Annotated in this window: 58 protein-coding genes; 21 read left to right on the top strand and 37 right to left on the bottom strand. The window is 58.6% G+C overall.

The features are described 5' to 3' along the window. Window positions 1–62 precede the first annotated feature (62 nt). Window positions 63–983: a zinc ABC transporter substrate-binding protein gene (locus tag IB252_RS11360; RefSeq protein WP_192408693.1), complete on the bottom strand. Its 921-nt coding sequence runs from the start codon at window positions 981–983 to the stop codon at window positions 63–65. Window positions 984–1,049: 66 nt separating this feature from the next. Here IB252_RS11360 and zur point away from each other — a divergent pair, with 66 nt between their 5' ends. Genes zur through IB252_RS11340 form a run of 4 tightly spaced genes read left to right on the top strand, consistent with a single transcriptional unit; the run spans window position 1,050 to window position 3,852 of the window. Beyond that, window positions 1,050–1,532: a zinc uptake transcriptional repressor Zur gene (zur, locus tag IB252_RS11355; RefSeq protein ID WP_111448130.1), complete on the top strand. Its 483-nt coding sequence runs from the start codon at window positions 1,050–1,052 to the stop codon at window positions 1,530–1,532. After that, on the top strand, window positions 1,532–2,317 hold the full coding sequence (gene znuC / locus IB252_RS11350) for a zinc ABC transporter ATP-binding protein ZnuC (protein ID WP_111448129.1): 786 nt from the start codon (window positions 1,532–1,534) through the stop codon (window positions 2,315–2,317). Before zur ends, znuC begins: the two co-directional genes overlap by 1 nt. Further along, a complete protein-coding gene (znuB, locus tag IB252_RS11345; RefSeq protein ID WP_008155991.1) occupies window positions 2,310–3,098 on the top strand; it encodes a zinc ABC transporter permease subunit ZnuB in 789 nt (262 codons plus the stop codon). Before znuC ends, znuB begins: the two co-directional genes overlap by 8 nt. Window positions 3,099–3,135: 37 nt before the next feature. Then, entirely contained in the window at window positions 3,136–3,852 is a 717-nt protein-coding gene (locus IB252_RS11340; RefSeq protein WP_111448128.1) for a PA5502 family lipoprotein, read from the top strand. Window positions 3,853–3,967: 115 nt separating this feature from the next. Here IB252_RS11340 and katE read toward each other — a convergent pair whose 3' ends face one another. After that, window positions 3,968–6,106, bottom strand: coding sequence for a catalase HPII (katE, locus tag IB252_RS11335; RefSeq protein ID WP_192408691.1), 2,139 nt, complete (start codon window positions 6,104–6,106; stop codon window positions 3,968–3,970). 262 nt (window positions 6,107–6,368) lie between these two features. Here katE and IB252_RS11330 point away from each other — a divergent pair, with 262 nt between their 5' ends. From IB252_RS11330 to IB252_RS11320, 3 genes are all read left to right on the top strand, one after another. After that, window positions 6,369–7,376, top strand: a complete 1,008-nt coding sequence (locus IB252_RS11330; RefSeq protein WP_192408688.1) for a methionine ABC transporter ATP-binding protein — start codon at window positions 6,369–6,371, stop codon at window positions 7,374–7,376. Further along, window positions 7,376–8,071, top strand: coding sequence for a methionine ABC transporter permease (locus tag IB252_RS11325; RefSeq protein ID WP_192408686.1), 696 nt, complete (start codon window positions 7,376–7,378; stop codon window positions 8,069–8,071). The genes IB252_RS11330 and IB252_RS11325 overlap by 1 nt, the downstream gene beginning before the upstream one ends. 76 nt (window positions 8,072–8,147) lie before the next feature. Then, entirely contained in the window at window positions 8,148–8,921 is a 774-nt protein-coding gene (locus IB252_RS11320) for a MetQ/NlpA family ABC transporter substrate-binding protein (RefSeq protein WP_192408684.1), read from the top strand. Between the two features lie 175 nt (window positions 8,922–9,096). Here IB252_RS11320 and IB252_RS11315 read toward each other — a convergent pair whose 3' ends face one another. From IB252_RS11315 to IB252_RS11295, 5 genes are read right to left on the bottom strand one after another with little or no spacing between them, the layout of a single operon-like run. Further along, window positions 9,097–9,732, bottom strand: coding sequence for an SCO family protein (locus tag IB252_RS11315; protein ID WP_111448124.1), 636 nt, complete (start codon window positions 9,730–9,732; stop codon window positions 9,097–9,099). Further along, window positions 9,729–10,628, bottom strand: a complete 900-nt coding sequence (gene cyoE, locus IB252_RS11310) for a heme o synthase (RefSeq protein ID WP_192408682.1) — start codon at window positions 10,626–10,628, stop codon at window positions 9,729–9,731. Before cyoE ends, IB252_RS11315 begins: the two co-directional genes overlap by 4 nt. Next, entirely contained in the window at window positions 10,616–11,695 is a 1,080-nt protein-coding gene (locus IB252_RS11305; RefSeq protein WP_192408680.1) for a COX15/CtaA family protein, read from the bottom strand. Before IB252_RS11305 ends, cyoE begins: the two co-directional genes overlap by 13 nt. Window positions 11,696–11,705: 10 nt before the next feature. Continuing rightward, a complete protein-coding gene (locus tag IB252_RS11300; RefSeq protein ID WP_134098241.1) occupies window positions 11,706–12,299 on the bottom strand; it encodes a hypothetical protein in 594 nt (197 codons plus the stop codon). Then, entirely contained in the window at window positions 12,265–13,005 is a 741-nt protein-coding gene (locus IB252_RS11295) for an SURF1 family protein (protein ID WP_192408678.1), read from the bottom strand. Before IB252_RS11295 ends, IB252_RS11300 begins: the two co-directional genes overlap by 35 nt. 70 nt (window positions 13,006–13,075) lie before the next feature. Between IB252_RS11295 and IB252_RS11290 the strand changes: the two genes are divergently transcribed. After that, window positions 13,076–13,279, top strand: a complete 204-nt coding sequence (locus IB252_RS11290; RefSeq protein WP_008152470.1) for a twin transmembrane helix small protein — start codon at window positions 13,076–13,078, stop codon at window positions 13,277–13,279. A gap of 3 nt (window positions 13,280–13,282) precedes the next feature. Here IB252_RS11290 and IB252_RS11285 read toward each other — a convergent pair whose 3' ends face one another. The 4 genes from IB252_RS11285 to coxB form a co-directional block, all read right to left on the bottom strand. Continuing rightward, window positions 13,283–14,170 carry a cytochrome c oxidase subunit 3 gene (locus IB252_RS11285; protein WP_008152473.1) on the bottom strand — a complete coding sequence of 296 codons (888 nt, stop codon included), beginning with the start codon at window positions 14,168–14,170 and terminating at the stop codon, window positions 13,283–13,285. 33 nt (window positions 14,171–14,203) lie between these two features. Beyond that, complete coding sequence (locus tag IB252_RS11280) at window positions 14,204–14,761, bottom strand: cytochrome c oxidase assembly protein (protein ID WP_192408676.1); 558 nt, start codon at window positions 14,759–14,761, stop codon at window positions 14,204–14,206. 192 nt (window positions 14,762–14,953) lie between these two features. Next, window positions 14,954–16,546, bottom strand: a complete 1,593-nt coding sequence (gene ctaD, locus IB252_RS11275) for a cytochrome c oxidase subunit I (RefSeq protein WP_111448119.1) — start codon at window positions 16,544–16,546, stop codon at window positions 14,954–14,956. An 82-nt stretch (window positions 16,547–16,628) separates the two neighbouring features. Continuing rightward, on the bottom strand, window positions 16,629–17,756 hold the full coding sequence (gene coxB / locus IB252_RS11270; RefSeq protein ID WP_111448118.1) for a cytochrome c oxidase subunit II: 1,128 nt from the start codon (window positions 17,754–17,756) through the stop codon (window positions 16,629–16,631). A 371-nt stretch (window positions 17,757–18,127) separates the two neighbouring features. Between coxB and IB252_RS11265 the strand changes: the two genes are divergently transcribed. After that, a complete protein-coding gene (locus IB252_RS11265; RefSeq protein ID WP_111448117.1) occupies window positions 18,128–18,778 on the top strand; it encodes a hypothetical protein in 651 nt (216 codons plus the stop codon). Between the two features lie 119 nt (window positions 18,779–18,897). Here the strand turns inward: IB252_RS11265 and IB252_RS11260 are convergent, their stop codons facing one another. The 3 genes from IB252_RS11260 to IB252_RS11250 form a co-directional block, all read right to left on the bottom strand. After that, on the bottom strand, window positions 18,898–20,424 hold the full coding sequence (locus IB252_RS11260) for a SulP family inorganic anion transporter (protein ID WP_111448116.1): 1,527 nt from the start codon (window positions 20,422–20,424) through the stop codon (window positions 18,898–18,900). A gap of 90 nt (window positions 20,425–20,514) precedes the next feature. Then, on the bottom strand, window positions 20,515–21,246 hold the full coding sequence (locus IB252_RS11255) for a carbonic anhydrase (protein WP_111448115.1): 732 nt from the start codon (window positions 21,244–21,246) through the stop codon (window positions 20,515–20,517). A 243-nt stretch (window positions 21,247–21,489) separates the two neighbouring features. Then, a complete protein-coding gene (locus IB252_RS11250; RefSeq protein WP_192408674.1) occupies window positions 21,490–22,548 on the bottom strand; it encodes a PA0069 family radical SAM protein in 1,059 nt (352 codons plus the stop codon). A 231-nt stretch (window positions 22,549–22,779) separates the two neighbouring features. Between IB252_RS11250 and IB252_RS11245 the strand changes: the two genes are divergently transcribed. Beyond that, window positions 22,780–23,085, top strand: a complete 306-nt coding sequence (locus IB252_RS11245) for a hypothetical protein (protein ID WP_111448113.1) — start codon at window positions 22,780–22,782, stop codon at window positions 23,083–23,085. Window positions 23,086–23,187: 102 nt separating this feature from the next. Here the strand turns inward: IB252_RS11245 and IB252_RS11240 are convergent, their stop codons facing one another. From IB252_RS11240 to IB252_RS11230, 3 genes are read right to left on the bottom strand one after another with little or no spacing between them, the layout of a single operon-like run. After that, window positions 23,188–24,489: a c-type cytochrome gene (locus tag IB252_RS11240; protein ID WP_192408672.1), complete on the bottom strand. Its 1,302-nt coding sequence runs from the start codon at window positions 24,487–24,489 to the stop codon at window positions 23,188–23,190. 12 nt (window positions 24,490–24,501) lie between these two features. Then, window positions 24,502–26,286, bottom strand: a complete 1,785-nt coding sequence (locus tag IB252_RS11235; RefSeq protein ID WP_192408670.1) for a GMC family oxidoreductase — start codon at window positions 26,284–26,286, stop codon at window positions 24,502–24,504. Between the two features lie 2 nt (window positions 26,287–26,288). Beyond that, window positions 26,289–27,029 (bottom strand): gluconate 2-dehydrogenase subunit 3 family protein, encoded by a 741-nt coding sequence (locus tag IB252_RS11230; RefSeq protein WP_192408668.1) that lies wholly within the window; start codon window positions 27,027–27,029, stop codon window positions 26,289–26,291. 299 nt (window positions 27,030–27,328) lie between these two features. Here IB252_RS11230 and IB252_RS11225 point away from each other — a divergent pair, with 299 nt between their 5' ends. Beyond that, entirely contained in the window at window positions 27,329–27,973 is a 645-nt protein-coding gene (locus IB252_RS11225; protein ID WP_192408666.1) for a tyrosine-protein phosphatase, read from the top strand. Between the two features lie 9 nt (window positions 27,974–27,982). On the opposite strand, the gene IB252_RS11220 is transcribed toward IB252_RS11225, so the two are convergent. From IB252_RS11220 to prlC, 3 genes are all read right to left on the bottom strand, one after another. Next, window positions 27,983–30,025, bottom strand: coding sequence for a M3 family metallopeptidase (locus tag IB252_RS11220; RefSeq protein ID WP_192408663.1), 2,043 nt, complete (start codon window positions 30,023–30,025; stop codon window positions 27,983–27,985). A gap of 114 nt (window positions 30,026–30,139) precedes the next feature. Next, complete coding sequence (locus IB252_RS11215; RefSeq protein ID WP_008152496.1) at window positions 30,140–30,427, bottom strand: YheV family putative zinc ribbon protein; 288 nt, start codon at window positions 30,425–30,427, stop codon at window positions 30,140–30,142. Beyond that, complete coding sequence (prlC, locus tag IB252_RS11210) at window positions 30,424–32,502, bottom strand: oligopeptidase A (protein ID WP_192408661.1); 2,079 nt, start codon at window positions 32,500–32,502, stop codon at window positions 30,424–30,426. The genes IB252_RS11215 and prlC overlap by 4 nt, the downstream gene beginning before the upstream one ends. A 62-nt stretch (window positions 32,503–32,564) precedes the next feature. On the opposite strand from prlC, the gene IB252_RS11205 reads away from it, so the two are divergent. Beyond that, the gene (locus tag IB252_RS11205; RefSeq protein ID WP_192408659.1) at window positions 32,565–33,110 is read left to right on the top strand and encodes a gamma carbonic anhydrase family protein; all 546 of its coding nucleotides are present in this window, start codon (window positions 32,565–32,567) and stop codon (window positions 33,108–33,110) included. 26 nt (window positions 33,111–33,136) lie between these two features. Next, on the top strand, window positions 33,137–33,787 hold the full coding sequence (locus tag IB252_RS11200) for an HAD family hydrolase (protein ID WP_192408657.1): 651 nt from the start codon (window positions 33,137–33,139) through the stop codon (window positions 33,785–33,787). Window positions 33,788–33,910: 123 nt separating this feature from the next. On the opposite strand, the gene IB252_RS11195 is transcribed toward IB252_RS11200, so the two are convergent. Then, window positions 33,911–34,987, bottom strand: a complete 1,077-nt coding sequence (locus IB252_RS11195) for an aminopeptidase (RefSeq protein ID WP_192408655.1) — start codon at window positions 34,985–34,987, stop codon at window positions 33,911–33,913. Between the two features lie 59 nt (window positions 34,988–35,046). Here IB252_RS11195 and IB252_RS11190 point away from each other — a divergent pair, with 59 nt between their 5' ends. After that, window positions 35,047–35,469, top strand: a complete 423-nt coding sequence (locus IB252_RS11190; RefSeq protein ID WP_111448105.1) for a hypothetical protein — start codon at window positions 35,047–35,049, stop codon at window positions 35,467–35,469. 41 nt (window positions 35,470–35,510) lie between these two features. Then, window positions 35,511–35,933: a hypothetical protein gene (locus IB252_RS11185; protein WP_111448104.1), complete on the top strand. Its 423-nt coding sequence runs from the start codon at window positions 35,511–35,513 to the stop codon at window positions 35,931–35,933. A gap of 6 nt (window positions 35,934–35,939) precedes the next feature. On the opposite strand, the gene IB252_RS11180 is transcribed toward IB252_RS11185, so the two are convergent. Further along, on the bottom strand, window positions 35,940–36,173 hold the full coding sequence (locus IB252_RS11180; RefSeq protein ID WP_111448103.1) for a DUF1161 domain-containing protein: 234 nt from the start codon (window positions 36,171–36,173) through the stop codon (window positions 35,940–35,942). Window positions 36,174–36,328: 155 nt separating this feature from the next. Further along, a complete protein-coding gene (locus IB252_RS11175) occupies window positions 36,329–36,760 on the bottom strand; it encodes an OsmC family protein (RefSeq protein WP_008152515.1) in 432 nt (143 codons plus the stop codon). A 240-nt stretch (window positions 36,761–37,000) separates the two neighbouring features. Between IB252_RS11175 and IB252_RS11170 the strand changes: the two genes are divergently transcribed. Then, window positions 37,001–38,002: an LLM class flavin-dependent oxidoreductase gene (locus IB252_RS11170; RefSeq protein WP_192408652.1), complete on the top strand. Its 1,002-nt coding sequence runs from the start codon at window positions 37,001–37,003 to the stop codon at window positions 38,000–38,002. Window positions 38,003–38,066: 64 nt separating this feature from the next. Here IB252_RS11170 and IB252_RS11165 read toward each other — a convergent pair whose 3' ends face one another. Next, window positions 38,067–38,291 carry a DUF1161 domain-containing protein gene (locus IB252_RS11165; protein ID WP_192408650.1) on the bottom strand — a complete coding sequence of 75 codons (225 nt, stop codon included), beginning with the start codon at window positions 38,289–38,291 and terminating at the stop codon, window positions 38,067–38,069. A 124-nt stretch (window positions 38,292–38,415) separates the two neighbouring features. Continuing rightward, entirely contained in the window at window positions 38,416–38,631 is a 216-nt protein-coding gene (locus IB252_RS11160) for a dodecin (protein ID WP_008027736.1), read from the bottom strand. 154 nt (window positions 38,632–38,785) lie between these two features. On the opposite strand from IB252_RS11160, the gene IB252_RS11155 reads away from it, so the two are divergent. Beyond that, window positions 38,786–39,112 (top strand): DUF883 family protein, encoded by a 327-nt coding sequence (locus IB252_RS11155; RefSeq protein ID WP_008152522.1) that lies wholly within the window; start codon window positions 38,786–38,788, stop codon window positions 39,110–39,112. Here the strand turns inward: IB252_RS11155 and IB252_RS11150 are convergent. After that, window positions 39,109–40,002 (bottom strand): LysR family transcriptional regulator, encoded by an 894-nt coding sequence (locus IB252_RS11150; RefSeq protein ID WP_192408648.1) that lies wholly within the window; start codon window positions 40,000–40,002, stop codon window positions 39,109–39,111. The genes IB252_RS11155 and IB252_RS11150 overlap by 4 nt on opposite strands. A gap of 125 nt (window positions 40,003–40,127) precedes the next feature. Here IB252_RS11150 and trpB point away from each other — a divergent pair, with 125 nt between their 5' ends. After that, window positions 40,128–41,363 (top strand): tryptophan synthase subunit beta, encoded by a 1,236-nt coding sequence (gene trpB / locus IB252_RS11145; protein WP_111448099.1) that lies wholly within the window; start codon window positions 40,128–40,130, stop codon window positions 41,361–41,363. Beyond that, window positions 41,363–42,175, top strand: coding sequence for a tryptophan synthase subunit alpha (trpA, locus tag IB252_RS11140; RefSeq protein ID WP_192408646.1), 813 nt, complete (start codon window positions 41,363–41,365; stop codon window positions 42,173–42,175). The genes trpB and trpA overlap by 1 nt, the downstream gene beginning before the upstream one ends. A 134-nt stretch (window positions 42,176–42,309) precedes the next feature. On the opposite strand, the gene IB252_RS11135 is transcribed toward trpA, so the two are convergent. The 11 genes from IB252_RS11135 to IB252_RS11085 all read right to left on the bottom strand — a co-directional run bounded on the left by IB252_RS11135 (window position 42,310) and on the right by IB252_RS11085 (window position 52,410). After that, entirely contained in the window at window positions 42,310–44,271 is a 1,962-nt protein-coding gene (locus IB252_RS11135) for a DUF4105 domain-containing protein (protein WP_192408644.1), read from the bottom strand. Further along, window positions 44,268–44,588, bottom strand: coding sequence for a DUF2388 domain-containing protein (locus tag IB252_RS11130; RefSeq protein WP_008154459.1), 321 nt, complete (start codon window positions 44,586–44,588; stop codon window positions 44,268–44,270). Before IB252_RS11130 ends, IB252_RS11135 begins: the two co-directional genes overlap by 4 nt. Window positions 44,589–44,615: 27 nt before the next feature. Beyond that, window positions 44,616–44,933, bottom strand: a complete 318-nt coding sequence (locus IB252_RS11125; protein WP_111448096.1) for a DUF2388 domain-containing protein — start codon at window positions 44,931–44,933, stop codon at window positions 44,616–44,618. 107 nt (window positions 44,934–45,040) lie between these two features. Then, entirely contained in the window at window positions 45,041–45,358 is a 318-nt protein-coding gene (locus IB252_RS11120) for a DUF2388 domain-containing protein (protein ID WP_129439586.1), read from the bottom strand. Window positions 45,359–45,501: 143 nt separating this feature from the next. After that, window positions 45,502–45,711 (bottom strand): DUF1127 domain-containing protein, encoded by a 210-nt coding sequence (locus IB252_RS11115; RefSeq protein ID WP_192408642.1) that lies wholly within the window; start codon window positions 45,709–45,711, stop codon window positions 45,502–45,504. A 258-nt stretch (window positions 45,712–45,969) separates the two neighbouring features. Beyond that, the gene (locus IB252_RS11110) at window positions 45,970–46,185 is read right to left on the bottom strand and encodes a DUF1127 domain-containing protein (protein WP_111448093.1); all 216 of its coding nucleotides are present in this window, start codon (window positions 46,183–46,185) and stop codon (window positions 45,970–45,972) included. Between the two features lie 319 nt (window positions 46,186–46,504). Further along, on the bottom strand, window positions 46,505–47,998 hold the full coding sequence (locus IB252_RS11105) for an acetyl-CoA hydrolase/transferase family protein (protein ID WP_192408640.1): 1,494 nt from the start codon (window positions 47,996–47,998) through the stop codon (window positions 46,505–46,507). Window positions 47,999–48,178: 180 nt separating this feature from the next. Beyond that, a complete protein-coding gene (locus tag IB252_RS11100) occupies window positions 48,179–49,615 on the bottom strand; it encodes an NAD(P)(+) transhydrogenase (Re/Si-specific) subunit beta (RefSeq protein ID WP_111448092.1) in 1,437 nt (478 codons plus the stop codon). Then, window positions 49,615–49,938 (bottom strand): NAD(P) transhydrogenase subunit alpha, encoded by a 324-nt coding sequence (locus tag IB252_RS11095; protein ID WP_003187010.1) that lies wholly within the window; start codon window positions 49,936–49,938, stop codon window positions 49,615–49,617. The genes IB252_RS11100 and IB252_RS11095 overlap by 1 nt, the downstream gene beginning before the upstream one ends. Before the next feature lie 15 nt (window positions 49,939–49,953). Further along, complete coding sequence (locus IB252_RS11090) at window positions 49,954–51,075, bottom strand: Re/Si-specific NAD(P)(+) transhydrogenase subunit alpha (protein WP_008154472.1); 1,122 nt, start codon at window positions 51,073–51,075, stop codon at window positions 49,954–49,956. Window positions 51,076–51,510: 435 nt separating this feature from the next. Then, entirely contained in the window at window positions 51,511–52,410 is a 900-nt protein-coding gene (locus IB252_RS11085; protein ID WP_111448091.1) for a LysR family transcriptional regulator, read from the bottom strand. Between the two features lie 157 nt (window positions 52,411–52,567). Between IB252_RS11085 and IB252_RS11080 the strand changes: the two genes are divergently transcribed. Both IB252_RS11080 and IB252_RS11075 read left to right on the top strand, forming a co-directional pair. After that, window positions 52,568–53,749 (top strand): acyl-CoA dehydrogenase, encoded by a 1,182-nt coding sequence (locus IB252_RS11080; RefSeq protein ID WP_008154475.1) that lies wholly within the window; start codon window positions 52,568–52,570, stop codon window positions 53,747–53,749. Window positions 53,750–53,762: 13 nt separating this feature from the next. After that, a complete protein-coding gene (locus tag IB252_RS11075) occupies window positions 53,763–54,983 on the top strand; it encodes a CaiB/BaiF CoA transferase family protein (protein ID WP_111448090.1) in 1,221 nt (406 codons plus the stop codon). Window positions 54,984–55,086: the final 103 nt, after the last annotated feature.

The raw sequence follows: 55,086 nt of genomic DNA, 5'->3' as shown, positions 1-55,086 counted from the left end.
GATTTATGCGGTCCATGTGGGAGCGGGCTTGCTCGCGAATGGGGGCGCTACAAATGTTCGGGTTACAACGACTCCAGACACCCCGCCAAATCATTCCCCAACTTCTCCAGCACCTGCTCATACCCCTGAGCGGTCGCCGGTGTGTACCCGCCCAGCGCGTCCAGTTCCGCCAGCTTCACCGGCAGACCCGCCACCAGGGTTTCCGCCAGGCGCGGACGCAGAGGCGGTTCGCTGAACACGCAGGTTTTGCCGACTTCCTGCAAGCGAGTGCGCATTGCCGCGACGTGCTGGGCGCCGGGCTGGACCTCGGCGGCCACGCTGAATACGCCGGCGTGCTTGAGGCCGTAGGCGTCTTCAAAGTAGTCGAAGGCCTCGTGGAATACGAAGTACGGTTTGCCCGCGATACCGGCCAGGCGCGCCTTCAAGCGAAGATCCAGTGCATCCAGACGCTCATCGAACGCCTTGAGGTTGCTCTGATAACGCGCGGCATTGGCCGGATCGGCTGCACTCAAGTCAGCCGCCATTTTTGTGGCGATGACGCGGGCGTTGACCGGCGAAAGCCACAAGTGCGCGTCCAGACTACCTGGACGGTGATCGTGATCATGTTCGTCGGCTTCTTCGGCGTGGGAGTGGCTATCTTCGGCGAAGTGTCGCAGTTTCAGCCCCGGTAAATCCTGCACGGCGACACTGGGCAGCGTACGACCATTCAGCACGCGGGGCAGGAAACCTTCCATGCTCGGACCGATCCAGTAAACCAGATCGATCGATTGCACCTTCCGTACGTCGGATGGGCGCAAGGCATAGTTATGAGGCGAGGCGCCGGGCGGCAGCAAGACTTCCGGAATCGCCACGCCGTCCTGCACCGCCGCGGCGATCAGCTGTAGAGGCTTGATACTGGTGAGAACTTTGACTTCGGCGTGAGCTGAACCGATCAGCAAAAAACTTGCGACAAATGCGACAAAGATAGAAAAAAGTCGGGACACGATGACCACTCGAAGAGGCGAGAACGGGTAACATAATAACGTCTCTCACAAAACTCGTCGCCGCTCATGCCTAAAACACCGATTGCCAGCCGTCCCCACGACCACTCTCATTGCGTCCATAGCGCATTGTCTGAGGCCGATGCTCTGTGCGCACGTCAAGGCTTGCGCCTGACCGCCTTGCGCCGGCGGGTGCTGGAACTGGTCTGGCAAAGCCACAAGCCGTTGGGCGCCTACGACATTCTCGCGGTGCTCAGCGAGCAGGACGGCCGCCGTGCGGCGCCACCGACCGTGTACCGTGCGCTGGACTTCCTGCTGGAAAACGGCCTTGTACACCGCATCTCCTCGCTGAACGCCTTCGTCGGCTGCAATCACCCGGGGCACGCCCACCAGGGCCAGTTCCTGATTTGCCGCGAATGCCACGCCGCCATCGAGCTTGAACAGAAATCCATCAGTGACGCGGTCATCAGTAGCGCCAAGGATGTCGGATTTGTCGTCGAAGGCCAGACCGTCGAAGTGGTCGGCCTCTGCTCGGGTTGCCAGGGGGTTTGATGAGCAACGCGCTGATCCGCCTCGAGCAGGTTGCTGTCACCTTTGCCGGGCAAAACGTGCTGGATAACATCGAACTGAGCGTCGAGCCGGGGCAGATCGTCACCCTGATTGGCCCTAACGGCGCCGGCAAGACCACGCTGGTGCGCGCTGTACTCGGTCTGTTGAAACCGGACAGCGGCAGCGTGTGGCGCAAGCCGAAACTGCGGGTCGGTTACATGCCGCAAAAACTTCACGTCGATCCGACGCTGCCGCTGTCGGTGCTGCGCTTCTTGCGTCTGGTGCCGGGCGTGGACCGCGCCATGGCCTTGTCGGCACTCAAGGAAGTCGGCGCCGAACAGGTGATCGACAGCCCGGTGCAAAGTGTTTCCGGAGGCGAAATGCAGCGGGTGCTGCTGGCCCGGGCATTGCTGCGCGAGCCGGAATTGCTGGTACTCGATGAACCTGTGCAAGGCGTCGATGTGGCCGGTCAGGCCGAGCTCTACAGCTTGATCACACGATTGCGCGACCGCCACGGCTGCGGCGTGTTGATGGTGTCCCACGATCTGCACCTGGTGATGAGCACCACCGACCAGGTGGTCTGCCTCAACCGTCACGTTTGCTGCTCCGGGCATCCTGAGCAGGTCAGCGGCGATCCGGCTTTCGTCGAGCTGTTCGGGAAGAACGCACAAAGCCTGGCGATTTATCACCACCATCACGACCACGCCCATGACTTGCATGGCTCGGTGGTCAACGCCGCCCCGTCGGCCCCTACCCACGTTCACGGAGATAGCTGCAAGCATGGCTGATTTTCTGCTCTACGCCCTGCTTGCAGGTCTGGCCCTGGCGTTGGTCGCGGGCCCGCTGGGTTCGTTCGTGGTCTGGCGGCGCATGGCCTATTTCGGCGACACCCTTTCCCATGCCGCGCTGCTCGGCGTGGCGCTGGGTTTTCTGCTGGATGTCAGTCCGACCGTTGCGGTCACCGTAGGCTGTCTGCTGTTGGCGGTGTTGCTGGTGACCTTGCAACAGCGCCAACCGCTGGCGTCTGACACGCTTTTGGGAATTCTCGCACCGAGCACGCTCTCTTTGGGTTTGGTCGTACTAAGCTTCATGCACGAAGTGCGGATCGACCTGATGGCTTATCTGTTCGGCGACTTGCTGGCGATCAGCCCGACCGATCTGGCCTGGATACTCGGCGGCAGCGCGGGCGTTCTGGCCTTGCTGGTGACGTTGTGGCGGCCATTGCTGGCAATCACGGTGCATGAAGAACTGGCCAGGGTTGAAGGTCTGCCGGTGGCGGCGTTGCGCTTGACCCTGATGTTGCTGATCGCCGTGGTGATCGCAGTGGCGATGAAAATCGTCGGTGTGTTGCTGATTACGTCCTTGCTGATCATCCCGGCGGCTGCGGCACAACGTCACGCCCGGTCACCGGAGCAGATGGCACTGGGCGCGAGCCTGCTGGGTATGCTCGCGGTCTGTGGCGGGCTGGCGTTGTCGTGGTTCAAGGACACCCCGGCGGGCCCATCGATTGTCGTGACGGCCGCCGCACTGTTTCTGCTGAGTTTTGTCCTGCCCCGTCGAGGGGTGTAGACTTGCTCGTTTTTTGCGCAAATAGAGAGTCGCAGGAATGAAGCTGTTCCCCTCCCGTTATCTGCTCCTTGTCGCATTTTCGTTGCTACTGGGCGCTTGTCAAAGCACGCCACCGGCGGCCCCCGAGGCTACCGGTACACGGGCCACGGCCATCGCACAGCTGCAACAAAGCCTGGCCAGCGGCGAACTGGCGACTGCCGAAGATCAACTGGCTGCCTTGCAGGCCGAGTCGCCCAATGATCAATCCCTTGAGCAATACCAGCGGCAACTGGCCGAAGCCTATCTGCGCCGCAGCCAGATCGTGCTGCAAAAAGGCGATGTGAATGCCGCTGCCACTGCGCTGAGCCGCGCCCGGTCGTTGATGCCCAAGGCTCCGGCGCTGACCGGTGGGGTCAACAACGCCATCGTTGATGCCCGCAAAGCTGAACTGGATAGAGCCGAAGCGGCGCTCATGGCTGCCGAAGCCAAGCCACAGGCCAAAGTCATCGATCCGACGGCTGAAAGCACCACAGTTGCGTTGAACCTGACTGATATGACCAAGCTTCGTCGCCAACTGGATGCGATCGCCGCCGATGTGGTGAATTACCAGTGCGACGTGAGCATTCAGGCGCCACGCACCCAGGACTTCCCTTGGTTGACCACGTTGCTGACCAAACGCGTGAAGAAGCTCGATTCGGATTTTGACCTGAATCTGGAGAAGCAGATTCTGCGTAACGTTCCTGCGCAGATGGTTTTGAGTCCTCGCAAGCCTTAAAAGCATCGCGGGCAAGTCGGATCGCCGCACCGCATGCTCCTACAGGTTTTGAGTCGTTCACACCTGTAGGAGCATGGCTTGCCCGCGATGGCGTCCTCACTATTTACACAAAACCTTAAGCCGGAATCGCGTTGGCCTTAGGCTCCCTGTCCCACACCCGATGCTGCCCGATCGCGGCAAAAAACGGTTTGATCAAATTCGCACCCGCACTCACGATCAACCCCGCGTCAGCCTCGAGTTTCAACACATCCAGCAACTGTTTGGCCTCGCCCTGCAGCGCAATCGCCTTCAAGTGTTTGTACGCCTCCAGCACGTAATGCAGCGCCACGCCGTCAGTGCTCAACGCCTTGATCGATGCCGCGCCACCGGGCACAAACACCGCATCGAACGCCACCGAAGGCAAGCCTTCCATCGACGCATCGACCGGCAAGGCCTTGCCATCGGCCGTGGTCACAGGAGCAGACGTCGGGCCGAGCAGTTTGGCGTGCGCGCCTTCGGCCTTCAGTGCTTTCTTCATGGCATCAATCGCTGCGCCATCGACGCCATTGGCTGCCAGGATTGCCACTTTGCGGGTTTTGATATCCGCCGGCAGCAAGTTGGCCTGACTCAGCGCGGGCGAGCGATCCAGTGAGGTTTTGCGTACGTCGACCGTCCCGGCTTTGGGCACTGGCAACCCCAGGTTCTGCGCCACGCGCTTGGCCAGTTCCAGATCGATGTTGGCCAGAATCTCATTCACCTGGCGTGCGCGGATGAACGCCCGCTCAACCTTGCCCAATTCAAAGCTGTAAGCCGAGATGATGTGCTCCTGCTCGTGCTTGCTCATGCTGTGGAAAAACAGCCGCGCCTGGGAAAAGTGGTCGCTGAAGGATTCGCTGCGCTGACGGATCTTGTTGGCGTCGATGCGTTCTGGATAACTTTCAAAGCCACCATCCTGGGCTGCCGACGGCGTTTCTTTCGGCCAGCCGCTATCAATGGAGTTCGGCTCGTAGGACGCGCGGCCCTTGTCGAGGGTGGTGCGATGCAGCGCATCCCGTTGACCATTGTGGAACGGTGCCAACGGGCGGTTGATCGGGATCTCGTGAAAGTTCGGCCCGCCGAGTCGGCTGATTTGCGTATCGGTGTAGGAAAACAGCCGGCCTTGCAGCAATGGATCGTTGGAAAAATCGATCCCCGGCACGATATGCCCAGGGCAGAAGGCGACCTGTTCGGTTTCGGCGAAGAAGTTGTCGGGGTTACGGTTGAGGGTCATTTTGCCCAGCGGGGTGATCGGCACCAGTTCTTCCGGGATCAGCTTGGTCGGGTCAAGGATGTCGAAGTCGAATGTATGTTCGTTCTCCTCCTCGATGATCTGTACGCCCAGTTCCCATTCCGGGTAGTCGCCCATCTCGATCGACTCCCAGAGATCGCGGCGGTGGTAATCCGTGTCTTTACCGGCGAGTTTTTGCGCTTCATCCCACACCAGCGAACAGGTCCCGGCCGTGGGGCGCCAGTGGAATTTGACGAAGCGCGATTTACCTTCGGCATTGATCAGGCGGAAGGTGTGCACGCCGAAGCCTTGCATGCTGCGCAGGCTTTTCGGGATCGCCCGGTCGGACATGGTCCAGATCACCATGTGCGCCGACTCCGGTACCAGAGAGACAAAATCCCAAAAGGTATCGTGAGCTGAACCGCCGGTGGGTATCTCATTGTGCGGCTCGGGTTTTACCGCGTGCACGAAGTCAGGAAACTTGATCGCATCCTGAATGAAAAACACCGGCATGTTGTTGCCCACCAGGTCGAAGTTGCCTTCGTCGGTGAAAAACTTCACCGCGAAACCTCGCACATCCCGCACGGTATCGCCCGACCCACGAGGGCCTTGCACCGTGGAGAAACGGACGAAGACCGGGGTTTTTTGGCTGGGGTCTTGTAGGAACCCGGCCTTGGTCAGCACGGAATGGGTTTCATAACTCTGGAAGTAGCCGTGTGCGCCGGTGCCGCGGGCATGGACGATCCGCTCGGGAATGCGTTCATGGTCAAAATGCGTGATTTTTTCACGCATGATGAAATCTTCCAGCAACGATGGCCCGCGGGCGCCGGCCTTCAACGTGTTCTGGTTGTCCGAGACTTTCACGCCCTGGTTGGTGCGCAGGGCCTGTTCAGTGGCGTCGGAGCGAAACTGCTCCAGGCTGTCGAGCTTGGCATTGGTGTTCCCGCGGTCCGGGGTATCGGTCCCGGCCAGTGCGCTTTTGGTTGCGGCAGGTTTCTTAGTACTCATCAGACAAAACTCCTCGTTGCGACTCCCGCCGTAGCCAGGACTCTTGAGCAATACCCCAGGCACGGACCGGGGGCGTTTCGAGTTGCCTAATTAGTGACTGACGACGTTTTGCGCCGTTCCTTTTTTCTAACCTTTGATCGCGTTATTGCCAAATGGAAGGTTGAATGCGGAATAAATGCTAATAACCTCTATACGGACAGGCTAAAATGCGCGCCCGGCTAACCGCTGATCCTTTTCCAACGCGCCCCACAAGGTTCGCTACGTGATCGAGTTTCAAAACGTCCACAAAACCTACCGCGTCGCCGGTAAGGATATTCCCGCCCTGCATCCGACCAATCTGACGATTGAGAACGGTCAGGTCTACGGCCTGATCGGCCATTCCGGTGCGGGAAAAAGTACCCTGCTGCGTCTGATCAATCGCCTGGAAGAGTCCAGTGGCGGCAAGATATTTGTCGACGGCGAAGAAGTTACCGCGCTTGACGCCAACAGCCTGCGGCGCTTCCGTCAGCAGGTCGGGATGATTTTCCAGCACTTCAACTTGCTGGCGTCCAAGACCGTGGCCGACAACGTCGCGCTGCCGCTGACCCTGGCCGGTGAACTGTCGCGCAGTGAGATTGACCGGCGTGTTGCCGAATTGCTGCAGCGGGTCGGCCTGTCCGACCACGCCAGGAAGTACCCGGCGCAGTTGTCCGGTGGCCAGAAGCAGCGTGTCGGCATTGCCCGCGCCCTGGCCACCAAGCCGAAAATCCTGTTGTGCGACGAAGCCACCAGCGCACTGGACCCGCAGACCACCGCGTCGGTCCTGCAATTGCTGGCCGAGATCAATCGCGAGCTGAAGTTGACTATCGTGTTGATCACCCACGAGATGGACGTGATCCGCCGGGTCTGCGACCAGGTTGCGGTGATGGACGCTGGCTTGATCGTCGAGCAAGGTTCGGTGGCCGAGGTGTTCCTGCATCCGAAGCACCCGACCACCAAACGCTTCGTGCAAGAAGATGAGCAGATCGACGAAAGCGAACAGCGCGACGACTTCGCTCACGTTCCAGGGCGCATCGTGCGTCTGACCTTCCAGGGCGAATCGACCTACGCACCGCTGCTGGGCACCGTCGCTCGCGAAACGGGCGTGGACTACAGCATCCTGGCCGGTCGTATCGACCGCATCAAAGATGTGCCCTACGGGCAGTTGACCCTGGCCGTTACCGGTGGCGACATGGAAGCGGCGTTCGCCCACTTCACTGCAGCTGACGTCCACATGGAGGTGCTGCGCTGATGGAATCGTACGACGCATTTATCGAAGCGACTAAAGAGTTCTTCAAAAACATCGATTGGGCGGAAATCGGCCTGGCCACCAGCGACACGATGCAGATGCTCGGTGGTTCGCTGCTGTTCACCATCCTGCTCGGCCTGCCGCTGGGGGTACTGCTGTTCCTGTGTAGCCCGCGCCAGTTGCTTGAAAACCGCGTGGCCTATGGGCTGATGTCGCTGATGGTGAACATTCTGCGCTCGCTGCCCTTCATCATCCTGCTGATCGTGATGATCCCGTTCACCGTGCTGATCACCGGCACTTCGCTCGGCGTCGCCGGTGCGATTCCGCCGCTGGTGGTGGGCGCCACGCCGTTTTTCGGGCGACTTGTGGAAACCGCTATGCGTGAGGTGGATCGCGGCATCATTGAAGCAACCCAGGCCATGGGCGCGACCACCAAGCAGATCATCCTCAACGCCTTGCTGCCAGAGGCCCGTCCGGGCATTTACGCGGCGATTACGGTGACGGCTATTACACTGGTGTCCTACACGGCGATGGCCGGTGTAGTCGGTGCCGGTGGGTTGGGCGACCTGGCGATCCGTTTCGGCTACCAGCGTTTCCAGACCGATGTGATGATCGTCACTGTGGTGCTGTTGCTGGTGCTGGTGCAGGTTCTGCAAATGGTTGGCGACAAGCTGGTCGTACACTTCTCCAGAAAATAAACAGTTCTCGTAAACAAGACATGAGCCGGCCATTCGCTGGCAGGCGCCAAACGGGCGCCCACAAGGAGTTAGCTGAATGAAAAAACTACTCGTAGCGCTCGCAGCCGTTGCAGCGTTCTCTGCTCAGGCCGATGAAACCCTGACCGTTGCGGCTACCCCGGTTCCGCACGCAGAAATCCTCGAATTCGTGAAACCGGCCCTGGCCAAAGAAGGCGTGGACCTGAAGGTCAAAGTCTTCACCGACTACATCCAGCCGAACGTGCAGGTTGCCGAGAAACGTCTGGACGCCAACTTCTTCCAGCACCAGCCGTACCTCGATGAATTCAACAAGGCCAAGGGCACCAACCTGGTGGCCGTTGCCGGTGTGCACCTGGAACCGCTGGGCGCTTACTCCAGCAAGTACAAAGCGCTGGCCGAGCTGCCAGGCGGCGCCAACGTGGTTATCCCGAATGACGCCACCAACGGCGGTCGTGCGCTGTTGCTGCTGGCGAAGGCTGGCCTGATCAAGTTGAAGGATTCGAACAACATCCTCGCGACCGTCAAGGACATCACCGAGAACACCAAGGACCTGAAATTCCGTGAACTGGAAGCCGCGACCATCCCGCGCGTGCTGACTCAGGTCGACCTGGCACTGATCAACACCAACTACGCGCTGGAAGCCAAGCTTGATCCGTCCAAGGACGCGCTGGTCATCGAAGGCAGCGACTCGCCTTACGTGAACATTCTCGTTGCCCGTCCAGACGACAAGGACAGCGAAGCGATGAAGAAGCTGATTGCAGCCCTGCACAGCCCGGAAGTGAAAGCCTTCATCCTCGAGAAGTACAAAGGCGCGGTATTGCCGGCGTTCTGATCTGACAAGCAATAAAAAAACGGGGACGCATTGATTGCGTCCCCGTTTTTTATGCCTGGAATACGGACCACTGTGGGAGCGAGCCTGCTCGCGATTGCGGTGGGTCAGTCAACTTAGAGGTCAGGTGTGATGGCCCCATCGCGAGCAGGCTCGCTCCCACAGGGTGTTGTGTTGGTTATTTACGGGTAAGCATCACCGGCAACTGCGCCACCAGTTTCACGTTGTTCAACGGCGCACGAATGAACCCACGCTGGGTCCCGTCCGGCCCGATCACCGCCAGGTTGCCGCTGTGGTCGACGGTGTAGTTCGGCTTGCTGGTGTCCGCCGGAATGAACGGAATGCTCACCGCATTGGCCAGTTTCTGAATGTCTTCAACCGACGACGCCGTCAGCCCCTGGAACTGCGGATCGAAGTAGCCCAGGTACTGCTTGAGCTGCTGGGGCGTATCGCGATTCGGGTCGACGCTGACCAGAATGATCTGCAACTTGGCCACAGCTTCTGGCGGCAGTTCGCTTTTGATCTGGCGCAGCTGGGCGAGGGTGGTCGGGCAGATGTCGGGGCAAAAGGTGTAGCCGAAAAATAGCAGCGACCATTTGTCTTTCAACTCGTTGATCGCCACTGGCTTGCCGTCCTGATCGGTCATTGTCACGGCCGGCAGGTTGCGGCTTTGCGGTAGCAGAATGATCCCGGCATCGATCAGGGCTGTCGGGTCGCCCTGGCCTTTGCCGGACAGCACTTTGTTAATGGTCAGGCCCAGGACCAGCGCGATCAGGGCGACGAGGATGAAGACGGTTTTCTGGGTTCGAGTCATAGGTTCAACAGTAAGTAGTGATCTACGAGCAGCGCGATAAACAGCAGGAACAAGTAGTAAATAGAGTACTTGAAGGTGTTGATCGCCGCGTGCGGCCGAGTGCCACGGTACAGCACCACGGCCCATTGCAGAAACCTCGCGCCAAGTCCCAGCGCGCAAATCAGGTAGAGCACACCGCTCATGTGGATCACGTACGGCATCAGGCTCACGGCCAGCAGCGCGAAGGTATAAAGCAGGATGTGGACCTTGGTGTAGTGCTCGCCATGGGTCACCGGCAGCATCGGAATGTCGGCCTTGGCGTATTCCTCTTTGCGGTGAATGGCCAGCGCCCAGAAGTGCGGCGGGGTCCAGGCGAAGATGATCAGCACCAGCAACAGGGGTTCGGCGCTGACATGCCCAGTGGCAGCGGTCCAGCCGAGCAGTGGCGGGGCGGCGCCGGCCAGTCCGCCGATGACGATGTTTTGCGGCGTCGCGCGTTTCAGGAAACCGGTGTAGACCACCGCATAGCCGAGCAGCGAGGCCAGGGTCAGCCAGGCCGTGAGCGGATTGGTGAAGATCAGCAGTACGGTTTGCCCAAGCACCGCCAATACCAAGGCAAACGTCAGCGCGGCCGCAGGCGACACTCGACCTTCGGCCAGGGGACGTTTGTGCGTGCGGGCCATGACCGCATCGATGCGCCGGTCCACGACATGGTTGACCGCCGCCGCACCGCCGGCACACAAGGCGATCCCCAGATTGCCGAACACCAGCACCGTCCACGGCACCCCGGCGCGGGTCGCGAGGAACATGCCGACCAGCGAGGTGATGAGCATCAGCACCACCACTTTCGGCTTGGTCAGCTCCAGGTAGTCACGCCAGATCGCCTGACTGTGACGTGCGCCGATCAGAGTCGCCATGGCATCTCTCCTTTTATTGTTATGGGCCCGGCTGAGTGTTTGCGCGGGCTGAACCGCCAGCGCGCAGGGGGTTGCTGCTTGACCCGAACCAGACTGGTTCGCGCGTGATAATTGACCAGCACCATCGTCAGCAACAGTGCCGCGCCGCCCGCGTTATGCGCGACGGCCACTGGCAGCGGCAGGTGAAACAGCACATTGCTGATGCCGAGGGTGATTTGCGCGGCGAGTGCGATCACCACCAGCCCGGCCAACCGCGTCATGCCGACGACTTTCAGTTGCCACGCCAGCCCGAGCAACACCAGCGTCACCAGCAATGCGCCGATGCGGTGAGTCAGATGAATCGCGGTGCGGGCATCGCTGTCCAGTTGCCCGCCGAGGTAATTGGGGCCGATGTGTTGAGTCAGGTGAAAACCGTTGGCGAAGTCCGCGGGCGGCAGCCATTGACCGTGACAGGTCGGGAAGTCGATACAGGCCACCGCCGCGTAGTTGGAACTGACCCAGCCACCCAAGGCAATTTGCAGGATCACCAGCAGCAACCCGGCGGTCGCCCAGTACTGCAAACGCCGTGGCACGGTCAGCGCTGGTAGTACGCCGGACAGGCGCAACGTCAGCAGAAACAACAGGCTCAACGTCGCAAAGCCGCCGAGCAAATGCCCGGTGACCACTTGTGGCCAGAGCTTGAGCGTCACCGTCCACATGCCGAATGCCGCTTGGGCAATCACCACTGCCAGCAAAAACAACGGTAACTTCACCGGCTGCCCCGGGTGACGACGATGAACCCAGGCGCGGCCGGCCAATACCGAGATCAGCAGCCCCAGCGTGCCAGCGAAGTAGCGGTGAACCATCTCGTTCCAGCCTTTATGGGCTTCGACGGGAGCGTCGGGAAAATGCAGTTCGGCATGGGCCAATTGAACTTCGCTTTTGGGCACGCTGATAAAGCCATAGCAACCCGGCCAGTCCGGGCAGCCGAGGCCGGCGTGAGTCAGGCGGGTGTAGGCGCCGAGCAACACCACAATCAGTGCCAGCAAGGTGGCAAACAGCGCGAGGCGAAATCCAGGTTTGGCCATGACGATGCCCTTATCCGATGTTCGACAGTTTCAGCAAATGGCGCAGGTCGTTGAGCAGATCCTTACCCTTCACCGTCGGGTCGTAGCGCAGCACCAGATTGCCATGCGGATCGATGATCCAAAGCTGCGGCACAGCCTGGTCGCCGGCAGTTTTATGGAAGTCGGTCAGGCTCAGTGGGTAGCGCTGTAATTGAGGATACTCGCGCGTCAGCTTGGCGTCGTATTCGCTGCTCAGCGGTTGCGCTACGGCCAAGGCATGACTGGCGCGCCCGGCATCACGGCCGAGGCCGATCTGGATCTGCCGCGCCAGGTACACCAGTTGCTGGCAGTCCACCGAACAATCCTTGGGCGCGGTCACCAGTATCTGCCAACGATCCTCCTGCGCCTGCACGCCGAGGTCGGCGCGGGTCTGGCCGTTGCCGATCAGTTCGCCGTGATAGCTGCGACCTTCCGGCACCCAGAACTGCAATTTGTACATGCCGGTGGCGAGGATCATCGGACCGATCACCCCAAGCAGGATCAGCAGCAACTGCAAACGACCCTTGCGCCGACTCGCCGGCGATTTCGCCTCAGACATGCTGGGTGGATTCATGGCCGCTCCCATGGTGTTTCTCCTTTGCGTTGTGCCAGCCGAGATAGAGATAGAGGCCGAACAGGGCGATCGACATGGCGAACCACTGCACGGCATAAGCCAGGTGTTTTTCCGGTCCCATGGCGACTACCGGCCAGTCAGCCTGATAAGTCGCGGGACCGCTTTCTGCGCGTAATTCGTAGGCAAAACCTTCGCGATCCAGTGCCGTCCAGAGCTTGGCGGGTTCAACTGCGGTAACCAGTTGTGGCCACGTGGCGGTATTCGGATCGGCGTGCAATTGGAAGGTGGCGCCGGGGGAGACGTAGACCCAGGCAACGAGACTCAAGGCTTGAGTCGGTGTGGTGAATTGCGGTGGGGTGCGGCGATCCGGCCATGGCAGCCAGCCGCGATTGACCAGCAGCCAGAGCCCGGTCGCCTGATCCTGAAACGGTTGCAGCAGCTCGACGCCTACCTTGCCGCCACGCTGACGGTTATCCAGCAACAGGCTGTGGGCGGTATCGAACTGGCCGTGCAGGTGAACCCGGCGAAAGGCCGGATCTGCGCTGTGTTGCAGCTCGGTGCTGGCCATCGGTTCAGCGGCACGGCGCTCGGTGTAGCTTTGCAGCAGCGCGCTTTTCTCTGCGCCCCGGCTCAATTGCCAGAACCCGAGTGACACCAGCATGGGCAACAACACCGCGACCACCAGGGTCGGCACGATGCCCGGCCGGAAACGCTTCATGGCGTCGCCAGAAAGTCGGTAGTCGCGATAGCTATACTCAAGTGCATCGCCTTTCCCCCGGAGTTTCACCATGCTCAAAGCAGCCATCGTCCTGATGCTGATTGCCACGGTTGTCAGCCTGTTCAGCGGCCTGTTTTTTTTGGTCAAGGACGACAGCAGCTCGAACCGCCTCGTCATTGCCTTGAGTGTTCGTGTTGCGCTGGCCGCCATTACCGTCGGCTTGATTGCCTGGGGTTTTTTCAGCGGCCAGTTGGTATCGCACGTACCTTGGTAAGCCTCAGAGCACGTAGACGAAAACGAACAGACCGATCCACACAACGTCCACGAAGTGCCAGTACCAACTCGCCGCTTCAAACGCGAACTGATGATCGGCGTCGAAGTGCCCGCGCATGATCCGCATCAACATCACAAACAGGATGATGGTGCCGATGGTCACGTGGGCGCCGTGGAAGCCGGTGAGCATGAAGAAGGTTGCGCCGTAGATGCCCGAACCGAGCGTCAGGCCCAGTTCGTGGTAGGCGTGCATGTATTCTTCGGCCTGAAAACCAAGGAACGCGCAGCCCAGTAACACGGTGAGCGCCAGCCAGATTTTCAGCGCGCCGCGATGGCCCTTTTTCAAGGCGTGGTGAGCGATGGTCACGGTGACGCTGGAACTCACCAACAACACTGTGTTGAGCAGCGGCAGGCCCCAAGGGCTGATGACTTCCTTGGGTGGCGGAAAGAGTTTCGGGTCAGGGGTATGCAGCAATGGCCAGGCGAACTGGAAGTTCGGCCAGAGCATGTGCGCGATGCCTTTGACCCCTTCACCCCCGAGCGCCGGGCCGGAAATGTTTCTCACATAAAACAGCGCGCCGAAGAACGCGATGAAGAACATCACCTCCGAGAAGATGAACCAGCTCATGCCCCAGCGGAACGAGCGATCCATCTGTGCGCTGTACAAACCCTGGCGGCTTTCCTTGATCACCGTACCGAACCAGCCGAACAGCATGTAGGCCAGCAGCAGGCCACCGACGAAAAAGATCAGCGGGCCGTGGGACTCCGGCCGCGCCGCCTTCAGGTCGTTGAACCAGGTGGCCAGGCCGAACACGGTGACGAACATTCCGACCGTGGCAATGATCGGCCATTTGCTCTGTGCCGGAACGTAATAATGTTCATGAGTTGCCATTTATTGTTCTCCTTATCGGGCACGCTTTAACGCCTAGCCACCGGTGTTTGCAGCAACAGCCGCGGGTGGATGACGTGCGGTGATATCGAACAGCGTGTAGGAAAGCGTCAGGTGCTTCACATCCTTGGGCATGTCACGGTCAACGATGAAACGTACCGGCATCTCGATCCGTTGACCGGGCTGCAGCACTTGCTGGGTAAAGCAGAAACATTCGGTCTTGTGGAAGTACGCCGCCGCGGCGCTGGGCGCGATGCTCGGAACTGCTTGCGCGCTCATCGGTTTGTCGGTCGGGTTATGGGCGATGAAAATCATCTCGTTCACCGCCCCCGGATTAGCCGTCAGCTCATCGCCCTTGGGGTAGAAATCCCAGGACATGTCGGCGGAATTGGTCGACAGAAACTGCACGCGAACCTGCCGCGAGGTGTCGACCGTTTGTTCGCCCTCATACTGCCCGCCGGTCTTGCCGTTGATGCCGAACGCCTTGCACATCACGTCGTAGATCGGCACCAGGGCAAACCCGAAGACAAACATCGCCACCACCACCAGCAACAGGCGCGTGACCAGCTTCTTCAAAGAAATAGAGTCAGCCATGATCCCCTACCTCCGCCGAGAACTCTGTGGCGAGGGGATTTATCCCCGTTCGGCTGCGAAGCAGTCGTAAAACCGAACCATGGGTTATGCCTGATACACCGCGGCCACAGGTTTTGGGGCCGCTTCGCGGCCCAACGGGGATAAATCCCCTCGCCACAAAGGCTTGGCCAGTTCTCACCAAGGGTAAGGCGTTCATTTCACTTCCGGCGGCGTGGTGAAGGTGTGATACGGCGCCGGTGACGGAACGCTCCATTCCAGGCCTTCGGCCCCATCCCACGGTTTGGCCGGTGCGGGTGGGCCACCACGGATGGTCTTGATCACGATGAACAGGAAGAAGATCTGCGTGGCGCCGAACATGAACGCACCGATTGACGACACCATGTTGAAGTCGGCGAATTGCAGGTTGTAGTCGGGAATCCGCCGCGGCATGCCCGCCAGCCCCACGAAGTGCATCGGGAAGAACGCCATGTTCATGCCGATGAACGAGAGCCAGAAGTGCAGCTTGCCGAGGGTTTCGTCGTACATGTGGCCAGTCCATTTCGGCAGCCAGAAGTAGGCCGACGCGAAGATCCCGAAGATCGCCCCCGGTACCAGTACATAGTGGAAGTGCGCGACCACAAAGTAGGTGTCCTGGTACTGGAAGTCCGCCGGGGCGATGGCCAGCATCAACCCGGAGAAACCGCCGATGGAAAACAGGATCACGAACGCCACCGCAAACAGCATCGGTGTCTCGAAGGTCAGCGAGCCTTGCCACATGGTACTGGCCCAGTTGAACACCTTGACCCCGGTCGGCACCGCGATCAGCAGCGTGGCGTACATGAAGAACAACTCGCCCACCAACGGAATGCCGACCACGAACATGTGGTGCGCCCAGACGATGAACGACAGGAACGCGATACTCGCCGTCGCATAGACCATCGAGGTGTAGCCGAACAGCGGCTTGCGTGAGAAGGCCGGAATGATCGAGCTGACAGCACCGAAGGCCGGCAGGATCATGATGTACACCTCGGGGTGACCGAAGAACCAGAACACGTGCTGGAACAACACCGGGTCACCGCCGCCGGCGGCACTGAAGAAACTGGTGCCGAAGTGGATGTCCATCAGCATCATCGTCACGCAACCGGCCAGTACCGGCATCACCGCGATCAGCAGGAACGCGGTAATCAGCCAGGTCCAGACGAACAGCGGCATTTTCATCAACGTCATGCCGGGGGCGCGCAGGTTGAGAATGGTGGCGATCACGTTGATCGCGCCCATGATCGAACTGATCCCCATCAAGTGGATGGCGAAGATAAAGAAGGTCACGCTTTCCGGTGCGTAGGTCGTCGACAGCGGGGCGTAGAACGTCCAGCCGAAGTTCGGTCCACCGCCGGGGGTGAACAGGGTCGATACCAGCAGGATGAACGCCGCCGGCAATAGCCAGAAGCTGAAGTTGTTCATCCGTGGCAGGGCCATGTCCGGCGCGCCGATCATCAACGGGATCATCCAGTTGGCGAGGCCGACAAAGGCCGGCATCACCGCACCGAAGACCATCACCAGACCGTGCATGGTGGTCATCTGGTTGAAGAACTCCGGCTGGACGATTTGCAGGCCCGGCTGGAACAACTCGGCACGAATCACCATCGCGAACGAGCCGCCGAGCAAGAACATGGAGAACGCGAACCACAGGTACAGCGTGCCGATATCCTTGTGGTTGGTGGTCAGCACCCAGCGCATCAGGCCTTTGGCGGGGCCGTGGGCGTGGGCGGTGCCGGTATGAACATGGTCATCGACGACAGCAGTCATGTCCTGTCTCCTGCAAACAGATGGGCTGGGCAGGCCGGGGCGCGATGCCCCGACTGATTCCTTACGTGCGCAATAGACCGGGTCATTTGCTTTCCGCCTGTTTCAGCTCCAGCACTTCTTTAGGCGTGACCATGTCGCCTTTGTTGTTGCCCCAGGCGTTACGTTCGTAGGTCACGACTGCCGCGATGTCGACTTCCGAAAGCTGCTTGCCGAACGCCGCCATCGCGGTGCCAGGCTTGCCGTGGAAGACAAGACTCAGGTGGCCTTCTTTGGGGCCGGTAGCGATTTTCGAGCCCTTGAGCGCCGGGAACATCGGCGGCAGGCCCTGACCTTCGGCCTGGTGACAGGCGACGCAGGTGGTGTGATAGATCTTGTCGCCGCGCTCTTTGAGCTCGTCGAGGGTCCATTCCTTGCTGGTCAGCTCTTTAAGCTGCATGGCTTCGGCTTTACGTTCGGCCAGCCATTTTTCGTAATCGGCCTTTTCCTTGACCTCGACTACGATCGGCATGAAGCCGTGATCCTTGCCGCACAATTCGGCGCATTGACCGCGGTAGATGCCGGGCTTGTCGACGCGGGTCCAGGCTTCGTTGACGAACCCCGGAATCGCATCGCGCTTGACCGCAAAGGCCGGCACCCACCAGGAGTGGATGACGTCGGCGGAAGTCACCAGGAAGCGCACCTTGGCGCCGATCGGCAGCACCAAAGGCTTATCGACCTCAAGCAAGTAGTGCTCGCTCTTGGCTTCCTTGTTGTGGATCTGATCGGCGGGCGTGGTCAGGTTGCTGAAGAACTCAACGTCCTGGCCCAGGTATTTGTAGTGCCACTTCCACTGATAGCCGGTGACCTGGATATCGATATCCGGCTCACTGGCGTCGTACATTTTGATCAGGGTTGCGGTCGCGGGAACCGCCATGGCCACCAGGATCAGGAAGGGCACGATGGTCCAGAGGATTTCAACGGTGGTGCTTTCATGAAATTTTGCGGCCACCTGCCCGGTCGAGCGGCGGTGGAGGATCATCGACCAGAACATGGCGCCGAAGACGATGATGCCGATCACTACACAGATCCAGAAAATGGTCATGTGCAGGTCAAATACTGCGTGACTGATTTCAGTCGCTCCAGGCGCCATATTCACAGTCCAGGCCGCTTGTGCCTGACTGAAAATCGACCACAACAGGAGGCCCATCCAGACGTGTGGATGTCGCATCATTGCGGGTTCCCCTTATCGTTCTTTTTATCCCGCCGGCTTTCACCTGCGGCAAGGGAGCGGCTTTTTCAGACTACGAACTTGAATCGCCGAGCCTTGCTGCGTGTGCAGTCGGGTGTCATCAGCTAACTCCATTCCCACCCGAGTATAGACAGCGACTGCCACCTCGCAACGTGATGGCGTAAATGATCTGAAACAGCTGGGACTTGCGTTCCAGGGCACGAATGGAGAAGGATGCAGACGAGTGGTGGCAAATCGATATAACTTTGATGTCTCAAGGATGAAATAATTATGACAAATGCGTCTTAGCATTTTTCGTATGCCAGCTAAGTTATGTCTTCCCTATTTCATTGCCTTTGTTTCCTGGAGTTTTCATGAACACCGCCGCATTGCGCGAGCAGATCCAAAAAGCCCAACAACACGAAGCCGAAACCGGCCTGCTGACTCGTCAGCTGGAAACCCAACTGCCACACCTTCACTCCGCCATCCAATTGCCGGATGTCGACGCCAACGGCGTGATGACGCGTTTTGTGGCCGCGTATATAGAGCAAGTGCCGGACCTGCTGGATGCAGCCAATGAAGTCGCCAGGGAAGCGGGTATCGAATCACAGATCACACCGGTGCTGAAAATCGCCGTGCAGTTCTTCCTTCAGCCGCCGGCGATCATGGCCGGTCACGTTGGTCTGGACAGCCTGCTGGACGAAGCCTATCTGGCGCATCGCCTGGTCGAAGAGGTCAATGACCTGTACATCAAGCATTTTGGCCAGCCACTGATCCCCTTGGACATGACTGTTGCCAACCTGATTGCCCACCAACTGATCGGCGAGGAGTTCGCCAATCAACTGGATGAGGCGGTGCATCACGCCGTGGACGAGATGCTCAACGAAGACAGTTTCGCGCTGGAATCGGTGGAAGCCTACCGCGAGAAACTCAACAGCCCGGACACCGGCGCTGCATGGAAGCGCTGGCCGTGCCTGTCGCGCCAACTGGGCGTCGGCCTGGAGCTGGATCAGCCAGCGGCTTGATCCATTGATCAACACAATCCCCTGTGGGAGCGGGCTTGCTCGCGAAAGCGGTCAATCATTCAACATTGATGTTGACTGACACGCCACTTTCGCGAGCAAGCCCGCTCCCACATTGTTATCTACGCGGCTGAACCTACGCCGGTAGTGGTCCGCAATCGCCCTTCCAGCCTGCGCTTCAACCCCCGCGCTTCAATCAACAGTTTTGATCCCTTGGCCGCATTGGCCCGCCCCCATTCCTCCAGCAATTCCAGACACGAGTGATCGATGTAGCTCAGGTTATTGAGCGGCACATGCACCGTCGTGCCTGCCGGAATAGTCCCCAGCACCTGGGTCAGCGCCGGCACTTTGAGAAAGGTCGCTGCACCTATCAACCGCAATTCCATTTCGCCGTCCTTGGGCAGATCGATCAGGCTGATTTTCAGCCGCGAAGCCTTCCAGGCCAGTTTGGCCAGGGTCAGGCCGAAGCCGATCAGCACGCCGGTCAGCAGGTCGGTGAAGATGATCGCCAGGGCTGTTGCCGCGTAGGTGAACATCGGCATCCGCCCATAACGGCCCAGACCGCGGAAGGCCTTGAGGTCGACCAGTTTGAAACCGGTGTAAACCAGAACGCCCGCCAGGCTCGCCACCGGAATGCTTTGCAGCACGCTGGACAGCAGCAACACGAAAGCCAGCAGCCACAGGCCATGGAAGATCGTCGACATTCGCGTGGTGGCGCCGGCCTGGACGTTGGCTGAACTGCGCACGATCACGCCGGTCATTGGCAGCGCGCCGAGCAGACCGCAAAGCATGTTGCCGACGCCTTGAGCTGACAATTCCCGGTCGAAGTCTGAACGCTGGCCGCTGTGCATGCGGTCCACCGCGGCGGCCGAGAGCAGGGTTTCGGCGCTGGCGATAAACGCCACGGCAAACGCGGCAATGAGCAGCGTCGGGTCAGCCAGGTTGAGCAAGTCGGCGGGTTTCAGCCAGTCGATGGCTTCCGCCAGGTTGGCCGGGACTTCGACTCGTTTGACCTGCAACGCGAGCACCAGGCTGGCGACAGTCGCCAGGCCTACCCCAAGCAGTGCGCCGGGTACGAAGCGCAGGGAATGGGGGCGGAATTTCTCCCACAGCCACATCACCGCAATCGTCGACAGCCCGAGCAACCCGGCTTGCCAACCGAAGGAGGGCAAGGCCTGCACGACGGCAGCCGGGAAGGCTGCCAGGTTATCCAGCCCGGAAGGCTTGGGCACGGCGTCGAGCATCACATGCACCTGTGACAACACGATCAACACGCCAATCCCGGCGAGCATGCCGTAGACCACCGCTGGCGCCGTTACCCGGAACCAGCAGCCCAGCTTCAAACGCCCGGCCACCAGTTGCAGAAAACCGGCCAGCAGCAGGATGGGTCCGAGCATGTCGATACCATGCTGGCGCACCAGTTCGAACACCAGAACAGCCAAACCGGCCGCCGGGCCGCTGACTTGCAGTGGCGAACCGGCAATCCAGCCCACCACCAAGCCACCGATGATCCCGGTGATCAAGCCTTTGGATGGCGGCAGCCCCGAGGCGATGGCGATGCCCATGCACAAGGGCAGGGCGACGAGAAACACAACCACGGATGCCAGCAGCTCCCGTGGCAGAACAGCTTTAAGTTGAGCAGCACGCATGGTGACTCTCCCGAAGTTTTCTTCAGGCGTGGCAAAGCCAGGCTGCCTGATCGGCAGCCTCGGCTAAACCACACAAGGATTTAGGAGGATTTAGAAGCGCGCTTTAGGCGTCGCCACCGGAATCGGATGGCTGCCATCGAGCGGCAGGAAACAACCCTTGTCCGCGTCGTAAGCTCTGATTTCGCTGGTTTCGATGTTGTAGATCCAACCATGGATAAACAACTGACCATTGGCCATGCGCGAGGCTACCGACGGGTGCGTGCGCAAATGTTGCAGCTGGGCGATCACATTCTCCTCGGTGAGGACGTGCATGCTTTCGTTTTCGTCAGCGCAATGGCAGTTTTCCTGGACCATGGTTTTTGCCACTTCGGCATGACGCAACCAGGCTTTGACCGTCGGCATTTTTTCCAGGCTTTGCGGGTTGAGCACTGCGCGCATCGCGCCACAGTCGGAGTGCCCGCAAATGATGATGTGTTGCACGCCGAGGGCCAGAACGGCGTATTCGATTGCCGTGGAAACACCGCCGTTCATTTGCCCATAAGGCGGCACAACATTGCCAACGTTACGGGTCACGAACAGGTCGCCGGGGGCGCTTTGGGTGATCAACTCAGGAACAATGCGCGAATCGGCGCAGGCGATGAACATCGCTCTGGGGCTCTGGGCCGTGGCGAGTTTTTTGAAGAGTTCTTCCTGCTGTGGAAAAACCTCGTGATGAAAATGCAAAAAGCCGTCAACGATATGCTGCAGCGCTGCATCGGCGGTTTCCGCCTCCGGTTGGGCTGAAGCCGACGCAGCCAACGACTGTTTATCCTTGTCACTCATGATTCATCCTCTTTGGCGGAGTCAGGGAATTTTCCCGTTTTGTCCGGTGTGAAGCCAGTGGCTGTTTAAAAAACATCCAGGCCGAGAATCTCGACCCATCAGTCACTCGATGAACAAGGTAGCGGCCGAAACTTAACTCAAACTGAATAAAACGCTCTAGAACGTGTGTTCCAGGTCACAAAAAACGTGACCGGAGTAGTGGCAAAGTGCATTTCACCCTACTGAACCATAGGCCAATTGTCCTCAAATCAACGACATTTGGCGACCTGGCGGACAGAAGGCTTCGCAGTCCAGATTGAAACCTTCCCGACGATTGAGCCCCAGGCGTTTGATGGTTTTGGCAAAGCGTTGCGCCAGCAGATCGGCAAACGGTCCTTCGCCACGCATCCGGGCACCGAAGCGACTGTCGTAGAGCTCGCCACCACGGGTCTGACGAATCAGGCTCAACACATGCGCGGCACGCTGAGGATAGTGGGCCGCCAGCCATTCTTCGAACAGCGGCGCCACTTCCAGCGGCAGGCGCAGCATCATGTAGGCCGCACTTTGCGCCCCCGCGGCATGAGCTTCGGTGAGCAGGCTTTCGAGTTCGCTGTCGTTGATCATCGGAATCATCGGCGAGCACAGAACACCCACCGGAATTCCCGCTTCACGCATCACGCGGATCGCTCGCAACCGAGCCTTGGGTGCCGCGGCGCGCGGTTCGAGGATGCGTTTGAGTTCGTCGTCCAGGGTGGTGAGGCTGATCATCACCGCCACCAGCCTTTGCTCGGCGAGTTCGGCCAGCAGGTCCAGATCCCGAAGAATCAGCGAGCCTTTGGTAATGATGGTCACCGGATGGCGATAACGCAGCAGCACTTCGAGGGTTTTTCGGGTGATTTTGTGTTCGCGTTCGATCGGCTGATAAGGGTCGGTATTGGAGCCCAGATTGATCGGCGCACATTGATAGCCGCGCTTGGACAGTTGTTCTTCCAGCACATCGGCGGCGTTGGTCTTGGCGATCAGTTTGGTTTCGAAATCCAGCCCTGGCGACATGTCCCAATAAGCGTGGCTGGGCCGCGCGTAGCAATAGATGCAACCGTGCTCGCAGCCGCGATAGGGATTGATCGAGCGATCGAAGGGCAAGTCCGGCGAGTTGTTGCGAGTGATGATGGTTTTCGCCGTTTCGATGCGCACCTCGGTGCCCTGGGTGATCGGCGCTTCCTGATACCAGCCGTCATCCTCGGCCACCGAGCGATTCGGCGCGAAACGGTTGTGCGGGTTGGTGGCGGTGCCGCGGCCGCGAGGTGGCAGGGGGGTAGGCATCGACAAGGTCCTTTAGCTGTATGTCTATACAGTATAGGGCCTCGGCACATTCGGCCAGTGCCGTTCGGCGCCTGTTAATTCTAAAAAAGCCTGGTTCTTTGTATTTCTATCAATTGGTTAAAGCGTTCGTCACCATGAGATACATATAACGACTGGCATAGTTATAAGTGCTATTAGTAATATCCTTCTCACACGAAGTTCTCGTGTTCAACTATTAAATGGAATTAATTAATGTCGAATTACAATCAGCGCGGTATTTTTTTGCAACTGATGCGCGCATCTGTTGTTAGTCCAAAAGAAGTTCGGGTTTCCATGCAGTTTGCACTCAAGGAAGAGGGCTACGATCCGGAAAACCGTGCTGTCACTTATGCTCTGCTGGACTCGAGCACCCGCGAGGCCGTATCGAACGACGGCGGCGTGACTTTCACCATGGGTACCGCCCCTGCCGATGTGGACGGTGATGGTGACATCGACGCACAAGACAAGGCCGTTCTGCTGGCCTTGGCGAGTGCCTATTCGAAGATCGTCAAACCGTAATCGCGATTGAACGCATGCAGTAGATAAATATTGAGTGCGCAGTAGGTTGTAGCTGAACCTAAAAAAGCGGTATGGAGTTTCCATATCGCTTTTTTATTTTATTTAATGAGTCGTCACTTGGCCAATGTCATCATTTGAAGTCGCTTTCATATCGTCTTCCCTTAACGCCATTACATCACTGGCTTTAACAGTGGCCCCTTTATTTCCCCAACTAGTGGTAATGAAACTCACCACATCCGCCACTTGCTGATCCGACAAGCGCCACGCGAACCCGGGCATCGTGAAGGTCGACGGCGCCGTGTGAGTCGCTGGCAAGGTGCCGCCCTTGAGCACGATGTGAATCAGCGACGTCGGATCCTGCGACTGCAACACCGGGTTGCCTGCCAGCGCCGGGAACACTTTGGTGTAGCCATGGCCATCGGTACGGTGACAGGCCGCGCAGTTGTCGATGTACACCGAAGCGCCGGGCTTGCTGTCGTCCCCGTTCCATAGCGCCTGTGCGATCTGTTTGTCGTACTGGTGCGGCTGATCATTGGAATCATTCGCCGGCAAGGACTTGAGGTAACGGGCAATCGCGGTCAGATCGTTGTCGGTCATGTACTGCATGCTGTGCGTCACCACATCACTCATGCCACCAAACACCGCGCTGCGATCGCTGCGACCGGTCTTGAGGAACTGCACCAGTTGTTGTTCGCTCCAGCTGCCGAGGCCGTCTTTATGATCGCCGCGCAGACTTTTCGCGATCCAGCCTTCCAGTGGCGCGCTACCTGACAGAAATGAGCTGCCTTCGCCTGCATTCAGGGCTCTTTCCTGCATGGTCAGGGCACGTGGCGTATGGCATGCGCCGCAATGTCCGAGGCCTTCCACCAGATAAGCCCCACGGCTGACCACCGCATCTTCGCCGGGTGCCGCTTTGTAGTCCGCCACAGCCGGGGCAAACATCCAGCGCCAACCCGCAAGCGGCCAGCGCATGCTCAAAGGCCAAGGGATGTCGCTGTCCTTGTTCTCCTGAGCGACCGGCGCCACACCGTGCATGAAGTAGGTGTACAAGGCGTTCATGTCGGTTTCGTTGACGCTGGCGTAGGACGGATAGGGCATGGCCGGGTACAACGTACTACCGTTTTTGGCGACGCCATGGCGCACGGCCTTGTCGAATTCTTCGAAGGTGTAGTTGCCCAGCCCGGTTTTATCCGGCGTGATATTGGTGGAGTAGATCGTTCCGATCGGCGTTTCCATCGGCAGGCCACCGGCGAACGGCTTGCCGTCCTTGGCGGTATGGCAGGCCACGCAGTCACCTGCTCGAGCGAGGTACTCGCCTTGTTTGATCAGGTTTTGATCGATTTCTGCGGCGTTGACCGAGCCATAACCGAGCAGTGCCAGGGTCGCGATAACAAGTGCTTTCATGGTCATCGCTCCTTAAGCCTGAACCAGCGGGCCGGGGTTTTTCAGGTACTGCTCGCGGATCGCCCGGGCCGACCAGTAGGTCAACGCTGCCACCAGGCCGGTAGGGTTGTAGCCCAGACCTTGTGGGAAAGCTGACGCTCCGGGGACGAAAACGTTGTGTACGTCCCAGCTCTGCAAGTAACGGTTCAGGGCGCTGGTTTTCGGGTCGGTGCCCATGATCGCGCCACCGTTGAGGTGGGTGGTCTGGTAAGACGCGGTGTTGAAGTGATCGCCCACCTTCTTGCCCAGTACGGCGATGGCCTTGGGGCTCATCGCTTCGGCGATCTTGCCCATTTTCTCGACCATGAAGCGGTTCATCTTGATGTCGTTTTCCTGCCAGTCGAAGGTCATCCGTAACAGCGGCAAGCCGTAGGCATCGCGGTACACCGGGTCCAGATCGAGGTAGTTGCCACGGTAGGATTGATGCGCGCCGTGGGCATCCATCGACACTTGATGGGTGTAGTAATCGGCGGTGGCACGTTTCCAGGCACTGCCCCAGGCCGGGGTGCCCGGCGGGTTGGAGGTGCCTGCGATCGGTCGGCTGCCGGCCTGGTTGACCCACATCGGCGAGCCGCCGACGAAGCCATGGGGCCCGTGATCGAAGTTGTCGGCGTTGAAGTCGTCCACCGCCACGCCGTTACCGCCGGCACCAATAAAGTTATTGGTGTGGGTGTCTTTGTCGAAGTAGGCCTTGATGGTGGCCATGTTCTGGTAGGCGAAGTTCTTGCCGACCACGCCTTCGCCGCTGATCGGGTCATACGGCTTGCCGATGCCCGAAAGCAACATCAGCCGCACATTGTGGAACTGGAAGGCACCGAGGATCACCAGATCTGCCGGCTGCTCGATTTCCCGGCCCTGGCCATCGATGTAGGTGACGCCTGTCGCCTTGCTCTTGGTGCTGTCGAGATTGACTCGCAATACGTGGGAGTTGGGCCGCAGCTCGAAATTGGGCAGCGGTTTGAGCGCCGGCAGAATGTTTACGTTCGGCGATGCCTTGGAATACATGTAACAGACATAGCCGCTGCAAAAACCGCAGAAGTTGCACGGCCCCATCTGTGCGCCGTAAGGGTTGGTGTAGGGGCTTGATGTATTGGCAGAGGGCAGGTTGTAGGGTTTGTAACCCACTGCGGTGGCCGCTTTCTGAAACAGCTGTGCGGAAACAGTGTTCTTCTGCGATTCCAGCGGGAAATGATTCGAACGATCCGGCGCGTACGGGTTGCCGCCCTTGCCTTCGCCGACCAATTGACCCTTCACCGTCCAGGCTTGACCCGACGTACCGAAGACCTTCTCGGCGTAATCGAAAAACGGTTCCAGCTCTTCATAGCTGACGCCAAAGTCCTGGATAGTCATGTCCTTGGGGATGAAGCTTTTGCCGTAGCGTTCTTCATAGTGACTGCGCATGCGCAACTCGATCGGGTCGACCCGAAAGTGCACGCCGGACCAGTGCAAACCGGCGCCACCGACACCATTGCCGGGCAGGAAGGCGCCCAGTTGGCGGTTCGGCAGCGCGATGTCATTCACGCTATGGCGAATGGTCACGGTCTCCTTGGAAATGTCCTGGAAGAGTTTTTTCCGCACGCTGTAGGTGAGTTCGTCGATCACCTGTGGATAGTTGCCATCGGGGTAAGTGTCCTGCATCGGCCCGCGCTCCAGCGCCAGCACATTCAAGCCGGCTTCTGTCAGCTCCTTGGCCATGATCGCGCCCGTCCAGCCAAACCCGACGATCACTGCGTCGACCTTCTTCATTACCGTTGCCATGCTTACGCCCTCTCGCCGCGAATCGAAACTGCCGGGAAGGGGTATTGCTCGTTGCGTTCCACCCAATCCATGAAATCGGCGCGGGCGCCGGGGAAGCCGATCATGGTCCAGCCGACCATGCCTTTATTGCCGCCGTGAATCGGGTCGCAGAAGAACCCTTCTTTGGTGTTTTGCAGCAGCAGGTTGAAGAAAATCTTCGCTGGGACGCTGTCGAACTGAGGTTTTCCGGCCTCGAGTTGCTTGAGCAAATCGTCTCGGGTAGCGCTGTCTTGCTCAGCAAATACTTTACCGTTGAGCGTTTTCGACCAAGCATCCGTCGCGGCGATGCCCAGGCGATAAATCTCTTTGGGCACCAATTTGCTCTGCCAGCCCATTTCCGGAGCGGCGTCTGCGTTGAACGGTCCCTGCATGAACCACAGCGCGCCGGCCGCGTAAGGCGTGTTCATCTGACGGTCGATGTATTCGGGCACACCGGCTTCCAGGGCGCCTGGCCCTTGGGCATCATTCGGAATCAGCTGCGCGACAGCCGCTTTGATGAACGTCCATTCTTCGGCGGTGAAGTAGCTGGGTTCATAGGTGCTGGTGGCGACCGGCGCTTTGCCGGAACTGGTCGGGGCTGCTTCGGGCGCGGCCATCAGGACCGTGCTGCCCAGACCGGTGCTGGCAACGGTGACCACCGGGATCAAGGTCAGGGATTTGCGCAAAAACTCACGCCGCGGGTTGTCTCGATCTTGATCGGACATAGGGGGGGCACCTCATCAGGCATAGCGGTTTTTCAGCCGTCTCGCAGGACGACTTTTCGTTTTGGCACCGATGAAGATCGCCAGCAAGCGGGGAGCAATAGGGCGCATCGGTAATATGGAGAAACAAATGGTAGCAGGCTAAGCATAAAGATGAACCGATTCAGCTAAAAAACCTCGGCTTTGCGACGAAAGCGATCGGCTGATTCACGATTCTTTGACAGACGGCTCACAGGCCTTTGACTGCTCGGAGGGGAAGCTCGGCATCATCTTCCCAACTCTCCTGAACGGTCACCCCGAGCATGTCTCTATCGCGTTGTATCCCAGCGATCTGCCTGTCGCTGGCCGCACTTTTAAACCTGACGGTGGCCCTTGCCGACGACAGTGCATTGCCCCGACCTGCGGAGTGGGCTCAATCGGTCGAGGTGCAGTACAACCTCTTTAAAATGTCCCCGACGCTCTATCGCAGTGCGTTGCCCGACAGAGGCGCTGTGCCGTTACTGGAAAAACTCAAGGTCGGGACGGTGATCACGTTCCTGCCCGAGTCGGATTCAAGCTGGTTATCGACGCCAGGAATCGCACAAATACAGCTGCCCTACCGTACCAACCATGTTGATGACGCGGATGTACTCAAAGCCCTTCGCGCGATCCAGACTGCCGAAGCCAAGGGACCGGTGCTGATGCACTGCAAACATGGTTCGGACCGCACTGGCCTGATGGCGGCTATGTACCGGGTTGTGGTGCAGGGCTGGAGCAAGGAAGACGCCCTGAACGAAATGACTCAGGGCGGCTTTGGTGACAGCACTCATTTCAAGGACGGCATCCGTTACATGATGCAGGCCGATGTCGACAAGCTCCGCACCGCGCTGGCCAACGGCGATTGCAGCACGAGCCCGTTCGCCAGTTGTTCGATGAAGAGCTGGTTCAAATCAGCCCACGTCGAGTAAACCGTTGCCTCAGCGGGTAACGGTCTCTGACGAAAACGCGAACAGATCTTCGGCGATCGGCCGATCAAGAAATGCTTCCAGGGCGGTGAGCAAGGAGCGCGAATCGCCCGGAGAAAAAAACGCCTCGCGAAAGGCTCGCCCTGTTTGCGCATTGAAGACCCAATCCTGACGGAATCGCTTGAAGGCTTCGATGGCCAGTACGCCTGACCACGTGTAGGCGTAAACGGAGGCTGCGTAACCGGTCACCATGTAGTCGAAGCTGTTTGCGAACCGACAATAAGACGGCAGTTGCACGTGGGGAACCTCCTGCTGAACGTCTTCGAATACTTGCTGGGTGCTACGACCATCGCCTTGGCTGCGGTGCACTTCGAAATCGAACATTGCACCCGTCAGCAAGAGTGCGGCTTGTCGGCTGGTCTGGGTGTCGAGGGCTGCCAGTGCCGCGTCTACCCGCGCCTCGGTCAAGCGTTCACCGCTTTGGTGGTGGGCCCCCAGCCATAACAGAAACTCCCGTGACAGGCACCACTGCTCGAAAACTTGCCCTGCGAACTCCGCCGTATCGCGCCCCAGTTGGGAAATGCCGGAAAGGTTGTGATGCGGCGAACTCGTCAGTACGTGTTGCAGGCAATGACCCCACTCATGAAAAAGCACCCGCAGATCCTGGTGCTCAAGCAGGCACGGATGGCCGTCGACCCCCGGCGTGAAGTTGCAGTGAAGATCGGCAATCGGTAGCGCTACGCGGCCTTCGGCGTTTCTTCGTCGGTTTCGCAGTGTGCCGGTCCAGGCGTAATCCGGGGCTTCCTTGCGGTGGTACGGGTCAAGATAAATATGCCCAATGGTCTGACCATGCTCGCTGATCTCAAACAGGCGCACGTCGTTATGCCAGCGACTGAACTCAGCCTGCTCGAGGATCCGGATCCCGAACAGGCGTTCGCAGAACAGGCAGAATCGTCGCAAGGTGCCGTCCAGGGGAAAATAGTCACGCAGATTCTTCAGGGCGTCAGGGAAACGATGGTGGCGCAGTTGTTCAGCGAGAAACTCGTGGTCCCAGGCGTGTACTTCAGAGAGGCCCCGTTCGAGTGCAAACGCTTGTAGCTCCTTTGTATCCCGTGCAAGTGACGGTGTGTTCAATGTCACTTGCCGACGCAGAAAACGGCGAACTTGATCGGTGGACTCGGCCGCTGCGGTGGCCAGACGTAGTTGCGCGAAATTATCGAAACCTAGCAGTTCGGCTTTCTGGTGGCGCAGCGAAAGCAGCAACGTCAGTACAGGATCATTATCGAACTCGTCGGCATGCGGGCCTTGATCGGACGCGCGCGTGGAGTACGCCACGAAATACTCTTCTCGCAATGCCCGATTTTCGGCGTACTTCATGATTTGCTGGCAGGTGTTTTCATCCAGGGGAATCAGCCAGCCTTCATGTCCTGCTTCTTTGGCCAGGTGTCTCAGACGATTTTTTACGGTGGGGTATAAACCTTCCAGTACCGCAACGTCATCGACGTGCTTGGTCCAGGCCGCGTTGGCGCTTTTCAGATGGATGACAAACAGCTCTTCGAGCCGGTCAATGTCGAGGTTCAACCGGGCCAGCTTTTCCCGTTGCGCCAGGGGCAATTCGATTCCCGCCAATTGAAATTTGCGCAGAATCTTGGCCAGCGCAGCCTTGCGCGGCTCGTCGAAATTGAGGGCGATCGAACTGTTCGCCAGTCGCCGGTATGCCTCAAACAACGGACGATTGCTCAATCTTTCGGATCGGTACTGCGCCCCGGCGTCGTTGCATGCAGCAGCTGCCGTGTTCCAGGCCGTATCGTTGTGTTTCGCCATCGACAGGATCTGGATGATGCCCAAAGCCTCGTTCAGGCGCGCATCGATTTCATCGATGGCCAGAACCAGATCATCCCAATTGGGAAGTACGGATTGGCTGATGATGGTTTCGGCAATGACCTGCCGGTTGTCGGTAATGATGGCTGTGATTGCCGGCACGAGGTGTTCGGTGCGGACCTCCGACCAGGGCGGCAGGTCCCAGGCCTGCAAAAGTGGATTGGTGTCGGGCATGGCGTCTTCCTTGGGTAGAGGCTGAATGTGGTCAGCCTATAAAGGAAGCGCAGGGGAAAGGTGGTAGATAGATACCACCTTCCAAGCCGTTCAGGCGTGGAAGGTGGCGGTGACTCAGTGTTGCTCGTCAGGCTTTTTCTTCAGCTTCGGGTTCGGGAAAAACTGTACAGCCTGAACCTTGGCGTCCGGCACTTTCAGCGCCGAAGTGTTGACCCGCGTGCCCAATTCCTTGGGCACGGACAGGCCTTGTTCATTCAGCGTGTCGGAATAACCGCAGGCCACGCACTCACGATGTGGGACTTCGTCTTCGTTCCACATCATCAACTTGTCCGGCTCGCTGCAGGCCGGGCAGACTGCCCCGGCGATAAAGCGTTTTTTCGTGATCACAGGACCCTCGCTCATGCTGCCGCGACCTCACTCAGGCCGCTGTGGCGCAAGAGTGCGTCAATCGACGGCGGGCGTCCGCGGAAGTCGACGAACAGCACCATCGGTTCCTGGGAGCCACCGCGCGCCAGGATCGCTTCGCGGAAGGCGCGGCCGGTCTCGGCGTTGAGCACGCCTTCTTCTTCGAATTTCGAGAAGGCATCCGCCGACAGCACTTCAGCCCACTTGTAGCTGTAGTAGCCCGCTGCATAACCGCCAGCGAAAATGTGGGCGAAGCTGTTCGGAAAACGGTTGTAGGCAGGTGGACGCATGACCGACACCTCGTCCCGCACAGCTTCAAGTACCTGCGCCACGCTACGGCCGTCACCGTGGGTGGCGTGCAGGTCGAAGTCGAACAGCGAGAACTCCAGCTGACGGACCATCATCAGACCGGACTGGAAGTTTTTCGCGGCGAGCATTTTCTCCAGCAGGTCCTGAGGCAGCGGTTCGCCGGTTTCGTAGTGCCCGGAGATCAGCGCCAGACCTTCCGGCTCCCAGCACCAGTTCTCCATGAACTGGCTTGGCAGCTCGACCGCATCCCAGGCCACGCCGTTGATGCCGGATACGCCGGCGTGTTCAACGCGGGTCAACAGGTGATGCAAGCCGTGACCGAATTCGTGGAACAGGGTGGTCACTTCATCGTGGGTCAACAGCGCTGGCTTGCCGCTGTCGGCCGGGGTGAAGTTGCACACCAGGTTCGCCACCGGACTTTGCAATACGCCGCTGATCGTGCGGCGACGGTCGCGGGCGCCGTCCATCCAGGCACCGCCACGCTTGTTGGCGCGGGCGTAGAGGTCGAAGAAGAAACGGCCGACGTGCTGGCCGTTTTCCTTGATTTCGAACAGGCGAACATCCGGGTGCCAGGTGTCGAAGCCTTTCAGTTCGGCGATTTCGATGCCGTACAGGCGCTGAACGATAGCGAACAGACCGCCCAGCACTTTGTCGATCGGGAAGTAAGCGCGAAGGGCTTCCTGGGCGACGCTATAGCGCTGCTCGCGAAGCTTTTCACCGTAGAAACCGCTGTCCCAGCTTTGCAGGTCCGGACAGCCTTGTTCGGCGGCGTACGCCTTGAGCTGTTCCAGATCCTGGGCAGCGAACGGCTTGCTGCGCTTGGCCAGATCGCGCAGGAAACTCAGCACCTGATCGCTGGATTCGGCCATTTTGGTGGCCAGGCTCAGCTCCGAGAAACTAGCGAAACCGAGCAGCTTCGCCAGTTCCTGACGCAGGTCGAGGATTTCTTCCATGACCGGGCCGTTATCGTTCTGACCGGCATTCGGGCCTTGGTCCGACGCACGGGTGCAGTAGGCGGCGTAGACCTCTTCGCGCAGGGCGCGGTCCTGGGCGTAGGTCATCACCGCGTAGTAGCTCGGGAATTCCAGGGTGATCAGAAAGCCTTCCAGACCTTTGGCCTGTGCCGCCGCGGCCATTTGCGCCTTGGCCGAATCGGTCAGGCCGGCGAGGGTGGCTTCATCGGTAACATGCTTGGTCCAGGCCTGAGTGGCGTCGAGCAGTTGGTTGGAGAAGCGGCTGCCCAGCTCCGACAATTTGCTCTGTACTTCGGCGTAACGCTTTTGTTCGGCTTCCGGCAGGTCAATACCCGACAGACGGAAGTCGCGCAGGGAGTGTTCCAGGATAGTTTTCTGCGCCACTTCGAAACCGGCAGCTTCGGGACTGTTCGCCAGCGCTTCGAACGCCTCGAACAACTCGCGGTTCTGGCCCAATTCGGTGGAGTAGGCACTCAAGGCCGGCAGGCAGGACTCGTAGGCTTCGCGCAATTCGGCGCTATTGCACACGGCATTCAGGTGGCTGACCGGGCTCCAGGCGGCGCCCAGACGATCATTCAGTTCGTCCATCGCCAGCACCAGGCCGGCCCAGGTCGGTTGTTTGCCCTGGGTTTTGAGGATCTCGATAATGGCGGCGCGGTTGTCAGCCAGGATCTGTTCAATAGCCGGCTGCACGTGTTCGGCACGGATCGCCGAGAACGGCGGCAGGTCGTAGGACTGCAAAAGAGGGTTGTTCACGCTCACGGTTGGCACCTTGGCTGGAAGAAACATTGCGCCATCTTAATTACAATCGACGCTCACCGCAGCTATCAGCAAAAGAGAGAGAGCCTATCGTGACCCTTCGCAAGTATCAGAACCATACGCCGCTACTGGGCAAAGGCGCCTTTGTCGACGGTTCGGCGGTGGTGATCGGCGACGTTGAAATCGGCGAAGACAGCTCGGTCTGGCCGCTGACGGTGATTCGTGGCGACATGCACCGCATCCGTATCGGCGCGCGCACCAGCGTGCAGGACGGCTGTGTGCTGCACATCACCCACGCCGGGCCGTTCAATCCCGATGGTTTTCCGTTGCTGATCGGTGACGATGTGACCATCGCGCATAAAGTCATGCTCCACGGCTGCACCGTGGGCAGTCGGATTCTGATCGGCATGGGCAGCATCGTCATGGACGGTGCGGTGGTCGACGACGATGTGATCATTGGCGCCGGCAGTCTGGTGCCACCGGGCAAACGCCTGGAAAGCGGCTTCCTTTATGTGGGCAGCCCGGTGAAGCAGATTCGGCCGCTGACTGACAAGGAAAAAGCCTTTTTCACCTACAGCGCGGCGAACTACGTGAAGCTCAAGAACTTGCACTTGGCCGAAGGCTACGACCAGCTCTGACCCTGCGCCCTTATTCAGGATTCAACATGCATTACCAAACCGTATTGTTCGACCTCGATGGCACCCTGACCGATCCGCGCGAGGGCATCACCCGTTCGATCCAGTTCGCCTTGAGCAAACTGGGCATTGATGAGCCCGACCTGACCAAACTTGAACACTTCATCGGTCCGCCGTTGTTGCAGGCGTTCATGCAGTTCTACGACTTCGACGAGCCCAAGGCCTGGGAAGCGGTGAACTTCTATCGCGAACGCTTCAAGGTCACCGGCCTGTATGAGAACCGCGTATTCGACGGCGTCACACCATTGTTGGAAACCCTCGGCGGCCAAGGGCGACAGCTGTACATCGCGACGTCCAAACCGTGGATTTTTGCCCGGGAAATTGCCCGGCACTTCGACTTCGCCAAGCACTTCAAGGTGATATATGGCAGCGAACTGGATGGAACCCGGACCAACAAAGTCGAGCTGATCGCCCACTTGATGGCTGAAGAAGGCCTGGACCCGACCAGCACCCTGATGATCGGCGACCGTAAACACGACCTGATCGGTGCGCGCAGTAACGGGCTGGATGCAGCGGCTGTTGGTTATGGTTTTGGCAGCCGGGAAGAGTTGAGCGCAGAAGCCCCGACTTATCACTTCGAGACGCTGGAAGAGATGCATCAGGCGTTTTTGCAGCGCTAATGAAATTGCTTTCGCGGGCAAGCCCGTTCCCACAGGATCTGTGTCGTACACATTTTTCGTATACGACACGGATCCTGTGGGAGCGGGCTTGCCCGCGAAGGGGCTCGTTCAGCCACTGAAACTTTATGATCCCGCCAAAGCCTTCAACGCCACCTTGCGCTCACCCGCCGGCAACGCACCAAGCTTCTCGACTGCCGCATAAAACTTCACCCAATCCCCAGCCTCTTGTCTGAACAACGCCGCAAACGCCGGCACCCATTGGTCGTACAACCCAAATGGCAACAGCCGGGCATTGTTCATCGGCGCATTGATCCACGCGTCATAGCGTTTGTCCCCGGCCCATCGGCTGTCGCGCAGCTGGCGGTATTCACCGCGCAATCGTTCGAACTCGTCGGCTTTGCGCTGGCGCATCTGGTCGGCGGGCAGGGGCAGGGTGTACAGCCGTTCGAGTCGCGTGCGGGTATCCAGAACCAATTGAATGAACTGGTCCCGTTGCTGCACCTGCGCGCCGCTGTCCGGTGCCAAGCCACGGAATGCACGCCATTGGCGGGTGCCCTCCTGTTCGACGAAGGTGGCGAAAGACTCATTGAACTCGGTGTCGTCCTTCACATAAAAGCGTTGATGCGCCAGCTCATGGAAGATCAGCGTGGCCAATCGTTCGTCACCCCAGGCCATCATCGAACTGATAATCGGATCGTTGAACCAGCCGAGCGTCGAATAAGCCTCGACGCCACCGATCGACACGTCCATACCTTGTAATCGTTGCAACGCAGCTTCACCGCGGGCCGCGCTCTGACTGTAATAACCGCGATAGGCGACGCAACCGGCGATCGGGAAGCAATGGTTCTGTGGTGTCAGGGAAAATTCCGGCGTGGCAAACACGTTCCAGACTACGAACGGCCGGCCAATGTCGGCGTACAAACGGTAACTCTGATTATCCGGCAGATGCAGCTGTTGGCTGGCGAACGTGCGAGCCTTTTGCGATTGAATCAGGTGCGCACGCAATAGTTGATCGCGACCGGGATCGGCAATCACTGTGGAAATCGGTTCGCGTGCCCGCAGCAATTGCAGCTGACCACTGGCCAATTGGCCGTAATAGCTGACGCTGGCGCAACCGTTGAGAAACAAAAACAGCAAACCCGGAAACAAAATGCGTAAAACGCGATCAAGTAACCCAAGGCTTGGAAGCGGCCTGATCAAAATGAATCATCCTTGGAGAGTCTGCCCGCAAGACTATCCCGCCTGACTGGAGCTCCGCTATGCGCACGTTGATGCTGACAGGAAGCCTGTTGATGCTGACAGGTTGTGCTGGATTCGGATTACCCCCCCATGATCCGGCTCAAGCGTGGATCGACCTGGATTCGAAGCAGGAAGACACGGCGCTGCAAGCGCTGGAAGTCGATGACAAGGCCGCCACCGACAAGCGCTATTTCGAGGTTCAGCCGGGTAGCCATCAGTTGACGGTCCGTTACCAATTCCCGGTCGCACCCACCAACATCGGACCAGACGCCGAGCCGCTATGGCGTGACTGCCAGCTAAACGTGAAATTCAACGACTTCAACGCCGGCGAGCGGTATCAGCTGAAAGCAGGAAATATCGGCTTTCGGCCGTGGGCAAAACTTTATGATCAGCAGCGAAAAGTGATTGGCCAGGGCGTACCGGCAGGCTGCCAACGCACCTGATCGGCGTTATTCTAAAAGGACGAGTCCTTGAGAAAATCATCATGCGCAGGTTCACGCTATTACTTGCTGCAAGCATCGTTGCTGGCTGTCAGAGCCCGTTGCCAGCGGTTAATCCGCAGATGGCCTGGGTCGAGTTTTCTACGCCATTCCCTAACGATAAATTGCTGATGGCCGAACGCCTGGACAATCAGCGGTTGCGCGACGGGCGTTTTTTCCAGGTCACCCCCGGTAGCCATGAGCTGATTGTTCGATTCGACTTTGAAGTGCCCGGTGGTGGTGGCTTGGGCATGATGAACACCCCCACAGAACGCTTGTGCTACCTGACCATCAATTATGATCATTTCGAAGCCGGCCAGCGTTATGTGCTGGAAGGTCGTTCGATAGCGTTCACCCCTGGCGCCCGGTTGTACAACGCCAAGCGGGAGATTGTCGCTGAAGATCGAGAGTCCTATTGCCTCATGTGAGGTGAATCAGCGGTCGTTCTTCTGGTAGATGATTTTCTTCGTGCCGCCTTCGCACGAACCGACGACCATGTTCTGGTCGTGTACTTCGTCGTTGGTGACGATTTCCAGCGTGTAGGACGAGACGTTATTGGCCTGGATCTTGGCTTCAATCTCGGCCTTGAGTTCTTCACAGGATTTCGTTGCCGCCAGGGCCGATGTGGCCAGCGCGCAACAGATAACCGCCAAGGCAAAACGTTTCATGGTTGAAGCTCCTTTGAGGCAGCGTGCAGAGTAATGTGCGTTAGCTGCTGTCATTTATTCGACCACAATTTCGCTAGCCCTGTTTGTTTCAGGGCAAAAAAGATCGCAGCCCGCTGAGGCTGCGATCTTTTATCGGGGATTGCGATAACCCGCTATCAGCTGACCAATGTTGCATCCAGACTGATTTTCGCATTCAGCACTTTGGAAACCGGGCAGCCTTCTTTGGCTTTATTGCTCAGTTCCTCAAATTGAGCCTGAGTCGCCCCAGGAATCTTCGCTTTGAGGATCAGTTTCACTGCTGTGATCGCGAATCCGCCGTCCACCTGGTCCAGGGTGACTTCGGCATTGGTATCGATGCTGTCAGCCTTGAGACCGGCATCGCCGAGAATCATCGAAAACGCCATGGAGAAGCAGCCCGCGTGCGCTGCGCCGATCAACTCTTCCGGATTGGTGCCCTTGCCGCCCTCGAAGCGAGCCTTGAAGCCGTAGGGCGCTTCTCTGAGGACACCGGTTTCCGTGGAAATCGAGCCGATGCCGGTTTTCAGATCACCTTCCCAATGAGCCGATGCTTTCTTTGTGATAGCCATGAATGCCTCCTCAAGATCCGGCGCGAAGCGTCGCGCCTTTGTGGTTTTCGGTTGCTAGGGTTCTGAGGATAGACCGCGCCGCAAAGTTCACCTCATCTGATCTTTCTTCAAATCAGGTAGGAATTTTGCCCCTGCTATTGAAACTCGGGTATATGCCCTCATTGCATGAATCACGCTTATAGATTCGGCAGGTTTTCGTTTGTAAGAAAAACCTGCGCCCTCAATTGGAGAAGCAGGCTTATGAAACGACTGTCCGATATCAAGTTCTCGACCCTCGATCTGGTGCCCGTGCGGGAGAACGGCAGCGCGGCCCAGTCGCTGCGCAATTCCCTGGACCTGGCGCAGCACGTCGAAAAATTCGGCTACAACCGTTTCTGGGTTGCCGAACACCACAACATGGACGGCATTGCCAGTTCGGCGACTTCGGTACTGCTTGGCTACCTGGCGGGCGGCACCTCGACTATTCGTGTTGGCTCGGGCGGAGTGATGCTGCCAAACCACGCGCCGCTGGTGATCGCCGAGCAGTTCGGCACGCTCGAAAGTCTGTACCCGGGCCGGATCGACCTGGGCCTGGGCCGTGCCCCCGGTTCCGATCAGATGACCGCCCGCGCCTTGCGTCGTGAACGCTCCGCAAGCGCCGACGATTTCCCGGAAGACGTGGCGGAACTGATGCGCTACCTCGGCCCGCGCACCCCGGACCAACGGATCATCGCAATGCCAGGCACCGGCACCAATGTCCCGGTCTGGCTGCTGGGCTCCAGCTTGTTCAGTGCACAACTGGCGGGTGAACGCGGATTGCCCTACGCCTTCGCTTCACATTTCGCACCGCGCTTCATGCATGAGGCCATTCGCGTCTACCGCAATCACTTCAAGCCTTCAGCGGTTTTGGATAAGCCCTACGTGATGCTCGGTGTGCCGTTGGTGGCTGCCGACACCGACGAGCAGGCCGATTATCTGGCGACCTCGGTCTATCAGCGCATCCTGGCGTTGATGCGTGGCCAGAGCCTGGTGCAACGTCCACCGGTAAAAACCATGGACGGCCTGTGGCTGCCTCATGAAAAAGAAGCCGTCGGCGATTTCCTTGGCCTGGCGATGGTTGGCAGTGCGCAGAAAATCCGCGCCAAACTGGAAGTGCTGATCGAGCAGACCCAGGCAGACGAGCTGATTTTTACCTGCGACCTGTACGAACATACCGATCGCGTGCACTCCTATGAGCTGTTGGCCCAGGTCATGAAGGGCTGACGCTCAAACCGCGAGCCCAAAAAAGCCGACGTCATTGCGTCGGTTTTTTCATTTTCGAGGGAGATCAGCCCTGCTTGTAGACGATTTGCTTGGAGCCTTTTTCACAGGTGCCGACGACTTTCCCACCGGCAGCAGTGCCTTTATCAACGATTTCCAGTGAATAATTAGCAATGCCCTTGGCATCAAGTTTCGCTGTGATTTCGGCTTTCAACTCTTCGCACGACTTGCCCTGAGCCAGGGCTGTTCCCGCAAAAATCAACAAACCTACCGCTAAAATAAAATGCTTCATCGGGTCGCATTCCCTGGTCGGATCAATAGGGGGCACCCAGCAATCAGCCGGATGTAAATATGTAGCGCTTTGCCATTCCCTATGGCGCTCGGCCAGCGCGCAGGCTCAGAAGATTAGCTTAAACTCAGCTACTGGCAATCCGGAACCCGACTTTGAGCGTCACCTGAAAGTGCGCTGCCTTACCGTCCTTGATGTGCCCGCGGGTTTCGGTCACTTCAAACCATTCCATATATTTGAGGCTTTTGCTGGCCTCGGCCAGTGCATTATTGATGGCGTCTTCAATGCTGCTGGTGGACGAACCGACGAGTTCGACTTTCTTGTAGGTGTGATGGTCAGTCATGGCGTTCTCCTCAGGGTGTGAAATACAGCCTAGCAGTGATTTTTCGTATTACTTCTGTCGCCAATCCGAAGTGGACGTTCAGATTTACTGCACTTTCTCGAACCCCTGAAGTCCCAACCAACACACGCAACTCAATCAATGCAGGAGAGCCACCATGGCCAACACCTCTTTACGTAAAGCCTCATTGCAAAGCATGGAAGCCGAAATCGAGAGTCTGCTGAAGTCTTTGGAAAACCTGAAGGACGACGCCTCGGACGAGTCGCGTAAAACCCTTAAAGCCTTGAAAAGCAACGCCGAGAACGCGCTGAAGCATTCGCGCCACCTGCTCAGCGATGCGTATGAAGAAGTCAAAGTCAAAACCCGTGAAACCGGGATTGCCACGCGGGACTACGCCCAGGAACACCCTTGGACGACAGCGGGTGTGGCTGTCGGTGCATTGGGTCTGCTCGCGGCTTATCTGCTGTTCAAACGCGGTGACTAATCCGTCTGGCGCAGCTCGTTTTTGAGCCACTGCGCCAGTTGCCGAGCGCGCCCGTCCGCGGCGCGCTTGGGTAGCCACAACGCCAGTTGCGCCGGGGTTTCACTGAAGCCCCAAGGCGCAACCAGGCGACCAGCCTTCAAGTCCTCGGCCACCAGCGGTTCGGGCGCAATCGCCACACCCAGGCCGGCCACTGCGGCCTCCAGCAAATAATACAAATGCTCGAAACCCTGTCCGTACTTCAATGCTTTGGCGTCGAGGTCACTTTGCTGTGCCCAGCTTGGCCAGGCCTGCGGGCGTGAGGTGGTGTGCAGCAATGGCTCGCTCAGCAGCGCTGCGGCTGGTGCGTTTTGCAGACGTTCGTAGCCGGCGAATCGTGGGCTCATGACCGGGCCGATCCGTTCGCTCGCCAACTCATAGACTTGCATGTCCGCTGGCCACGGTGGCTCGGCAAACACCAGCAAGGCGTCCAGTCCCGGGCGACGTGGATCAAGATCACCCTCGCCAGCCGACAGGTGCAGGCGCAGGTCCGGCAGGTCGGTGTTCAATCGTCCCAACCTCGGAATAAACCAGCGTGCCAACAAGCTGCCCGAGCAACCCAGTACGAACGGTGCATCGGCGGTGCTTTGGGTCAGCTCTGCACAAACAGTCCGTAAACGCTCGAACGCCTCCCCGCTGGCATCGCGCAAACGAATGCCTGCATCTGTGAGTTTAAGGCCGCGTCCGTCCTTGATGAACAGGCTTACGCCCAAGTGTTCTTCAAGCACCTTGAGTTGCCGGCTGACCGCACCATGGGTGACGTGCAGCAGTTCGGCGGCCTTGCTGACGCTGTTCAGGCGGGCAGTCGCTTCGAAGGCCCGAAGGGCGTTCAACGGGGGAAGGTCATGGCTCATGATATCTGTGAGTTTTCCTGACAGGTTGTGGCGATCTTATCGGTTTTCAGGCTGCGGCGTCAGGGGTAGAGTTAGCCCACTCTCTCTTCAAAAGCCTCATTCCACGCATTCAACTGGAGCGACCCATGACCCAGACTAATCTGCGCAACGGCCCCGACGCCAACGGCCTGTTTGGCGCGTTCGGTGGCCGTTACGTCGCCGAAACCCTGATGCCGTTGATCCTCGATCTGGCCCGTGAATACGAATTGGCCAAGGATGATCCTGCATTCAAAGAAGAATTGGCCTACTTCCAGCGCGACTACGTGGGTCGTCCAAGCCCACTGTATTTTGCCGAACGTCTGACAGAGTTCTGCGGCGGCGCGAAGATTTACCTCAAGCGCGAAGAGCTGAACCACACCGGCGCGCACAAGATCAATAACTGCATCGGCCAGATCCTGCTGGCGCGACGCATGGGCAAGAAACGCATCATCGCCGAGACCGGCGCTGGCATGCACGGCGTGGCGACCGCCACCGTGGCTGCACGTTTCGGCCTTGATTGCGTGATCTACATGGGCACCACTGACATCGAACGTCAGCAGGCCAACGTATTTCGCATGAAGCTGCTGGGCGCCGAAGTGATCCCGGTCGTGGCCGGTACCGGCACCCTGAAAGACGCGATGAACGAAGCCCTGCGTGACTGGGTGACCAACGTCGACAGCACCTTCTACCTGATCGGCACTGTGGCCGGCCCGCACCCTTATCCGGCGATGGTTCGTGACTTCCAGTCCGTTATCGGCAAAGAAACCCGTACTCAATTGCAAGACCAGGAAGGCCGTCTGCCGGACAGCCTGGTGGCGTGCATCGGTGGTGGTTCCAACGCCATGGGCCTGTTTCACCCGTTCCTCGACGACAAGAGTGTCGAGATTATCGGCGTTGAAGCGGCAGGTTACGGCATCGAAACCGGTAAACACGCGGCCAGCCTGAACGGCGGCGTACCGGGCGTACTGCACGGCAACCGTACCTTCCTGCTGCAGGATGACGATGGCCAGATCATCGACGCTCACTCGATCTCTGCCGGCCTCGACTATCCAGGCATCGGCCCGGAACACGCCTGGTTGCATGACATCGGTCGCGTTCAATACACCTCGGTAACCGACGACGAAGCCCTCGACGCATTCCACAAATGCTGCCGCCTGGAAGGGATTATTCCTGCACTGGAAAGCGCCCATGCCCTGGCCGAAGTGTTCAAGCGCGCACCGACCCTGCCAAAAGATCACCTGATGGTGGTCAACCTGTCCGGTCGTGGCGACAAAGACATGCAAACCGTGATGCACCACATGGAACACTCTCAACAAGAGCAATCGAAGCAGGAGAAACACTGATGAGCCGCCTGCAAACGCGTTTTGCCGAACTCAAGGAACAGAATCGTGCCGCCCTGGTGACCTTCGTGACCGCTGGCGACCCGAGCTATGACACCTCGCTGGCGATTCTCAAAGGCTTGCCCGGTGCGGGTGCCGACGTGATCGAGTTGGGCATGCCCTTCACCGATCCAATGGCCGATGGCCCGGCAATCCAGTTGGCCAACATCCGCGCCCTCGGCGCCAAGCAGAACCTGGCGAAAACCCTGCAAATGGTTCGCGAGTTCCGTGAAGGCAATACCGAGACGCCGCTGGTGCTGATGGGTTACTTCAACCCGATTCACATGTATGGCGTGCCGCGTTTCATTGCTGACGCCAAAGAAGCCGGCGTTGACGGCTTGATCGTGGTCGACCTGCCGCCCGAGCATAATGGCGAACTGTGCGACCCGGCCCAGGCTGCCGGTCTGGACTTCATCCGTCTGACCACCCCGACGACCGATGATGTGCGCCTGCCGACCGTCCTGAACGGCAGCTCGGGCTTCGTCTATTACGTGTCTGTCGCCGGTGTGACCGGTGCGGGCGCGGCGACGCTGGAACACGTTGAAGAAGCGGTTGCGCGTCTGCGCCGCCACACCGATTTGCCGATCAGCATCGGTTTCGGCATTCGTACACCGGAGCAAGCGGCGTCCATCGCGCGTCTGGCTGATGGCGTGGTGGTGGGGTCGGCGTTGATCGATCACATCGCCAATGCGTCGACGCCGAATCAGGCAGTTGATGGCGTGTTGAGCCTTTGCTCGGCGCTGGCAGACGGTGTGCGTAAAGCCCGCGTCAGCTGAAGGTAAAGTTCCTGATACAGAGGAATTAGAGCCTCGCGGTACAGACTAAACAGCAAGACCGAGGGCTTCAGGACTACGTTCTGAAGCCCTTTTTGCTGGCTGCGCCAGCTGCTACAAGTCCTGCGGAGTTTCTATCAGGGCAGCTCCAATCCACCCGACGCTTTGTGCAGCTTTCTCAGATGCTCGCCCACCTGTTTCACGTTGGCTTCATTGGCGGCTATCTCAGCCGCACGACTCGGTTCGAGCAGCGCTCTCACCTCTTTGTCCAGATCGCCTGTCAGTGCCTGAAGCTGTTTCTGCCGCAGGCTGCTTTCCGATTCCAGGCGCTGCCACTCACTCGGCTGCGGCAATCCATAACCACCGGTGCCGAGCAGCTCCGCCGGACGGCTGAGGAAGCCGCTGTTGGCAAGAATTTGCTGCAAAGTTGCGTTGGCCTTGTCCATGCTGCCGTTCTTCAATTCCCGGGCGCCCAGATAGCGCTGCTTTACTTCGTCCTGGGCCAGCACCAATTGTTGGCGGAAGGCTGCTTGCTCCAATAACAGCAAGGCTGCGCTGGTGCGCAAATCGGCTTGATCGATCCATTGCCGACGCTCTTCAGCTTTCAATGCGAGCCAGTCTTCGACCTTTTCCTGCTTGATCGGCAAGTGCTTCTTCAGCACTTCGAACATCGCTTGATAACGATCGCGGAAGGAGTCGAAACGATACCCCAGGCGAAGCGCTTCGCGGGGATCATCCAGCACGCTGGTGTCCGCCAGTCCGCGGCCCTTGAGCACTTCCAGCAAACCGTTGGGCATGATGCTGTCCAACCCGACCAGTTTTGTATTGTTGGTGCTGCTACGCAGTAACTTCAGGCCCTCTACAGCGCAGTTATTGGACAGGAAGAAGTAGTTGCCGTCGTAACTCCAGTGCATTTCGGCGGCATGTTCCACCACGTCTTCGATCTCGCTGCGCGACAAGTTCAGCGGCACCGAGGCCAGGCTGCGCAGTTCGGTCTTGGTGTATTCGTCGATTACCTGGGCCAGCGGCAGGACAAACAGGCGTGATGGATATTTGCCCACCAATCCGTCCCAGCTCGACAGCTGTACGTCACCGACGAAGGCGCGGTAGGACAACACCAGGTGCTGATCCAGGTCCAGTCGACAATCCGGCCCGCGGGGGCGGCCGGGTGCGCAGATCACCAGCCGCAACATGCTGTGACCCCAGCGGCTGACCCAGTTCTGGTTGGCTTCTGCCAGCAGATAGTCGACGGCGTAGACCCGTTCCGGATCGACCTGGCCCAGTGGTGTTTTGGCGAAATCATTGCCAGCATTGAGGAAGGAGAAGGTTTTGCCGCAGGTGTCTTTAGCGGCGGGCGCCCAGCCGAAATGTTCTTTGTAGTAGCGGTACAACGCAGGACGGCGACAGGCATAGGAGGGGTCGAGAAGGAAATATTCCATGTTGACCGCGACGAATTCTTTGGGGCTGCTCGTCTCGTAAATGTCCGGGCTGCGGGCAATTTGCCGGTTGTACTGTTCGCGTTCGCCACGACGGCCGACATACTGTGGCCAGCCGGCGAGGTCGAGCAGGTGCGGGTCGTCGCTGAGCGTGAAGCGTCGGTCTGACTGGCCGCGGCATTGATCCGGGATACCAACCAGCCCTGAACTGCTGTTGCGCCGGGTGCAGCGTTGAATCAGCCTGCGCTCCGCGTCTGGCCAGAGGCGCGAGCGGTCATAAATGTGGGTGAGCTCGTGCAACACCGTGGCAAGCATTTCGCGGCGCACGGTGCCATGGGGACGATAAGTCTTTTTGGTCGCGGCGCTGCCGTCAGTGAGGCTGGCAAGCAGGTTGCGGTTCAGGTCGAGCTCGGACACCAGCGACGCCTGGCCGTAAGCGTTGCTCGGCATGTCATCGGTCCAGCCGACGTCGATGCGTCGGTCGAGCTGCTCGATGAACCGCGGTGGCAGCGCCTGCATGGCTTCATCGAGCAGCGCCTGACTGGCCTGCTGTTGAGCGGGGCTGAGGCCTTCGGTTTTAAGCCTTAATTGCAAGTCAGCCTGGGCCGTGTTGCCGAGCAGCAACATGACCCCGGCCAACAGCCAGGCGCCTGGCGACCTCACAGTGCGAGGATGGCTTCGGCGAGAACCTGATCACTGGCGTCGCGGGCTTCCGGTACGCGGGTGCGCAACGTGTTGAAGGCCGCTTCCAGGTGCGCGCCACGAATATCGCCATCGCTGGCGACGAAACTGGCTGCATCGTCATGAGCTTCACGGACGATCTTCGAGTCACGGATGGACGTCGTGGTATCGGAAGTGAAATCAAGGGTGCGCCGGGTGGCGTTGATGAGAATGTTACTGGTGGCTACCAGGGTTTGCGCCTGGGCCACATCGGCCAGCAACAACAGGCCTAGGGTGGCAGCAATCAGTGGGCTACGCATGGAACGACTCCGCAAGAACAAGGATAACTATTGGACGAGAATTGCCTGCGCCAGTTCAAGGTCGCTTGCATGAAGTTTTGGCTGGGTGCGGCGCAGATAATTCAGGGCGGACTCCAATTGTGCTCCTCGCAGTTGGCCGTCACTGGCGATGAACGCCGCAGCGTCATCATGTGCCGCGACTAGCAGCTTACGGTCGAAGGGGGCGGAGGTCACCATGCTTGTGGCGTAGCCGGTAGCCACGATGCCTTGTGTAGACAGATTGAAGGCGTCATAGGCATGGACCGAGCCCACCCAGCAGGCTGCCACGAAAAGCGGAGAGATCAGCAGACTTGAAAGAAAACGCATGAGACTCGATAGCTGAAGGCAAGTCGCAAGGCTAGCGCAACGCCCGGTCTAGAGCCAGCGCCGAAACATTGGGACACGACGGGCGTGTCCCACGTCAGTGATGACGCTTAGATAGTCAGTATGGCTTGCGCCAGTTGTGCGTCAGTCGCGTTCAGCTGAGGTGCCTGGTGACGAATATGGTCGAGTGCGCTTTCCAGTTTCACGCCGCGAATCGCGCCTTCACTGGCCACAAAGCTGGCGGCGTCGTCACGGGCGGCGCGTACGATTTTGTCATCACGAAAGGACGAAGTGACATCGGAGGTCGCATCGGACGTGGCCTTGAGCGCGTTGACGACGGTATCGGTGGTTACGATAAAGCTGGTGGCGTGGGAATTGGCGGCCACGGCAAGCAGGGCTGCAGCGCTGAGCAGACGAAGACGGGACATGGTGAAACTCCTTTGGAAACCGATTGAGAGGTGGCGCAGTGTCTGTTGAGTCAGACGCCTATCATGCAGCGTTCGCCACGTTTCATCTGGATATTAGGCCTATGAGTATCGGTTCGCACAGTCCCGTCTGTTCAAGCAGGAAGTTAACGCCAGAATGGTTTATCCATTTCGTTGAGACGATCCGCGTGGCTGATGTTCAGGTCCGAGAGTTGCCGGTCATCAAGTTGGCCCAGTAAACGCCGGGTTCGGGCCCTTTCCAGGTTGTTGGCAGCGCCCCTCAGCAATCTACGAAACCAAAGGAAACGAGGTGTTGATTGAGGCGTGGAAACGGAAACATCCAGTAAATGATTCATGGCGCGGTCCTTTTGCTGGCAGTTCGGGATTTCATGGTGATCCCGTCCGCTCTGCCGCAACAGACACACTGCATTGAAATTGTACTGGCTCAGTTTTGTAAATAGTAAAACTGTACCTGTTGCGCTGAGTCTCTACTGTATGACCCATGTTTAGGGTCCAAAACGACAAAGCCCGTCGTGGTTTCCCACGACGGGCTTTGTTTTTTCAATTTGGAGTGCTGGCGGTGGACCCGGTGGGTCAGAGCCAGCGACGCTAACTTAGCGCCAGAACGGCTTGCTCAGCTCTTCGTAGCGTTGTGCTTCGCTAATCCCTGCGTCAGCCAGCAGACGCGAATCCAGACGAGCCAGTTGATGGCGGCTGGAGATGCGGCGCTGCCACAGCATCAGGTTGGCGAGAACGCGAAAAGGCGTGGAAGCCTGGGTTTTTACAGCGTTGTCTTCGAAAAACAGCTCGGAACTGAGTGTACGTTCCATGGTTGACATCCTTCCGCTTATGGCGGGATTAGGTAGTGGTTTAACTGATGCCAATGATCCTCTCGTTTGGCCAGTCTCTCTAGATACAGTTCACCTGTATTGTGAGGTACCAGTTAACTGTTAAAGGGTGGTGTACTGGTCTAAATTGAGGCAACTGTACTTCTCTGCACCAATATCGTGCGTTTTTGCTTGATTGACTCGGAAAGGTAGGCAATTACGGTAGGAAAAGACCGGTACAGCAGTACAGTTTTATTCAGGATTTGATCTGGCAACGGCAAGCTGACGAAACTGTGTTTGCGTCAGCTGCCATCTGTACCAATTACACCGCGAGCATTCGCCCGGTTTCTTCCAGGTTGATGTGCCAGCTCAGGGCATCGCGCAGGATATGCGGCGTGTGACCGCCGAGAGCACAGGCGGCTGTGAAGTAGTCATCCAGGGCTTGGCGATAGTCCGGGTGCACGCAGTTATCGATGATGACCCGAGCACGCTCTCGCGGCGCCAGGCCCCGCAAGTCCGCCAGACCGATCTCGGTGACAAGGATGTCGACGTCATGCTCAGTGTGATCAACGTGGCTGACCATCGGCACCACACTGGAAATCGCACCGCCCTTGGCGATCGACTTGGTCACGAAGATCGCCAAATGCGCGTTGCGCGCAAAGTCGCCCGAGCCGCCGATGCCATTCATCATCCGCGTGCCGCAGATGTGGGTGGAGTTGACGTTGCCGTACAAGTCGAACTCAAGCGCCGTGTTGATGCCGATGATGCCGAGCCGGCGCACCACTTCCGGGTGGTTGGAAATTTCTTGTGGGCGCAGGACCAGTTTGTCCTTGTAGCGCTCAAGGTTGCCGAAAACATCGGTATTGCGACGGCTCGACAAGGTGATTGAACTGCCCGAAGCAAAGCTCAGCTTGCCGGCGTCGATCAGGTCGAAGGTCGAGTCCTGAAGCACTTCGGAGTACATCGTCAGGTCTTCGAACGGCGAGTCGATCAGACCGCACATCACCGAGTTGGCGATGTTGCCGATCCCGGCCTGCAGCGGGCCGAGCTTGTTGGTCATGCGCCCCGCAGCCACTTCCTGCTTGAAGAAGTCGATCAGGTGGTCGGCAATGGCCTGGGTATCAACGTCCGGCGGCAGCACGGTGGACGGCGAGTCAGACTGATTGGTGATCACGATAGCGACGATCTTTTCCGGCGGAATCGGGATGGCGGTGCTGCCAATGCGATCGTCGACCTTTACCAGCGGAATTGGTGTGCGGGTCGGCCGATAGGTCGGGATATAGATGTCGTGCAGACCTTCGAGATTCGGGTTGTGCGCGAGGTTGATCTCGACGATCACCTGTTTGGCAAAAATCGCGAAGCTGGCCGAGTTACCCACCGACGTGGTCGGCACGATATGGCCCTGCTCGGTGATCGCCACGGCTTCAATCACCGCGATGTCCGGCAGCTTGAGTTGCTGATTGCGCAGCGACTCCACGGTTTCCGACAGATGCTGGTCAATGAACATCACTTCGCCGGCATTAATAGCCTTGCGCAGGGTGCTGTCGACCTGGAAGGGCATGCGTCGTGACAATACGCCAGCTTCGGTGAGCTGTTTATCAAGGTCGTTGCCCAGGCTCGCGCCGGTCATCAGGGTGATTTTCAGCGGGGTGATTTTGGCGCGCTCGGCCAATGCGTGGGGCACGGCTTTGGCTTCGCCGGCGCGAGTGAAACCACTCATGCCGACGGTCATGCCGTCCTCAATCAGAGCGGCGGCGTCAGCAGCGCACATCACTTTATCCAACAACGAAGGCAAGCGAATACGGTCACGGTACATGGATTGTTATCTCGGGCAACGAAAGCAAGGAGTGCAGTCTAGTGATTTCAAAAAAAATCCTCCCGCTACCATGGTCGAATGCAGAGCCCTGATTTAGAGCCTTTGGTCGGTTTTTGGCGGGCAATAAAAAACCCCAGCCTACTAAAGGCTGAGGTTTTGGGTATTGCGCTGGAGCAGGTTTTACTCGACAGCTTTGACCATGTCTTCGATGACTTTCTTGGCGTCGCCGAAGACCATCATGGTTTTGTCGAGGTAGAACAGTTCGTTGTCCAGACCGGCATAGCCGCTGGCCATCGAGCGCTTGTTGACGATGATGGTCTTGGCCTTGAACGCTTCGAGAATCGGCATGCCGGCAATTGGCGATTTCGGATCGTTCTTCGCGGCCGGGTTGACCACGTCATTGGCGCCCAACACCAGCACCACATCGGCCTGGCCAAACTCGGAGTTGATGTCTTCCATCTCGAACACCTGGTCGTAAGGCACTTCGGCCTCGGCCAGCAATACGTTCATGTGGCCAGGCATACGACCGGCGACCGGGTGGATCGCGTACTTCACGGTCACGCCGCGATGGGTCAGCTTCTCGGTCAGCTCTTTCAGCGCGTGCTGCGCCCGCGCTACCGCCAGGCCGTAGCCCGGAACGATGATCACGGTGTCGGCGTTGGTCAGCAGGAAAGTCGCGTCATCAGCCGAACCGGATTTCACCGGGCGGGCTTCTTTCGAGCCAGCAGGGCCGGCCGCGTCCGCCGTATTGCCGAAACCGCCGAGCAGCACATTAAAGAAGGAGCGGTTCATCGCTTTGCACATGATGTACGAGAGGATCGCACCGCTTGAGCCCACCAGCGAACCGGCGATGATCAGCATCGAGTTGTTCAGCGAGAAGCCGATGCCCGCCGCTGCCCAGCCGGAGTAGCTGTTGAGCATCGACACAACTACTGGCATGTCTGCGCCGCCGATCGGGATGATGATCAGCACGCCCAGCACGAAGGCCAGGGCCAGCATCAGCGCGAAGGCGTTCAGGTTGCCGGTCAGCATGAAGGTCACGCCGAGGCCCAGTGTCGCCAGGCCCAGCAACAGGTTCAACTTGTGCTGACCGCTGAACTGTACGGGTGCGCCCTGGAACAGGCGGAACTTGTACTTGCCCGACAGCTTGCCGAACGCGATTACCGAACCGGAGAAGGTGATTGCACCGATGGCCGCGCCGAGGAACAGCTCCAGGCGGTTACCGGCAGGAATGGAATCACCCAGTTGCTTGACGATGCCCAGCGATTGCGGTTCAACGACAGCAGCGATGGCAATGAACACCGCGGCCATACCGATCATGCTGTGCATGAAGGCGACCAGTTCCGGCATTTTGGTCATTTCAACGCGCTTGGCCATGATCGAGCCGGCGGTGCCGCCGACCAGCAGGCCAACGATGACGTAACCGATCCCGGCAGTCGCGAGCTCTGCGCCCAGCTTATAGACGAGGCCCACGGTGGTGAGGATCGCCAGCGCCATGCCGAGCATGCCGTACACATTGCCGCGCCGCGACGTGGTCGGGTGCGACAGGCCTTTCAGGGCCTGGATGAAGCAGATCGACGCGATCAAGTAGAGCGTCGTTACAAGATTCATGCTCATTACTTAGGCGCCTCTTCTTTTACTGCTTTTGGGGCTTTTTTCTTGAACATCTCAAGCATCCTGCGGGTCACCAGGAAGCCACCAAATACGTTCACCGCTGCCAGAGCTACCGCCAGGGTGCCCATGGTTTTGCCCAGAGGTGTGACGGTCAATGCCGCGGCCAGCATGGCGCCAACGATCACGATCGCCGAGATCGCGTTGGTCACCGCCATCAAAGGCGTGTGCAGTGCAGGTGTAACGTTCCAGACCACGTGATAACCGACATAAATCGCCAGCACGAAGATGATCAGGTTGTAGATACCGGGGGAGATAAGCTCTTCCATCGTCTGAATCCCTGCTTAGGCGTTTTTGCGGATGACTTGGCCGTCGCGGCACATCAGGCACGCGGCGACGATGTCGTCTTCGAGGTTGATCTCGAACTGGCCTTCTTTGTTGAAGACCAGCTTCAGGAAGTCCAGCAGGTTGCGTGCGTACAGTGCCGAAGCGTCTGCCGCGACTGCGCCGGCCAGGTTGGTCGGGCCGCAAATGATCACGCCATTCTCGACCACAACCTGGTCAGCCACGGTCAGCGGGCAGTTGCCGCCCTGGGCTGCCGCGAGGTCGATGACCACCGAGCCCGGCTTCATCTGCGCCACGGTTTCCGCGCTCAACAGCGTCGGTGCCTTGCGGCCCGGGATCAGTGCTGTGGTAATGACAATGTCAGCCTGTTTGGCGCGCTCGTGCACGGCCAGGGCCTGACGTTGCATCCAGCTGGCGGGCATTGGTCGTGCGTAACCGCCGACACCAACGGCGCATTCGCGCTCTTCATCGGTCTCGTAAGGCACGTCGACGAACTTGGCGCCGAGGGATTCGATCTGCTCTTTTACCGCAGGACGTACGTCAGACGCTTCGATCACTGCACCCAGACGTTTCGCCGTAGCGATCGCCTGCAAACCGGCCACGCCAGCCCCGAGAATCAGCACGCGCGCCGCTTTCACGGTACCCGCAGCGGTCATCAGCATCGGCATGAAGCGAGGATAGTGGTGAGCGGCCAGCAACACGGCTTTATAGCCGGCGATGTTGGCTTGGGAGGACAGCACATCCAGGCTCTGAGCACGGGAGGTACGCGGCGCGGCTTCCAGCGCAAACGCGGTAATGCCGCACTCAGCCAGCTTGGCAATGGTTTCATTGCTGAACGGGTTGAGCATGCCCACCACAACGGTGCCGCTCTTTATGAGCGTCAGCTCGCTGTCGCTGGGGGCGACTACCTTGAGAATCAGCTCGGCACCAAACGCATCGTTGGCGCTGCCAATAATTGCGCCTGCCGCTTCATAGGCACTGTCGACAACACTGGCGTTAATGCCGGCGCCGCTTTGCACAGTGACCTTATGCCCCTGGCCGATCAGCTTCTTGATGGTTTCCGGGGTTGCAGCAACCCGTGTTTCACCCGTCTGGGTTTCGAGAGGAACACCAATGTGCACGTCAAATCTCCTGCGTGATCTTATTGAGTAAACCCAGGCACTTCGGATGGTGCGGCTGGGGCGGCCGATCAGCACGATCCCGCCAAATCAGGGCGGGGCGCGGCATTTTGCAGGCGAACTTAGTGCCCTTCAAGGGTTTATGACGGGTGACGGAAAATTAACTACAAGTCACCCCGTGACCGAATGTCGCAACTGACCGGTTCAATCCCTTGCAGGCCGTGCCTTGTAAGGATTTTTATAAAAATTGGAGAATTTACGCATCGGTCAGGTGAATGAGTCGTTATTGCTCCGCAATAGAGGCTCAAGGCCACGTTTTCAGGCCCTTGTGGGACGTTTGTACTGCTTGTCGGTACAGTCTTCGAATATGCGACAAATACTTATATCTGTAGTGCTTTGATTTTACTGACTACTGGGTCAGTTAATGGCGTAAAGCCTTTATCCTTCTAGGCTGTAGCTCTGTGCCTGATTGACCAGCCAATCGCGAAACGCCCTTAAAGAGGCAGATTCGACTTTTCGCTCGGGAATCATCAAGTAATACGCCTTGATGCTTGATAGCGCCTGTGTGTTGGCAATGACCAGGCGCTTCTCGGCCAGTTCGCGTTGAATCAGGAACGGCGGAATCAGCGCTATTCCCATGTCGTGCATGGCGGCTTGAGCAAGCATGGAGAATAGCTCGTAGCGCGGCCCTGTCATGTCTCTCGGGATATTTAGGTTTTGAGAGTTGAACCACTGGCGCCAGGCATAAGGGCGGGTGGTCTGCTGCAGCAGGGGCAATTCGGCGATGTCGCCGGGAGACAGGGTTGTCTTTTTTCCCATGAGATTGGGGCTGCACACCGGCATCGGATTTTCGCCCATCAGCCTGTGGGATTCGGTACCTGACCAGTCCGCGTCGCCAAAATAGATCGCGGCGTCGAAGTCGGTATCGGCAAACAGGAAGGGGCGGGTTCGGTTGGTGAGGTTGACCGTCACTTCCGGGTGTTTTTGCTGGAAATCCTTGAGTCTTGGCAGCAGCCATTGAGTGCCGAAGGTTGGAACCACCGCCAGCTCGATCACGTTGGCACCTTGCTGACCCATCACTGACAAGGTGTCCCGTTCAACGGCATCGAGTTGGGTGGCCACCCGGCGGCTGTAGGAAAGACCGGCCTCCGTCAGCTTGACCCCACGTCGCGAGCGTCGGAACAGTTCTACGCTGAGGAACTCCTCAAGGCTGGCGATCTGTCGGCAAATGGCGCCTTGAGTGAGCGAAAGCTCCTGAGCCGCCTTGGTAAAGCTTTCGTGGCGAGCCGCCGCTTCAAAGCTGATCAGGGCCGTTGTGCTGGGGATTTTCCTGCGCATGTACGTCAACCTCACTAATGCATCGCATAAAAGCTATTTTGCGATGTTTCGGAGTGAGAAATTAGCACAACAGTATGCAAAATCCTCGTTTGCCGTAACGCGGAACCCGGCCTAGGATCAGCCCACGTTATTTGACCCGATTCGAGAGGACACACTCATGGGCGGTAAAGCTAGCTTCAACTGGATCGATCCCCTGCTGCTGGATCAACAGCTCACCGAAGAAGAACGCATGATCCGTGACACCGCTGAGCAATTCGCTCAACAGAAGCTCGCGCCGCGTGTTCTCGAAGCTTTCCGCCATGAAAAGACCGACCCGGCGATTTTTCGCGAGATGGGTGAAGTAGGTCTGTTGGGCGCGACTATCCCTGAGCAGTATGGTGGCAGCGGTCTGAATTACGTCAGCTACGGCCTGATCGCCCGTGAAGTCGAACGCGTCGACTCCGGCTATCGTTCGATGATGAGCGTGCAGTCCTCGCTGGTCATGGTGCCGATCAATGAATTCGGTACCGAAGCCCAGAAGCAAAAGTACCTGCCGAAACTGGCCTCGGGTGAATGGATCGGTTGCTTTGGTCTGACCGAACCTGACCACGGCTCCGACCCAGGCGCGATGATTACTCGCGCACGCAAAGTGGAAGGCGGTTACAGCCTGACCGGCAGCAAGATGTGGATCACCAACAGCCCGATCGCTGATGTGTTCGTCGTATGGGGCAAGGACGATGCGGGTGACATCCGTGGCTTCGTTCTGGAGAAGGGCTGGAAAGGCCTGAGCGCTCCGGCGATTCACGGCAAGGTCGGCTTGCGTGCATCCATCACCGGCGAGATCGTCATGGACAACGTGTTTGTCCCTGAAGAAAACATTTTCCCGGATGTGCGCGGTCTGAAAGGTCCGTTCACCTGCCTCAACTCCGCACGCTATGGCATCTCCTGGGGTGCGCTGGGTGCTGCCGAGTTCTGCTGGCATACTGCTCGCCAGTACACTTTGGATCGCAAGCAGTTCGGTCGCCCATTGGCCGCCACTCAGCTGATCCAGAAGAAGCTGGCCGACATGCAGACCGAGATCACCATGGCGCTGCAAGGCTGCCTGCGTCTGGGTCGTATGAAGGACGAGGGTACTGCGGCGGTCGAGATCACTTCGATGATGAAGCGTAACTCTTGCGGCAAGTCCCTGGACATTGCTCGCATGGCGCGCGACATGCTGGGTGGTAACGGTATTTCCGATGAGTTCGGTGTTGCTCGCCACTTGGTCAACCTGGAAGTGGTGAATACCTATGAAGGTACGCACGACGTCCATGCGCTGATCCTCGGTCGTGCGCAGACTGGCATCCAGGCGTTCTATTAATAGGAGAACGGCCATGGGCGCGCTTTCGCATCTACGGGTACTGGATTTATCGCGGGTTCTGGCTGGGCCGTGGGCCGGACAGATCCTTGCTGACCTTGGCGCCGAAGTGATCAAGGTCGAGCGCCCGGGTAATGGCGATGACACGCGCGCCTGGGGGCCTCCCTTCCTTAAAGACGCTTATGGCGAGAACACTAGCGAGGCTGCCTATTACTTGTCGGCCAATCGCAACAAGCAATCGGTCACTATCGACTTCACCCGGCCTGAAGGGCAAAAGCTGGTGCGCGATCTGGCGGCGAAGTCGGACATCCTGATCGAGAACTTCAAGGTCGGCGGGCTGGCGGCCTATGGTTTGGACTATGAGTCTCTAAAGGCGATCAATCCGAATCTGATCTATTGCTCGATTACCGGGTTTGGCCAGACAGGCCCTTACGCCAAGCGCGCGGGTTATGACTTCATGATCCAGGGACTGGGCGGCCTGATGAGTCTGACGGGGCGACCCGAAGGGGATGAAGGTGCCGGGCCGGTAAAAGTCGGCGTGGCGCTGACGGACATTTTGACCGGTCTCTATTCGACTGTGGCGATCCTTGCAGCGCTTGCGCACCGGGATCATGACGGTGGCGGTCAGCATATTGATATGGCGCTGCTGGATGTTCAGGTGGCATGTCTGGCTAACCAGGCAATGAATTACCTGACGACGGGCAATGCTCCGAAGCGCCTGGGTAATGCTCATCCGAATATCGTGCCTTATCAGGACTTTCCTACGGCGGATGGAGACTTCATCCTCACCGTTGGCAATGACGGGCAGTTTCGCAAGTTTGCTGAAGTGGCTGGTCAGCCGCAGTGGGCAGATGATCCACGCTTTGCGACCAACAAGTTGCGGGTGGCGAATCGTGCGGTGTTGATTCCGCTTATTCGCCAGGCGACTGTGTTCAAGACGACTGCTGAGTGGGTGCTGCAGCTGGAGCAAGCAGGTGTGCCGTGCGGGCCGATCAATGATCTGGCTCAGATGTTTGCGGATCCTCAGGTTAAGGCGCGCGGGTTGGCGATCGAGCTGCCCCATGCGCTGGCCGGGATGGTGCCGCAAGTGGCTAGTCCGATTCGCCTGTCCGAAACGCCTGTGGAGTATCGCAACGCACCTCCTCTATTAGGGGAGCATACGCTGGAGGTTTTGCAGCGGGTGTTGGGTCTGGATGCCGGCGTTGTGGCTGCATTCAAAGAGGCCGGGGTGCTCTGAGGTTTTCTTCTATATAGAGGGGAGTGGATTTACTCTCCTATATAGAGAAGAAACGGGCTGTTTTCCGGCGCTCTGCAAGTGTTTGATAGAAAAGCGTAATTAA

The sequence above is a fragment of the Pseudomonas sp. PDM10 genome (genome assembly GCF_014852295.1).
Classification (GTDB): Bacteria; Pseudomonadota; Gammaproteobacteria; order Pseudomonadales; family Pseudomonadaceae; genus Aquipseudomonas.
Note: the sequence above shows the minus strand (reverse complement) of the source record. Positions and strands in the feature narration are given on the sequence as shown.

What these genes read in the sequence shown, in the direction of transcription:
- IB252_RS11305 (WP_192408680.1), bottom strand. Translation starts at nt 11,695, where the DNA reads ATGGCCAAACCTGGATTTCGCCTCGCGCTGTTTGCCACCTTGCTGGCA.
- znuB (WP_008155991.1), top strand. Translation starts at nt 2,310, where the DNA reads ATGGCTGATTTTCTGCTCTACGCCCTGCTTGCAGGTCTGGCCCTGGCG.
- trpB (WP_111448099.1), top strand. Translation starts at nt 40,128, where the DNA reads ATGACCCAGACTAATCTGCGCAACGGCCCCGACGCCAACGGCCTGTTT.
- IB252_RS11185 (WP_111448104.1), top strand. Translation starts at nt 35,511, where the DNA reads ATGCGCAGGTTCACGCTATTACTTGCTGCAAGCATCGTTGCTGGCTGT.
- trpA (WP_192408646.1), top strand. Translation starts at nt 41,363, where the DNA reads ATGAGCCGCCTGCAAACGCGTTTTGCCGAACTCAAGGAACAGAATCGT.
- IB252_RS11245 (WP_111448113.1), top strand. Translation starts at nt 22,780, where the DNA reads ATGTCGAATTACAATCAGCGCGGTATTTTTTTGCAACTGATGCGCGCA.
- IB252_RS11160 (WP_008027736.1), bottom strand. Translation starts at nt 38,631, where the DNA reads ATGACTGACCATCACACCTACAAGAAAGTCGAACTCGTCGGTTCGTCC.
- IB252_RS11285 (WP_008152473.1), bottom strand. Translation starts at nt 14,170, where the DNA reads ATGGCAACTCATGAACATTATTACGTTCCGGCACAGAGCAAATGGCCG.
- IB252_RS11230 (WP_192408668.1), bottom strand. Translation starts at nt 27,029, where the DNA reads ATGTCCGATCAAGATCGAGACAACCCGCGGCGTGAGTTTTTGCGCAAA.
- IB252_RS11200 (WP_192408657.1), top strand. Translation starts at nt 33,137, where the DNA reads ATGCATTACCAAACCGTATTGTTCGACCTCGATGGCACCCTGACCGAT.
- IB252_RS11265 (WP_111448117.1), top strand. Translation starts at nt 18,128, where the DNA reads ATGAACACCGCCGCATTGCGCGAGCAGATCCAAAAAGCCCAACAACAC.
- IB252_RS11225 (WP_192408666.1), top strand. Translation starts at nt 27,329, where the DNA reads ATGTCTCTATCGCGTTGTATCCCAGCGATCTGCCTGTCGCTGGCCGCA.
- IB252_RS11150 (WP_192408648.1), bottom strand. Translation starts at nt 40,002, where the DNA reads ATGAGCCATGACCTTCCCCCGTTGAACGCCCTTCGGGCCTTCGAAGCG.
- IB252_RS11175 (WP_008152515.1), bottom strand. Translation starts at nt 36,760, where the DNA reads ATGGCTATCACAAAGAAAGCATCGGCTCATTGGGAAGGTGATCTGAAA.
- prlC (WP_192408661.1), bottom strand. Translation starts at nt 32,502, where the DNA reads ATGTTTCTTCCAGCCAAGGTGCCAACCGTGAGCGTGAACAACCCTCTT.
- IB252_RS11290 (WP_008152470.1), top strand. Translation starts at nt 13,076, where the DNA reads ATGCTCAAAGCAGCCATCGTCCTGATGCTGATTGCCACGGTTGTCAGC.
- IB252_RS11220 (WP_192408663.1), bottom strand. Translation starts at nt 30,025, where the DNA reads ATGCCCGACACCAATCCACTTTTGCAGGCCTGGGACCTGCCGCCCTGG.
- IB252_RS11100 (WP_111448092.1), bottom strand. Translation starts at nt 49,615, where the DNA reads ATGAGCATGAATCTTGTAACGACGCTCTACTTGATCGCGTCGATCTGC.
- IB252_RS11215 (WP_008152496.1), bottom strand. Translation starts at nt 30,427, where the DNA reads ATGAGCGAGGGTCCTGTGATCACGAAAAAACGCTTTATCGCCGGGGCA.
- ctaD (WP_111448119.1), bottom strand. Translation starts at nt 16,546, where the DNA reads ATGACTGCTGTCGTCGATGACCATGTTCATACCGGCACCGCCCACGCC.
- katE (WP_192408691.1), bottom strand. Translation starts at nt 6,106, where the DNA reads ATGAGTACTAAGAAACCTGCCGCAACCAAAAGCGCACTGGCCGGGACC.
- IB252_RS11155 (WP_008152522.1), top strand. Translation starts at nt 38,786, where the DNA reads ATGGCCAACACCTCTTTACGTAAAGCCTCATTGCAAAGCATGGAAGCC.
- IB252_RS11325 (WP_192408686.1), top strand. Translation starts at nt 7,376, where the DNA reads ATGGAATCGTACGACGCATTTATCGAAGCGACTAAAGAGTTCTTCAAA.
- IB252_RS11095 (WP_003187010.1), bottom strand. Translation starts at nt 49,938, where the DNA reads ATGGAAGAGCTTATCTCCCCCGGTATCTACAACCTGATCATCTTCGTG.
- IB252_RS11315 (WP_111448124.1), bottom strand. Translation starts at nt 9,732, where the DNA reads ATGACTCGAACCCAGAAAACCGTCTTCATCCTCGTCGCCCTGATCGCG.
- IB252_RS11085 (WP_111448091.1), bottom strand. Translation starts at nt 52,410, where the DNA reads ATGCGCAGGAAAATCCCCAGCACAACGGCCCTGATCAGCTTTGAAGCG.
- znuC (WP_111448129.1), top strand. Translation starts at nt 1,532, where the DNA reads ATGAGCAACGCGCTGATCCGCCTCGAGCAGGTTGCTGTCACCTTTGCC.
- IB252_RS11105 (WP_192408640.1), bottom strand. Translation starts at nt 47,998, where the DNA reads ATGTACCGTGACCGTATTCGCTTGCCTTCGTTGTTGGATAAAGTGATG.
- cyoE (WP_192408682.1), bottom strand. Translation starts at nt 10,628, where the DNA reads ATGGCGACTCTGATCGGCGCACGTCACAGTCAGGCGATCTGGCGTGAC.
- IB252_RS11165 (WP_192408650.1), bottom strand. Translation starts at nt 38,291, where the DNA reads ATGAAGCATTTTATTTTAGCGGTAGGTTTGTTGATTTTTGCGGGAACA.
- IB252_RS11075 (WP_111448090.1), top strand. Translation starts at nt 53,763, where the DNA reads ATGGGCGCGCTTTCGCATCTACGGGTACTGGATTTATCGCGGGTTCTG.
- IB252_RS11080 (WP_008154475.1), top strand. Translation starts at nt 52,568, where the DNA reads ATGGGCGGTAAAGCTAGCTTCAACTGGATCGATCCCCTGCTGCTGGAT.
- coxB (WP_111448118.1), bottom strand. Translation starts at nt 17,756, where the DNA reads ATGATGCGACATCCACACGTCTGGATGGGCCTCCTGTTGTGGTCGATT.
- IB252_RS11235 (WP_192408670.1), bottom strand. Translation starts at nt 26,286, where the DNA reads ATGGCAACGGTAATGAAGAAGGTCGACGCAGTGATCGTCGGGTTTGGC.
- IB252_RS11170 (WP_192408652.1), top strand. Translation starts at nt 37,001, where the DNA reads ATGAAACGACTGTCCGATATCAAGTTCTCGACCCTCGATCTGGTGCCC.
- IB252_RS11280 (WP_192408676.1), bottom strand. Translation starts at nt 14,761, where the DNA reads ATGGCTGACTCTATTTCTTTGAAGAAGCTGGTCACGCGCCTGTTGCTG.
- IB252_RS11340 (WP_111448128.1), top strand. Translation starts at nt 3,136, where the DNA reads ATGAAGCTGTTCCCCTCCCGTTATCTGCTCCTTGTCGCATTTTCGTTG.
- zur (WP_111448130.1), top strand. Translation starts at nt 1,050, where the DNA reads ATGCCTAAAACACCGATTGCCAGCCGTCCCCACGACCACTCTCATTGC.
- IB252_RS11260 (WP_111448116.1), bottom strand. Translation starts at nt 20,424, where the DNA reads ATGCGTGCTGCTCAACTTAAAGCTGTTCTGCCACGGGAGCTGCTGGCA.
- IB252_RS11125 (WP_111448096.1), bottom strand. Translation starts at nt 44,933, where the DNA reads ATGCGTTTTCTTTCAAGTCTGCTGATCTCTCCGCTTTTCGTGGCAGCC.
- IB252_RS11115 (WP_192408642.1), bottom strand. Translation starts at nt 45,711, where the DNA reads ATGAATCATTTACTGGATGTTTCCGTTTCCACGCCTCAATCAACACCT.
- IB252_RS11320 (WP_192408684.1), top strand. Translation starts at nt 8,148, where the DNA reads ATGAAAAAACTACTCGTAGCGCTCGCAGCCGTTGCAGCGTTCTCTGCT.
- IB252_RS11180 (WP_111448103.1), bottom strand. Translation starts at nt 36,173, where the DNA reads ATGAAACGTTTTGCCTTGGCGGTTATCTGTTGCGCGCTGGCCACATCG.
- IB252_RS11295 (WP_192408678.1), bottom strand. Translation starts at nt 13,005, where the DNA reads ATGAAGCGTTTCCGGCCGGGCATCGTGCCGACCCTGGTGGTCGCGGTG.
- IB252_RS11190 (WP_111448105.1), top strand. Translation starts at nt 35,047, where the DNA reads ATGCGCACGTTGATGCTGACAGGAAGCCTGTTGATGCTGACAGGTTGT.
- IB252_RS11120 (WP_129439586.1), bottom strand. Translation starts at nt 45,358, where the DNA reads ATGTCCCGTCTTCGTCTGCTCAGCGCTGCAGCCCTGCTTGCCGTGGCC.
- IB252_RS11300 (WP_134098241.1), bottom strand. Translation starts at nt 12,299, where the DNA reads ATGGGAGCGGCCATGAATCCACCCAGCATGTCTGAGGCGAAATCGCCG.
- IB252_RS11130 (WP_008154459.1), bottom strand. Translation starts at nt 44,588, where the DNA reads ATGCGTAGCCCACTGATTGCTGCCACCCTAGGCCTGTTGTTGCTGGCC.
- IB252_RS11240 (WP_192408672.1), bottom strand. Translation starts at nt 24,489, where the DNA reads ATGAAAGCACTTGTTATCGCGACCCTGGCACTGCTCGGTTATGGCTCG.
- IB252_RS11110 (WP_111448093.1), bottom strand. Translation starts at nt 46,185, where the DNA reads ATGGAACGTACACTCAGTTCCGAGCTGTTTTTCGAAGACAACGCTGTA.
- IB252_RS11250 (WP_192408674.1), bottom strand. Translation starts at nt 22,548, where the DNA reads ATGCCTACCCCCCTGCCACCTCGCGGCCGCGGCACCGCCACCAACCCG.
- IB252_RS11255 (WP_111448115.1), bottom strand. Translation starts at nt 21,246, where the DNA reads ATGAGTGACAAGGATAAACAGTCGTTGGCTGCGTCGGCTTCAGCCCAA.